This window comes from Nocardioides cavernae, from assembly GCF_013410035.1.
Taxonomy (GTDB): domain Bacteria; phylum Actinomycetota; class Actinomycetes; order Propionibacteriales; family Nocardioidaceae; genus Nocardioides; species Nocardioides cavernae_A.
On the sequence record NZ_JACCBW010000002.1, the window covers coordinates 1,247,897 to 1,303,074 of the forward strand.

The following is a 55,178-nucleotide window of genomic DNA, read 5'->3' on the forward strand; positions in this document are numbered from 1 at the left end:
CAGGTGCGCCGGCTGCGCGAGTTCGCCTCCGTCGTGTTCGTCTCGCACCGCCTCGACGAGGTCCTCGACGTGTGCGACCGCGTGGCCGTGCTGCGTGGCGGGGTGTCGGTGGGCGAGATGCCCACCGCCGACGCCGTGCCGACCGACCTCCACCGCCTGATGATCGGCTCCACCGGGTCCGACGACCACTACCACGAGGGCCTCGCCGAGCGGTCCGCCGACGAGGGCGAGCCCCGTCTCGTCGTCAAGGGCCTGTGCGGCAAGACGTTCCGCGACGTCGACCTCGAGGTGCGGGCCGGGGAGATCGTCGGGATCGTCGGCGTGCACGGCTCGGGTCGCGAGGACGTCTGCCGCGCGCTGTTCGGCGCCGAGCCCACCCTGGCCGGCGAGGTGACCCTCGACGGCCAGCCGCTGGACCTGTCCGGCACCCGGGCCGCCGTCGCGTCCGGCGTCGGCTACGTCCCCGCCGAGCGCAAGATCGAGGGCATGGTCGGCCCCATGTCGGTCGCCGACAACATGACGCTGACCAAGCAGAAGTCCCGCTGTGCGGGGCCGATGGTCGTCCCGCAGAAGCAGGCCTCGCTGGTGGACAAGTGGATCGAGCGGCTCTCGATCCGCACCCCGCACCGGGGCACGCAGATCGGGCGCCTGTCCGGCGGCAACCAGCAGAAGGTCGTCCTCGCCCGGTGGCTCGTCGCCGGCGACATCCGCCTGCTGCTGCTCGACCACCCCACCCGCGGCCTCGACATCGGCGCCCGCTCGGAGGTCTACCGCCTGATGCGCGAGCTTGCCAACAGCGGCGTCGCGACCGTGCTGCTCGCCGACAGCCTCGAGGAGGCGATCGGCATGTCCGACCGGATCATCGTGATGAGCGACGGCCGGGCGACCACCGAGGTCGGCTGCCCCTCCGGCGGCAAGCCGACCCCGCTCGACCTCGTCAAGGAGATGGTCTGAGATGAGCACCCCCGTCATCGCCGAGCCGGCCTCGAACCCCGCGGCCGAGCCCGCGATCGTCAAGGGCGGTCCCACCGCCGCCCAGCGCGTCACGTCGTTCATGCCGGTCATCGCGCTGGTCACGCTGCTCGCGGCGCTGACCATCGCCGACCCGGACTTCCTGAGCCAGCGCAGCCTCACCGCTGCCGTACGCACGTCGGCGCCCCTCGTGGTGCTCGCCGCGGGTGCCACCCTGGTGGTCCTCTGCGGTGGCATCGACCTGTCGATCGCGGCCCTGTGCTCCCTGTCGACCGTCTTCTTCGCCATGTGGCTGCCCGACGTCGGCGGCCTCACGATCCTCGCGGTGGTCGCCGCCGCCGGTGCGATCGGGGCGGTGCAGGGCATCGCCCACGTGCTGCTGCGGATACCGTCGTTCGTGGTGACGCTCGGCGGGATGAGCATCTTCTCCGCCATCGCGCTGGTGATCTCCGACGCCGGTCCGATCCGCGTCGTGGACCGCGACGCCACCTCGTGGCTCAACCTCTACGTCGCCGGCTACGTCCCGATGTCGTTCTTCGTCGCGTTCCTCGTGGTCGCCGTCATCTCGCTCGTCATCAAGCTGACCCCGCTCGAGAGCTTCGTGCGGGCCACGGGCTACTCCGAGTCGGCCGCCCGCCTCGCCGGCACGCCGGTCGACCTGGTCAAGGTCGCCGCGTTCACCGTCTCGGGCGCCTGCGCCGGGCTGGCCGCGGTCATGCTCGCGTCGCGCAACTTCAGCGGCAGCCCGACGATGGCCGACAACCTGCTGCTCCCCGCGGTCGCCGCGATCGTCGTCGGCGGCACCGCCATCACCGGCGGCCACGGCTCGCTCTGGCGCAGCCTCGCCGGGGCCCTGGTCGTCACCCTGCTGCGCGTCGGGCTGCCGATCGTCGGCGTCCCGTCGGCGTGGGAGCAGATCCTCTACGGCGCGATCATCGTCGCCGCCGTCGCGCTGACCCTCGACCGATCGAAGGTGGCGATCATCAAGTAGCGCCCGCCCGTCACCCGTCCTCACCCGCATCTCCAGCACCCAGCACACCCCGCACCGGAAGGCTTCTCATGTCCGCCGCATCCCAGCAGAACTCCCAGCTCCTCCCCGCCGTCTCCTCGTTCCTCTCCTCGCCGCGTCAGCTCCTCATCGACGGCGAGTGGGTCGAGGCGAAGGACGGCCAGACCTTCGACACGGTCAACCCGGCCACCGAGGAGGTGCTCGTCCAGGTCGCCCAGGCCTCCGCCGTCGACGCCGACCGCGCCGTGGTGGCCGCCCGCAACGCCTTCGAGTCGGGCTCGTCCTGGTCGCGGATGAGCCCGCGCGAGCGCTCGCACCTGCTGTGGCGCATCGGCGACCTGGTCGACGAGCGCGCGGAGGAGTTCGCGCAGCTCGAGTCCCTCGACAACGGCAAGAGCCTGGCGTCGGCCCGGGGCGACGTGGGCGTCGCCGCCGAGCTGTTCCGCTACTTCGCCGGGTGGGCCACCAAGATGGAGGGCACCACCATCCCGATGTCGGTGCCGGGTCGCGAGTTCCACGCCTACACCCGTCGTGAGGCCATCGGCGTCGTCGCCGGCATCGTGCCCTGGAACTTCCCGCTCACCATGGCGGCGTTCAAGATCATCCCGTCGATCACCGCGGGCAACACCGTCGTGCTCAAGCCCGCCGAGCAGACGCCGCTCACCGCGCTCTACCTCGGCCAGCTGCTGCTCGAGGCCGGCGTCCCCGCCGGCGTCGTCAACATCCTGCCCGGCTTCGGTGACGCCGGTGCCGCCCTCGTCGACCACCACGACGTGGACAAGGTGGCCTTCACCGGCTCGACCGAGGTCGGCAAGAAGATCGCCGCCGGCGCCTCGAAGAACCTCAAGAAGGTCTCCCTCGAGCTCGGCGGCAAGGCCCCCAACATCATCTTCAACGACGCCGACCTCGAGGCGGCCATCGCGGGCGCCGCGCTCGCCGGCTACTTCAACGAGGGCCAGTGCTGCGTCAACGGCTCGCGCCTGTACGTCCAGCGCGACGTCTTCGACCAGGTGATCGAGGGTGTCGCCGCGGCGGCGAAGGCGATCAAGGTCGGTGACGCGTTCGACCCCGCCACCACCATGGGCCCGCTGGTCTCGCAGGAGCAGCACGAGAAGGTCATGGGCTACGTCCGCGGCGCCGTCGCCGACGGCGCCAACGTGGTCGCCGGCAGCCCCGACCCGGCCGCGGACAAGGGCTACTTCTTCTCCCCGACGCTCATCACCGACGTCACCGAGGACATGGCCGTCCAGACCGACGAGATCTTCGGCCCGGTCATCACCGCCATCCCGTTCGACACCGAGGACGAGGTCGTCGCCGCCGCCAACAACACGGTGTACGGCCTCGCCGCCGGCGTCTGGTCCAAGGACCTCGGCACGGCGCACCGCGTCGGCAGCAAGCTGCGCGCCGGCACCGTCTGGCTCAACACGTGGCACGCCGACGACGTGACGCTGCCCCGCGGTGGCTTCAAGCAGTCCGGCTGGGGCCGCGAGCTCGGCTCGTTCGGCCTCGACGACTACACCGAGCTCAAGACCGTCATCGCCGAGCTCCGGTGATCGAGGGATCGGTCCACCCCGTGAACGCCATCGACGTCCTGGGCGGCCACCGCATCGTGCCGGTGGTCGTCCTGGACGACCCGGCGAAGGCCGACGCCCTGGGCGCGGCCATGGTCGAGGGCGGCCTGCCGGTCGCCGAGGCCACCTTCCGGACGCCGGAGGCGGCGGCGGTCCTGCGCCGCCTCGCCGAGCGGGACGACCTCGTCGTCGGCGCCGGCACGGTCCTCACCGAGCGCCAGGTCGACCAGGCCCTCGAGGCGGGCGCACGCTTCGTCGTGTCCCCGGGCCTCAGCGCGGCCGTGGTGCGTCGCTGCCAGGAGGCGGGCGTACCCGTCGTCCCCGGCGTCGCGACGCCCACCGAGGTCATGCAGGCCCTCGACCTCGGGCTGGACACCGTGAAGTTCTTCCCGGCCGAGGCCAACGGGGGACTGTCGACGATCAAGGCGTTGGCCGCGGCGTTCCCGCAGGTGCGGTTCATGCCCACCGGCGGCATCACCGTCGACTCCGCGCCCGCCTACCTCGCCCACCCGTCCGTCGCCGCCGTCGGCGGCAGCTGGATGGTCGCGGGCGACCTCCTGCGCGACGACCGCTGGGACGAGGTGGCCCGCCGCTGCGCCGCCTCCACCGACCTCTACCTGCAAGGAGCCCCCGCATGATCGAGACCCGACCCGCCGAGGAGTGCGAGCTCGACATCGTCGCGCTCGGCGAGGTGATGCTGCGCCTGGACCCGGGGGAGGGGCGCATCCGCACCGCCCGCCGGTTCGAGGCCTGGGAGGGCGGCGGCGAGTACAACGTCGCCCGGGGCATGCGCAAGGTGTTCGGGCTGCGCGCCGGCGTCGTGACCGCCCTGGCCGACAACGAGATCGGCCACCTGGTCGAGAACCTCGTCATGCAGGGCGGCGTGGACACCTCGATGATCCGCTGGGAGCCCTACGACGGCATCGGGCGCACCGTGCGCAACGGCCTCAACTTCACCGAGCGCGGCTACGGCGTACGTGGTGCCGTCGGCGTCTCCGACCGGGCCCACACGGCCATCGCGCAGATGCGGCCCGGGACGATCGACTGGGACGAGCTGTTCGGCCGTCGGGGGGTCCGCTGGCTCCACACCGGGGGCATCTACGCCGCCCTCTCCGAGAACGCGGCCGCCGTGGCCGAGGAGGCGATGGCGGCGGCGCAGAAGCACGGCACCGTGGTCTCGTTCGACCTCAACTACCGCCCGAGCCTGTGGGCCGGCATCGGCGGGACCGAGCGTGCGCGCGACGTCAACACCCGCCTCGCCGGGCACGTCGACGTGATGATCGGCAACGAGGAGGACTTCACCGCCGCGCTCGGCTTCGAGGTCGCCCACGTCGACGAGCACCTCAGCACGCTGCCCATGGACAGCTTCGAGGCGATGGTCGGCACGGTCGCGGAGAAGATGCCGTGGCTGAAGGTCATCGCGACCACCCTGCGCACGGTGCACACCGCCAGCGACAACGACTGGCAGGCCATCGCATGGTCGCCGGAGACGGGCGTGCTCGCCTCCACCCCGCGCGACCACCTGGGCATCTTCGACCGGGTCGGCGGCGGCGACGGCTTCGCCTCGGGGCTCGTCTACGGCCTGCTCGAGGGCGAGCCCCTCCAGCAGTGCCTCGAGCTCGGCGCCGCCCACGGCGCACTCGCGATGACGACGCCGGGCGACACCTCGATGGCCACGCGCGAGGAAGTGCGTGCGCTGGCCGGAGGCGGGAGCGCGCGCGTACGTCGCTGACACCCTCCCCACCCCAGACCAGGTCCGGGTGGCCGACCCCGTGCGGGGGATCGGTCGCCCGGGCCTGTTTCCATGTACGTGAACTCACTAGACCTTTGGTTCACAATGATGGACAAGGTTCTTGACTGTGTGTGATGGCCGTCATACGTTCAGCCTGTCTCGTGAGCGCTGACCGCACCCGCCGCCCGTCGAGCTCCGCCCCGCCGAGCCCTAGGGAAACGTTGATGAACCTGCTAAGCAGATCCGTACGCCGGCGCCACGCCAGGCGCCTCCGCCGCACGTCGGCGCACCTGGTGGCCGTCACGGCCGCACTGGGTGTCGCGCTGACGCTCACCGGCCCCGTGCAGGCCGCCACGCCTGACGCACCCGCACCGCAGGCGGCCCCGGCCGCCGCACCCGCCGCCGCCGGCTCCGTCGATGACGGCGTGCTGCGCGTGCTGCTGTTCTACAAGCCCAACTTCCACGCCTCCCACGTCCAGGGCCGGGTGGCCATCAAGGAGCTCCTGCAGCAGCTGGGAACGGAGTACGGCCAGACCGTCGACATCCAGGAGACCGACGACCCGGCCGCGTTCACCACCGCGAACCTTGCGACCAAGGACGCCGTCGCCTTCATGCAGACGGGCGGCGTGCTCTTCAACGAGTCGCAGCGCGCCGCGCTCGAGGCCTACATCCGCGGCGGCGGTGGCTACTTCGGCCAGCACTACGCGGGCTGGTCGGTCGGCCAGAGCGAGCACGACGTCAACCCGTTCTACCTCCGGCTCGTGGGCGCCATGTCCGAGGGCCACCCGGAGAACCCCGGCGTGCGCCCCGGCCGGGTCGTCAACGAGGCGACCGACCACCCCCTCAACGCCGGGCTGGCAGCCGAGATCACCCGCAGCGACGAGTGGTACGACTGGGTGGTCAACCCCGCGCCCAACGTCAAGACGCTGCTGTCGATCGACGAGTCCTCGGTGGGCAGCCTCGGCCACAACGGCACGACGCACCCCGTCACCTGGTGCCAGACGATCGACGACGGTCGCTCCTGGTACTCCGGTCTCGGCCACGAGGGGACGGCCTACTCCGAGCCGTTCATCCGCACCATGATGAAGAACGGCCTCGCCTACTCCTCGGGCCTCCTCGAGGCCGACTGCTCGGCGCCGGTCAAGGACGAGCAGGGCTCGTGGAGCGGCGTCACGCCGTGGCCGCTGGTCCCGATCAACGCGGCGCTGACCTCCGACGGCAAGGTCCAGTCGTTCGGCTCGGTGTCCTCGGGCTGCACCGACGCCAACCCCTACGACTGGAGCGGCAACGACTGCGTCACGCAGGGCGGCCAGATGGAGATCGACGTGTGGGACCCCTCCGTGGTCCGCACGGTCGGCAACGTGGTCGCCGGGGTGATCCCCAACGCGACCTACACCGACCTCTTCTGCTCGATGCAGGTGCAGATGCCGCACCGCCGCTCGACCATGACGGTCGGCGGTGACGACGGCCTCGGTGGCAACGCGCCCAACGACTCGGCGATCGGCGTGACGAGCTACTCCACCAACTCCGGCCTCAAGAACGAGGCGCCGATGAACTACCCGCGCTGGTACCCCACCGGCACGACGACGCCCGACGGCTCGATCGTCGTCCAGGGCGGTGCGCTCAAGGGCGGTCCGGGCGGCCCGGGTGTCCTCACGCCGGAGATCTACACCCCGGGTGAGGGGAGCTCGTGGAAGCTCCTCGAAGGCGCCACGAGCCTCCAGGCGTACGGCAGCGGCGGTGGCGCGGCCAACGGCGGCGAGAACCGCTGGTGGTACCCCCGCGCCTTCGTCGCCCCGACCAACGGCAACATCTTCACCATCACGGGCACGCAGATGTTCGAGCTGGACCCGAGCGGTGACGGCGCGATCACGATGCGCGGCACCCTGGGCGCCGGCACCGGCAACCAGGGCAACCTGGGCAACCCGGTCGGCGCCACGTCGACGGCCACGATGTACCGGCCCGGCAAGATCCTGCAGGTCGGCGGCGGCACGTGGTCCAACGGCGGCGGCGGTGCCGGCGCGAGGGCCGGCATCACGGTCGACATCACCGGCGGCACGGCCGACCCGGTGGTCGCCGCGACGCAGCCCATGACGTACGCCCGTCACTGGCCCACCTCGACGGTCATGCCCGACGGCAACGTCATCGTGACCGGCGGCTCCCGCGACAACAACGGCAACGGCGGCTACGTCACCAACGCCGAGATCTGGAACCCCGACAACGGCCAGTGGACCGAGGTCGAGGTGCCCCACGAGCACGCGCGCCTCTACCACTCGATCGCCCTGCTCCTGCCCGACGGCAGGATCATGATCGGCGGTGGCGGCACGCCCGGCCCGCGCAACTACACCGACGTGGAGTTCTACTCCCCGGCCTACCTCTTCGACGCCGACGAGCCGGCCGAGCGACCGGTGGTCACCGACGCGCCCAAGAAGATCGGCTACGACGGCACGTTCACGATGTCGACCGCCAGCACGGTCGACCGGGTCACGCTGGTCCGCAACGGGTCGGTCACCCACGGCTTCAACAACGATCAGAACTTCCAGGACCTGAGCTTCACCCAGTCCGGGAGCACGGTCTCGATCACGTCGCCGACCGACGCCAACTTCGCCCCTCCCGGCGCCTACATGGTGTTCGTGTGGAGCGACGGCACCCCGTCGGTCGCGGACATCGTGCAGATCGACCCCGAGGTGGAGATGGACTCGCCGGCCCCGAAGGTCGTCGACCAGTTCGAGTACCCCCGGCTCCCCGTCGAGTGGCGCAACGCCAACAGCGTCCCGGCCAGCTTCGACGTGGCCCCGGGCAACGGCCGGATGTCGCCGTGGGAGGTGGACTCGCAGGTCGAGCTCATCCGCGCGCTGCAGCCGAGCATGGGCGGTCTGGGGCTCACCGGCTACCACCTCGCGGTGGGCGCCGACGGTGACCTGACCCGTACGGTCCAGGGGCTCGACGTCGGCCAGGAGTACCGCGTCTCGATCCGCTACGCCCGCGACAGCCGGTCCGCCGGCACCGCCCCGGGCACCGCGAGCATCGGGATCGGTGACCTGACCGCGAACCTGTCCGCCCCGACGACCCTGTCCTCGCAGACGGCCTTCGGGACCTGGACGGGCACCTTCACCGCCGACGCGCGGCGGATGCCGCTGACGATCGCCGGGGGAGGCGGGCCGGCCGACGTCGTCCTGGACGACCTCGTGATCGTCGCGACCGCCGAGGGCTCCTCCGACGTCCCGGTCCACTACGAGTTCGAGGAGGGCACCGGCACCTCGGCCGCCAACACCGGCACCGACGCGACCGTGGGTCCGGCGACGCTGACCGGGACCACCGGGTGGAGCACCAGCGGCATCGACGGCGGGGCGCTCGACCTGCCGGGCGGCAGCAACGCCAACACGGTCGACCTGCCGGACGACCTGCTGCAGGGCGAGGAGGCCTTCACGACCTCGTTCTGGGTGCGTCCTGACACCAAGGGGAACTGGATCAACCTGTTCCACATCGGTGACGGCCTCGGTGACGACGGCAGCTTCTTCCAGGTCCAGATGCAGACGCAGGCCAACGGCAACACCGGCCTGGCGGCGACCTTCAAGAAGAAGGGCAGCAACGTCCAGGAGCGCGTCTACGCGGTCCCGACCAAGGACGTGGCGGCCGGCCAGTGGAACCACGTCGCGTTCACGCGCGACGGGGCGGTGGGCAGGCTCTACCTCAACGGCGCGAAGATCGCCGAGCGCACCGACCTGACGATCACCATGGCCGACGTGGGCCCGACGACCAACAACTGGTTGGGCCGCAACGGCTACCCGGACCCCGCCTTCGACGGGCTGATGGACGACGTGCGCCTCTACACCTCGGCCCTGTCGGACTCCGACGTCGCCGGGATGTACGCCGACGGCACCGCGGTCGACACCACCGTCGACGTGTCCGTCACGCCCGCCTCCCCGTCGCCCTTCGACACCCCCATCACGGTGTCGGCGACGATCGGAGCCGCGACCGGTGGCGCCCCGTCCGGCGTCGCCGAGCTGTGGATCGACGGCGCCCGCGAGGGTGGCCAGGTGGAGGTGGCCGACGGCTCGGTGACCTTCCCGCAGGTGACGCTGCCGCCTCGCGAGCACGACATCGAGGTCCGGTTCCTCGCCGAGGCCGGCTGGCGCGACTCCGCGGAGTCGGTCTCCCACACCGTCGCCCGGCCGCCCGTGGGCGAGGGGGTGCCCGTCCACTACAGGTTCGACGAGGGGACGGGGACGACGTCGGTCAACTCCGGCTCGGACCCGGCCATCGGTGACGCCGTGCTGCAGGGCAACGCGGGGTGGACCCCCTCGGCGAAGTACGGCGCGGGCGTGAACCTGCCCGGCGCCGGGCACGTCCGCCTGCCGGACGACATCACGTTCGGCATGGACACCGAGGCCACCATCTCGACGTGGATCCGCCCGACCGCCCTACCCAACTGGACCACCCACGTCCAGCTCGGCAAGGACACGACCGAGTTCCTGCTGCTGCAGTCGGAGACCGAGAACGGCAACCGCGGCTTCGCGGTCACGCTGCGCAAGAACGACGGTGAGCAGTTCCGCACCCAGCTCAACGGGACGGCCGACCTGCCGTTGAACCAGTGGACCCACGTCGTGGTCACCCTCGGCGAGTCGCCGAGCGGCGGCGGTACGACCGTGAAGATCTACTTCAACGGCCAGCTGCAGACCAACGGTGGTGTCCGGGACAACATCCCGGTCAGCATCGGCGACATCGGGGACGGCGGCACCACCGCCAACTTCCTCGCCAACGGCAGCTGGAACGACCCCCGCCCGACCGAGCAGCAGGACGACTTCCGGCTCTACGGCTACGAGCTCACCGCCGAGGACGTCCTGGCCCTCTACAACGGCACCACCAACGTGGCGCCGTCCGCGGTGGCCGACGCCTACTCGACCCCGGCGGGTGAGGCGCTCGTCGTCGACGCCCCCGGCGTCCTGGCCAACGACACCGACCCCGAGGACGACGACCTCACGGCCGTCGCGGCCACCCAGCCGGCGAACGGCACGGTGGAGCTGTCCGAGGACGGGGCGTTCACCTACACGCCCGACACCGGGTTCAGCGGCGAGGACACGTTCACCTACAAGGCCGACGACGGCACCAGCCAGTCGCCTGCCGCCACGGTGACCATCACCGTGGAGGAGGACGCAGAGCCGCCGAACAGGGCGCCCGTCGCCCAGGACGACGCCTTCAGCACCGTGGCCGGCGAGCCGCTGTCGCTGGCCGCGCCGGGAGTCCTGGGCAACGACACGGACGCGGACGGCGACACGCTCACCGCGACCCGGACGGGCCAGCCGGTCAACGGGTCGGTGACGCTCGCCGCCGACGGGTCCTTCACCTACACGCCCGACGCGGGCTTCGCGGGCAAGGACCAGTTCACCTACACGGCGAGCGACGGCACCGCCACCTCGGCGCCGGCGACCGTCACGATCACCGTGAAGTCCGCTGGCGGCAGCACGGGCGGCGACGGTCCGCTCACCTCCGCCGTGGCGGGCGCGGCGGCGCCGTACACCTACGGCAAGGCCGGCTCGCTCGTCGTCAGCGTCGCCCCCGCGGCTGCGACCGGGAAGGTCGAGGTCCGCAACGGCAACGCCCTCCTCGCGACGGCGACCCTCACCGAGGGTCGTGCGACGGTGGAGCTCCCCGCCACGGGACTCGTCCCGGGGACCCACGGGCTCACGCTCCGCTACCTCGGCGACAGCGGCCACAAGCCGTCGTCCTCGCAGGTGTCGGTCGCCGTGGCCAAGGTCGTGCCGCAGATGTCGGTGTCGGCGCCGCTGAAGGTGAAGAAGGGCAAGCGCGCCACGGTCAGGGTCGTCCTCCGGGCGCCTGACGGGGTCCCCGTCACCGGCGACGTGACCGTCGCGATCGCCCGCGGCAAGACCCTGGCCGGCACGCTCAAGGACGGTCGCGTGTTCGTCCAGCTGCCCAAGGCGAAGGGCAAGCGGTTGAGGCTGACCGTGACCTACGCGGGCAGCACGTTGGCGGAGTCCACCACCGAGCAGCTGCGGATCACGGTCCGCCGGCGCTAGGGCAGCAACGACGAGGGCCCCGGGGACGTGTCCCCGGGGCCCTCGTCGTACGTGCTGTGGGTTGAGGCGCCGGCGCAGGAGCCGGCTCGGGTGCCGCTCAGTCGTCGGCGAGCGCGGCGACCACGCCCGCGCGGCTGTCGTCCTCGCTCGCCAGCACCCCGCCGTTGGCGACGATGTCGGCGGTGATCTCGCTGAAGACCATGCGGACGTCCTGGCGACGGGCGCCGAGGATCTCCACGGCGGAGTCGGCGACGGCGCGGGCGAACTCGCGGCGCTGCTCGACCGAGCGGCCCTTGAGGAGCTCGACGGTGATGTTGGGCATGGGGAGGATCCCTTCGTTCATGCGTATGACCCGGATTCGGTGACGCGAATCACGGTAGTGCTAGTTCACATCCTTGACAACAGTTCCGCAGGCTGGTTGTGTGAGGAGGGTCACCGCGCAGTCGTGCGGTTGGTCCGTCGAGGCCCGGTCAGGAGTACGCATGCCCCGCACGAGCGCGTCGCTCCGCGCTGCCCTGCTGGGCGCGGCCGCCGTGGCCCCCCTCGTCCTCGCGATCGCGCCCGCAGCCGCGCACGTGACGATCGACGTCTCCACGACCGAGGCCGGGGAGACGGCGCGCGTGCGGATGGAGGTGCCGCACGGGTGCGCCGGCTCCGCCACGACGGAGCTGGCCGTGCGGATGCCCGCCGGGGTGAGCGAGCTCGCCGCCGAGACCACCGACCGGTGGAGCGCGCAGGCCGCGGCGGACGCCGTCACCTTCCGCACCGACGACCCGTTGCCCGACGCGTTGGCCGACGAGGTGTCGTTCTCCGTACGTCTGCCCGACGAGGTGGGCGCGGTGCTGGTCTTCCCCGTGGTCCAGCGCTGCGAGGTGGGGGAGTCCGCCTGGACGGAGGTCGCCGCCGACGCCGCCAGCCGTGACGAGCTCGAGCAGCCCGCCCCCGTGGTCGTCGTGACCGGCGCAGACGGGTCCGGTGCCGCGCCGGCCGTCGGGCCGCCCGACGACCGGGTGATGGCCTACGGCGCCGTGGGGCTGGTCGCGGCCGGCTGCCTGGCCAGCGGAGCCGTCCTGGTCCTCCGCCGCCGTCGCGCATGAGTGCCGGCACCGACACCGGCGTCCGGCGTACGGCGCGAGTCCTGCTGCTCGCCGTCGCGCTGCTGCAGGCCGTCCTCGTCGTCGTGCTGGGAGCGGCCGCGCCCGCGTCCGCGCACGCGACGCTCATCGCCACCGATCCCGCTGAGGGAGCGGTCCTCGAGACCGCTCCGGAGCAGATCACGTTCACCTTCGACGAGTCGGTCATCGGCGTACCGGCGGGGGTGCAGGTCTTCGACGCCACCGGGACGCAGGTGCCGTCGTCGGCCTCGGTCGAGGAGGCCCGGCTCGTCGTCGACCTCGAGGGCGAGGTCGGCGAGGGCACCCACGTCGTGGTCTGGCGCCTCGTCTCCGCGGACGGCCACCCGATCGGCGGCTCGCTCACCTTCTCGGTGGGCGAGCCGAGCGACGTGGTCGAGGTCCCGACGACGAGCGCCGACGCCGGCACCGACGCCCCGGTCGTGCTGGGCGTGGTGCGCTGGCTCGGCTACGTCGGGCTGCTCGCCGCCGCCGGTCTCGCCCTGTTCGCCGTGCTCCTCCTCCCGGCCGACCGCGCCACCGACGACGCGCGTCGCCGGCTCCGCGCCGTCGCCCGCGCGTCAGCACTCCTCGCCGGGCTCGCCTGGTGGGCCGCCGTCCCGCTCGTCGCGCTCTACCAGCTCGGTCTCCCCGCCTCGGCCCTGGGCGACGGCGCGACCTGGTCGGCGCTCGCGGCCACGGAGTACGGCGTGCCCGCGGCGGTGACTCTCGGCCTGGCGCTGGCGGTGCTGTCCCTCCCGGTGACCGCCGCCGGTCGGACCCGTGCCGGGGTGGTGCTGCTCGGCTGCGCGGTCGCGCTGGTCGCCCCGGCACTGACCGGTCACACGCGGGCGACCTCGCCCCAGGCGCTCGTGATCGGGGTCGACGTGCTGCACCTGCTCGCCGGGGCCGTCTGGCTGGGTGGCCTGCTCGCCGTCGCGCTGGTGCTCGGCGACCTCGCCGCCCGCGAGGACGCGGGCGCGGTGGTCTTGACCCGCTTCTCGACGTGGGCGTCCGGCGTGCTCGTCGCGCTCGTCGCCACCGGCACCGTCATGGCGTGGCGCATCGCGGGCTCCTGGGCGGCGCTGGTCGACACCGGCTACGGCGCGATCCTGCTGGCGAAGGTCCTCGCCGTGCTGGCCGCGGTCGCGCTGGCGGCGTGGAACCGATTCGCCCTGCTGCCGCGGCTGCGGGACGCGGTGAAGCGACGCGGGCGCCGCGACGCGGCCGCGCTGCTGGTGCGTACGACGGTGGCCGAGGCCGCCGTGCTGCTGGTCGTGCTGCTGCTCACGGGGCTGCTCGTCGACCGCAGCCCCGAGCCGGGCGGCAGCACCGCCCCGGCCGCCCGGGCGCAGGAGCCGGCCCGGTCGGTGTGGCTGGGGGGCATCGTCGCGGAGGTGGCCTTCGACCCGCTCGCAGTGGGAACGACCACGGTCACCCTCACGATGACCGACCCGGACGGCGTACCGGCCGAGGGCTTCGCCGCGCCCCGGATCAGCCTCTCGACCGCGGACCTCGACCTGGGCGAGGTGGCGTTGCGCAACATCGGCCCCGGCATATACACCGGTGACGTCGTGCTGCCGACCGGAGGCACGTGGGAGGCGCAGGTCTCGTTGCGGACCACGGAGTTCGACAACCCGGTGAAGACCCTCGAGCTCGAGGTGCCCTGAGGTCGCCCACACGGCAATTCCGGTCAGGCACAAGAGGCCCGCGGTGCCCCAGACTGGGCGCATGGGCGAGCAAGGACGCGACAGGCTGCGTGAGCTGCTCGACGCGGTCCTCGACGAGGACCACGCCACCCTGGCCGACATGGCGGGCGGTGCGTACTCCTCGCCCTTCCACTTCAACCGCCGCGTGCGCCGCGACGCCGGCGAGCCGCCCGTCGCGATGCGACGACGCGTGATGCTGGAGCGGGCCGCGTGGAGGTTGGCCGGCGGCTCGAGCGTGACCGACGCGGCCTTCGAGGCGGGCTACGAGTCCGTCGAGGGCTTCGGGCGGGCGTACGCACGCGCCTTCGGGCACCCGCCGAGCACGCCCGCGGCCGGCCACTGGCTGCCGGCCCCCAACGGCATCCACTTCCACCCGCCCATGTCGCTGTGGGTGCAGTCCACGGAGCAGGCCGTGAACCCGATCACCGAGCACCTCGTGCGTCACGACCTCGACGACACCCGGCACCTGCTCGACCTCGCCGGGGACGTGGGGGACGAGGCGTACGAGGCCCGGTCCGTCCCGGGTCTGCGGGTCCTGGCGTTCGACGGCCCCGACGAGTCCCTCGCGCAGGTGCTGGAGCACCTCGTCGCCGGCAAGGAGGTCTGGCTCGCCGCGATCGACGGGGCCGACGTCCCCGAGGGCGGCGCACGCGACCCCGCGAGCCTGCGGGCCCGGCTCGATGCCGTCGGCCCACGCTGGCTCGCCACGGTGCGAGACCTCGATGCGCGGGGCGCGTGGGAGGACCGGCTGGTCGACGCCCTCTGCGACCCGCCGGAGAGCTTCGTGATGGGCAGCGTGTTCGCGCATGTCATCACCGTCGCGGCGGCGAGGCGTCAGGTCGCCCGGCACCTGCTGCGGGTGCACGGGGTGGACGTCGACGACGGGGACCCGATCACCTGGCTCCGCCGGCAGCGCGGGGAGGCGTGAGGTCGGGGGGTTGGGGGCCAGATCCGCCGCACGTGTGCGCGATGTTGCCCTCGTACGCGCGGGCTGGGGGCCAGATCCGCCGCACGTGTGCGGGAAGTTGCCCTCGTACGCCCGGGCTGGGGGCCAGATCCGCCGCACGTGTCCGCGATGTTGCCCTCGTACGCGCGGGTTGGGGGCGAGATCCGCCGCACGTGTGCGGGAGCTTGCCCTCGTACGCGCGACCCGACGGCCACATCCGCCGCACGTGCGCGGGAGGCGCGCTCAGAACGCGTAGCGCACCCGGCACTCCGGCAGCTTCTCGGCCACGAGGTCGGTGAGCTGGCGGACCCAGCGGCCCTTCCAGCCCGAGCGGTAGCGCACGTTGACCTGGCCGCTGTGGCTCTGCTTGGTCTCCTGCAGGTCCGGGCGCCAGAGCAGGTCCTCGGCGCGGGGGTGCCAGCCGAGGTTGACCTCGTGCAGGCCCTCGTTGTGGGTGAGGAAGATGATCTCCGCGGCCAGCTGCGCACGGGTCCGCGCGCTGGTGCCGTCGGCGACCTGCTCGAGCAGCTCGCCCCACTCGGCGAGCCAGTCCTCGTGGACGATGACCGGGCTGAGGTTCACGTGCACCTCGTAGCCCGCCTCGACGAAGTCGTCCATCGCGGCGATGCGCTCGGCCACCTTCGACGTCCGGACGTCGACGGTGCGCGAGGGACCCTCGGGCATCAGGCTGAACCGCACCCGGGTCCCGCCGCGCGGGTCCCAGGTCAGCAGGTCGCGGTTGACCAGCTTGGTGGCGAAGCTGGCCTTGGCGTGGGGGAGGCGGGCGAACAGGTCGACGAGGTCGCGCACGTTGTCGGACACGAGCGCGTCGGCGGAGCAGTCGCTGTTCTCGCCGAGGTCGTAGACCCAGTCGACCGGGTCGCACTGGTTGGGCTCCGGCTTGACCCCCTGCCGCCCGGCGTGCCGCTCGAGGTAGCCCAGCACCGCCTCGATGTTGGCGAAGACCGTGATCGGGTTGGCGTAGCCCTTGCGCCGTGGGACGTAGCAGTAGACGCACGCCATCGCGCACCCGTTGGCCGTCGAGGGAGCGATCCAGTCGGCCGAACGACCGTTGCGGCGTGCGGTGAGCGACTTCTTCTCGCCCAGCACCAGCACCTCCTGCTTGGTCCGCACCCAGTCCTCCACCGCGCCCGGGTTGCCGTGCAGGCCCGGGATCGCCTGGTGCGACAGCACCTCGATGCGCTCGGCGTCGGGGAACCGTTCGAGCACCTCGCGAGCGCGGGCGAAGCGTTCGATGTCGCGCTCGTGGTAGATCCGCCGGATGTCGAGCAGCCGCTCCGACAGCGGGACCGGGGCAGGGCTCACGCGGCCCCCGCCAGCAGGTGCTCGGCGTACGCCACGTGGTCGCGCACCGCCTCGGCGACGGCGGGCGCGTGGGTGCGCGGCGCCCAGTGCCCGGCCGGGAGGTGCACGCGGCGCAGGTCCTCGCACCACGGGTCGCTCGCCGCCAGCGCACCCTCGCGGATCGCGGGGTCGCGGGTCAGGGCCACCTGCAGCACGGGCACGCGGGTGCGCCGCTCGCGCGGAGGGCGTACGCCGGCGTGCAGGTTGCCCCTGTAGTAGCGCAGGCCGGACGCCGCGTCGGGCCCGGCCGCCCACCGCAGCACCGGCGGCGCCAGCGGCGAGACTAGGAAGGGGACGTAGGACGAGGACATGGCCTGTCCGACGAGGGAGGCGACCGACACGGCCGACGGGCGCCGCACCGTGCGTCGCACCCACGCCGACACGTGGTCGAGGTTGGGACCGCTGAGCGAGGTGAACGACGCGATGCGCTCGTCCGCGCCCGGCTCGCACACCGCCTCCCAGGCCTGCACGGACCCCCAGTCGTGGCCGACCACGTGCGCCGGACGGTCCGGGCTCGCGTCGTCCACGACGGCCATCAGGTCGGCGGCGAGGCGGGGGAGGGCGAACGCGGACGCCGGGGCGTCGCAGGTCGACAGTCCCATGCCGCGGGTGTCGTAGACGACGACGCGCAGGTCCGCGGCCAGCAGCCCGGCCAGGGGGAGCCAGAGCCGGTGCGTGTCCGGCCAGCCGTGCACGAGCACCACGGCCGGCGCGGCCGGGTCGCCGACCTCACGCACGGCGAGGTCGACCCCGTCACCCCGCACGGACCACTGCCGCCAGTCGCTCGGGTGGGGATCCGGGTGGGAGCCGGGGAGGTCTTCCGTCTGCATGACGGCCCGGTACCCAGCGGTGCGCGAGGCATGGCTCAGGAGCGCAGGACCTTCTTCATCGGCCGGCCCTTGGCCAGCTCGTCCACGAGCTTGTCGAGGTAGCGGATCCGCCGCATCAACGGGTCCTCCACCTCCTGCACCTTCACCCCGCAGACCGATCCGGTGATCTGGTCCACGTGCGGGTTGAGGGTCGACTCGGCGAAGAAGTCCTCGAACGTCGTACCGGACTCGAGGTGCTGCGCGAGGTGGGCGTCGTCGAAGCCGGTCAGCCACCGGATGACCTCGTCGACCTCGTCCCGCGTGCGTCCCTTGCGCTCCGCCTTCGCGACGTAGTGGGGGTAGACCGATGCGACGCTCGTGGTGAAGATCCGGTGCATGCGCCGAGGATAGGACTCAGCCCTTGTCCGGGTCAGCCGCCCGCCGCAGGACCTCGAACTCGCTGGCGACCGCCTTGGTCGTCGCCGGGTCCATCAGCGGCTCGGTGCCGGGCTGGTGCAGGTCGACCTCGGTCGTGTCGGGGTTGATGCCGTCGCCGGCGGCCGGGATCCCGGACGGCGTGCGGAGGATGTCCTCCGCCTCGGACTCCGTCAGTCCCAGCGCCGGCGCGACGACGGCCGCCTGCCGCGACGGCACCTTCCTCGCGGGCGCCTTCTTCACCGGCGCCTTCTTCGCGGGCGCCTTCTTGGCGGCTGCCTGCTCGGCGGCTGCCTTCCTCGCGGGTGCCTCCGCTGTGCGGTCCTCCGCCACCGGCGTCTGCGTCGCGGGCGCCTCGGGGACCTGCACCGGCGGGGCCTCGGCCGTCTCCGGTGCCGCGGGGGTGTCGTGGGCCCACGGGGCGGCGGTCCGGGCAGGGACGGTGCCGCCGACCCGCTCGACCGTCCAGCCGAGCAGGCGCGCGGACGTGCGTACGCCGGTCGTCACGACGCCGACTGCGGTGCCGGCCACGGCAGCGGCGGCGTGGGCGGGGAGGTGGAGGAGTCCGGTGGCGGTGCGGAGGGGGTTCACGAGGGTCCTCTCGGTCGTCGTGCGAGTGCGGTCGCCGGTCCCGTACCCGGGTCGGGCCCACTGCAGACGGTGACGTGCGACACGGTGTCGTGCCCACCCCTGCCGGGGTGGGCACGCGCGTGCGCGCGGACCGGATGGGTACGGAGCGTCCTGAGCGCCGCCCCTGTGCGGCGGCGGAGGAGGACGATCATGACCGACAGGACACGCACGCGGAGCGAGCGGACCACCAAGGGCTCGCCGGTGCAGGCCGCGGCCGTGCTGGTGGGCTTCGCCTTCCTGCTCGTCGGCGCGCTCGGCTTCGTGCCGGGGATCACGAGCGACCGCGACACGATGGAGATGGCCGGGCACGAGTCCCATGCCCTGCTGCTCGGGATCTTCCAGGTCTCGGTCCTCCACAACGTGCTCCACCTGCTGCTCGGTGCCGCGGGGATGGTGCTCGCCCGGACCGCTGTCCTCGCGCGGGCGTACCTCCTCGGCGGCGGCGCGCTCTACCTCGTGCTGTGGCTGTACGGGCTCGTGGTGGACGAGTCCTCGCAGGCCAACTTCGTGCCGCTCAACACCGCGGACGACTGGCTCCACCTCGCCCTCGGCCTCGGGATGATCGCGCTGGGCGTGGTCCTCGGCAGGCGCAGCATCCGCCGCACGGCGCACTGACCATGGCCGCCGGGGACAGGCTCCACTTCATCGGCACGGCGACCACCGTGGTGACGCTGGGGTCCTTCACGATCCTGACGGACCCCAACTTCCTGCACCGCGGCCAACGCGCCTACCTGGGGTGGGGGCTGTCCTCGCGCCGGCTGAGCGACCCCGCCGTGCGGCCCGAGGACCTGCCGCCGCTCGACGTGGTGCTGCTGTCCCACCTGCACGGCGACCACTTCGACCGCGTCAGCCGCGAGCGCCTCGACCGTACGCCGCCCGTGCTGTCGACGCGCCACGCGACGCGGCGCCTCGACCGGTGGGGCTTCGACACCGCGGCCCTGGAGCCGTGGGACCAGCACCACCTGGCCAAGGGGTCAGGGGGGCGGGAGGAGCACCTGCGGGTGACCGCGGTGCCTGCCGTGCACGCCCGCGGGCTCCTGGGGCGGATGCTGCCGCCGGTGATGGGCAGCGTCGTCGAGCACGTGGTCGACGGCGCGGTGCGCCGGTCCGTCTACTTCAGTGGCGACACGCTCACCGGCGACCACGTCGACGAGGTGCGACGGCGCTTCCCCGACATCGACGCCGCGGTCGTCCACCTCGGCGGCACGCGCGTGCTGATGCGCACGGTGACGATGGACGCAGCGATGGGCGTCGACTTCGTCGAGCGGTGCCGCCCGTCGGTCGTGGTGCCGGTCCACCACGACGACTACACCGTCTTCCGCTCCCCGCTGTCGGACTTCGTCGACCGGGCGACGGCGCGCGGGCTCGGCACCCGCCTGCGGTGCCCGGCGCGGGGCGAGGTCGTCAGCCTCGACCCGGACGTCCCAGCCTGATCAGTCCGGCACCGACGGCAGGTCGACGGGCCGCCCGAGCAGCGGAGCGACCAGGCTCCGGATGCGGGCGCTGGGGGCCAGTCCGAGCTCCTGGGCCAGCAGCCGCCGGTAGTGGTCGTACTGGCGCAGCGCCTCGGCGTGGTTGTCCTCCGCGAGGTGCACCTCGATCACCCGGCGGTGCGCGCTCTCGCGCAGCGGCTCGGAGCGCACCGCGCCCAGGCCGGCGCTGAGCGCGTCGTGGTAGCGGCCGGCACCGCAGAGCAGGTCCGCGCCCCGCTCGAGGGCGTGCAGCCGCTGCTGCCGGAACGACTCCTGCGCGACCGCCAGCCAGTCGTCGTACCAGCCCGGCAGCAGGTCCTGGGTGAGCAGGGCGAGGTCGGGCAGGTCGTCCACCCGCGGTGCCTCACCGGCACAGAGTGAGCGCGCCTGCGCCTCGGCGTCCCACAGGTCGACGGTGAGGTCGGGGTTCAGCCACACGTCGAGCGCGTCGCCCAGCACGAGCGCGCGCCCTCGCTCGCGGGGCAGGCGCCACAGCACCGAGCGCAGGGTCGAGGTCGCCCGCGTGGGCTCGGAGTCGGGGCGCATCATCTCCGCGAGGGCTCCGCGCGATGCGCGGCGCCCCTCGTAGGCGACGGCGAGGAGGGCCAGCAGGCGGCGAGCGCTCGCCGGGACGGGGTGCGTCTGCCCGTCCAGCTCCAGCCGGAACCCGCCGAGCAGGCACAGGCGTGCCTTCAGTGCCACGTACGCCTCCCCAGGTCGCGTGCGGTCCAGTGCCCCGCGTGGCGGCGTCCGATGCGCCCCGGTGACGCCGCCGTGACGACGGCGGTGACGGAGGTGGGGCGGGTCTGCCCACGCCGGTCCCACGCCGGTCCCACGCCAGTGCTGCTCCGGCCGTCACGCGCAGCCCACGGCCCTCCGGGAGCGTGGTCGGACGGGACGGCGAGAGGCCCTCCCGCAGCGGCAACCACCCGACACGATTGCGAGGCAGCACATGTACCGGCACACCAAGGAGCTCCAGTGGAGCGCCAAGCCCGAACGTCCCGACGCCCTCTACGCGTCCAAGCTGCAGGAGGTCATCGGCGGCCAGTTCGGCGAGATGACCGTGATGATGCAGTACATGTGGCAGGGCTGGGCCTGCCGCACACCGGGCAAGTACAAGGACATGATCCTCGACATCGGCACCGAGGAGATCGGCCACGTCGAGATGCTGACGACGTTGCTGGCCCGGCTGCTCGAGGGCGCACCGGCGGAGACCCAGGCGGAGGCGGCTGCGGCCAACCCCGCCCTCGCCGCGGTGCTCGGCGGCCAGAACCCCCAGCAGGCGATCGTCAGCGGCGGCTTCGCGATGCCGACCAACAGCATGGGCGTGCCGTGGAACGCCGGCTACATCGTGGCGAGCGGCAACCTCCTCGCCGACTTCCGGCACAACGTCGCGGCGGAGGCGCAGGGTCGCCTGCAGGTGGCACGCCTCATCGGGATGACCGACGACCCGGGCGTCAAGGAGACGCTCTCCTTCGCGCTCGCCCGCGACACCTTCCACCAGCAGCAGTGGCTGCTGGGCATCGAGCAGCTGATCGAGGACGGCCACACCGACGGCCTCGAGGACTCCCGCAAGGCCGAGGAGGCCACCGAGCAGGCCAGCGTGTTCTACAGCTTCCACGAGGGCAGCACCGCGCACGAGGGCCGGTGGGCCCAGGGCGCCACGCTGGTGGGCGATCAGGAGATCCGCTTCGAGGAGGGGCGCGCGCTGCAGGACGACGTGCAGGAGCTGCCCGCGCCCGACCCCGAGCTGTTCGCCACGTACGACGGGTCGAAGGGCCCGGGCAAGCCCGGCACGGCCGGTGGTGCGTACGCCCAGGGTGCGGAGAACCTGCTGCACAAGGCCAAGGAGAAGCTCACTCCCGGTGAGTGAGCGGCTGTCATGTCCACGACCCTGGTCGAGCTCCTCCTGCGTCCGCTGGCGGACGCCTTCATGCAGGTCGGCGTCTTCGTCGCCCTCATGGTGGGGCCGTTCGGCTGGGCACGCTGCCGCTGGGGCCACCGCCTCGACGCCGCGCTCGAGCGGCGTCGGGGGGCGGCCCCGGTGGTGGCGGCCGCGCTGACGATGCCGCCGGGCTGCGGGGGAGCGATCCTGGTGATGGCGGCCTACGGCCGCGGCGCGGTGTCGTTCGGTGCCGCGATCGCCGCCCTCGTGGCCACCATGGGTGACGCGTCGTGGGTCCTGCTCGCGCACGACCCGTGGCTGACCGTGCAGCTCAAGGCGCTCCTGCTCGTCGTCGGGGCGACGACCGGCTGGCTGGTGGACGCGGCCGGCATCCGGCCGGCTCGCCGACCGGTCGCCGCGACGCCTGCGGCGGCGCCCGACCCCGCACCGGTCCCGGTGCCCCGCGCACCGGCGCCGGGCCGTCCGCTCCTCCCGGCACCGGCGCCGGTCCTCCACGACGTCGGGATCCTCCCGGTGCTCCTGTGGCTGGCGATCGGCGGCGGGGCGACGGTGAGCGTCCCGGTGACCTTCCAGCTCCTCGCGCCGGAGACCCTCTATCTCGTCCTCGGCGTCCTCGGCGCGTGCCTGGCTCTGGTCGTCTTCGTCCGCTCGGGCTGCCGACTGGCCGACGACGACGAGACGACGGCGGGGGAGAGGTCGTACGCCGCCGTGCTCCGCCACGGCGGGCACGAGGTCGCCTTCGTCACGGTGTGGGTCGCGGTGGCCTACGTCGCGTGGTCGCTGGTCACGCACCTCACCGGCTTCGACGGCTCGACCCTGCCGGTCCTGGGCCTGGCCGGCGTCGTCGTCGGGGCGCTGATCGGGCTCGTGCCCGGGTGCGCGGTGCAGATCGTCTTCGCGGGCATGTTCGCCGCCGGGGGCATGCCGCTCGCGACCCTCGTCGCCAACACCATCAGCCAGGACGGCGACGCGTTGCTGCCGCTCCTCGCCCTCGAGCACCGCTCCGCCCTCGTCGCAACGGTCCTCACCACGATCCCCGCCCTGCTCGTGGGGACCGCCTTCCTGCTCCTCACCTGACCACGACCGACCGGAGGTCCGCCATGTCGTACCCGTCCACCGTCCTCACCGTCCCCCACCGCGCCACCCCCCACCGCACAGGCCCGCTCCACCGGGCACCGCTGCCCGTGTGCCCCGCCGACCGGCTCCAGCTCGTCCTCGCCCTGTGCTGCGGTCTCACCGGCACCCCGTGGGGCACGGCCATGTCGCTGGTCGTGCTGCTCCTGCTCGTCGCCCGCCGCCGGGCCCGTCGCGCGCTGGGTCGCTCAGCCGCGGTGCGTGTCGGAGCTCTCGCCGCGTCGCAGCACGCCGACCCGCTCGACGCGTCCGGCCAGCGCCGCCAGGCCACGGCTGGCGCGTGACGCCGGGCCGTACGCGCGAGGGAACCGGCGCGCCCCCGCGTCGAGGGCGTCGCGGCTGCGGTCCACCACGGTCAGCGGCAGGGCGGCGAGCGCGTTGCCGGGCGGACGCCGCGACACGACCGGGTGCGGCCGCGTGGGGGCGGTGCGTCGTACGGCCTCCCACGCGACGCCGAGCGCCCGCAGACGCCGTACGCCGACCGCGTCCTGGAGGCGGGGGAGGAGGTCGTCCTCCTCGTCGCGCACGTCCTCGCGCAGCACGGTCGTGAGCCGGGCGAGCACCTGCCTGCGCTCGGGGGTGCCGGACGGCAGGTCCTCGAGGGAGGTCCACAGCTCGTTGACCTCCTGGTGCTCGCGCTCCACCTCGAGGGTGAGCCGCTCGCCGTCGGCCAGCACCCGCCGCGCCTCGGGCCACAGCACGGACTCCTCGGCGAAGGCGTGCGGGAACACCAGGCGCGCGATCTCGTGCAGCACGGCCTGCTCCTCGACCCCGGGGGAGCTGCGGTCCAGCCGCTGGAGGAGCCGGTCGAGCCGTTCGTGGTCGCGCTTCTGCCGGGTCAGGATGCTGAGCCGACCACCCAGCTGGGTGACGTCCTGGTCTGCGAGTGAGGTCATGGAGAGCCGTACCCACGGACGGGACGGGCTACGCGCCCGTCGGCCTCGGGAGAGGCACGGCGTCAGGGCCGGCGCAGCGCACGCACGGCCCGCCAGGCGGCGTAGGCGCCGAGCGCCCAGGGTGCGCCGTTGACGAGCGGGTCGACCACCTGGTGCCGTACGTCGCTGCGTCCGCGGCGCGAACGGACCCCGCCGTGGGTGAGCTCGGCGTGGAGGCCGGTCTCGGTGACGGGGTTGTCGGGTCGCGTGCTCGCGAGGGACCGCACGGCGTGCTCGGCGACGTCGATGCGGTCGGCCGCGATCAGCAGCAGCCAGTGCGCCGCCTTGCCCTCGCTGTGTCGCGCGTAGGCGTAGCGCCGGACCGGGCCGGCCATGCCACGCAGGGGCTGGGCGGTGCCGAAGACCGGGGTCAGGCGGGCGTGCTCGATGGAGCGCTCCCGCCCGGATCCGCCGGGCTGGTCCTCAGGGACGTCCCAGTGGGCGCCGGTGGCGGACAGGTCGAGGACCTCGCGCGGGTAGGAGGGCCGGTCGGCCGGGTCGAGGTCCGCGCCCCACCCCGGGATGCGCGCACGCAGCTCGTCGTGTGTCTCGGGCAGCGGGGGCTTGTCGGCGCGGTAGGGCACGGGGTCGTCCTTCCTCGGGGGTCGCGGTCAGTCGTCGTCGACGACGATGACCGGCTTGATGCAGCCGTCGAGCTTGGCGGAGAAGACGTGGTAGGCGTCGGCGATCTCCTCGAGCCCGAAGCGGTGGGTGACGATGTCGTTGGGCTTCAGGAACCCGTTGCCGATGTGCTCCAGGAGCCGCGGCCACTGCCGCTTCACCGGAGCCTGGTTCATCCGCAGGGTGAGCCCCTTGTTGACGGCGTCGCCGAACTTGACGGCGCTGAAGATCGGTCCGTAGGCGCCCATCACCGAGACGGTGCCGCCCTTGCGGACACCGTCGATGGCCCAGTTGAGCGCGGTCGGCGAGCCTCCCTGGAGCTTGAGGCGCGCCGACGTCAGGTGCTGGGTCATGTTGCCGTCGGCCTCGGCGCCGACGGCGTCGATGACCCGGTCGAAGCCCAGGTGGTCGGTCAGGCGCTTCATGGCCATCACGACGTCGTCGACCTCGTCGTAGTCGAGGACCTCGGCGTGGGCGAACGTGCGGGCCATCTCGAGCCGCTCGGCGAGGTGGTCTACCACCACGACGCGACCGGCCCCCATGAACCAGGCGCTCCGGGCGGCGTACAGCCCGACGGGGCCGGCGCCGAGCACGGCGACGGTGTCGCCCTCGTGGATGTCGGCCAGCTGGGCTCCGAAGTAGCCCGTGGACAGCGCGTCGGTCATCAGCAGCGCGTCCTCCTCGTCGAGCCAGTCGGGAACGACCATGGGCCCTACGTCGGCGAAGGGCACCCGGACGTACTCCGCCTGTCCGCCGTCGTAGCCGCCGGTGGTGTGGGAGTAGCCGTAGATGCCGCCCACGGCGGTCGCGTTCGCGTTGACGTTGTGGCAGTTGGACCACAGGCCGCGGGCGCAGAAGAAGCAGGTACCGCAGAAGATGTTGAAGGGCACCATGACGCGGTCACCGACCGCGAGGTGGCGCACGGACGGCCCGACCTCGTCGACGACGCCGACGAACTCGTGCCCGAAGGTGTGGCCGACCCGGGTGTCCGGCATCATGCCGTGGAACAGGTGCAGGTCGGAGCCGCAGATCGCAGCGCGGCGCACCCGCACGATCGCGTCGTTGGGGTGCTCGATGCGGGGCCGGGGCTTGTCCTCGACGCGGACGCGGTAGGGGCCGCGGTAGACCATGGCGCGCACTGCTGCCTCCCAGGGGCGGTGGAGCGGTCGGGGCGGGGAGTCGGTGGTGCCGCTGTCGGTGCCGGCCCGCCCAGTGGCGGGCCGGCGCCGACGTGCGGGGCGATCAGGACTGCGTCTGCGAGCGGACCTCGTCCACTCCCGACTGCGCCTCCGAGCGCACCTTCTCGGCGCTGTCGGTGGCACTGTCCTTGACCTCCTGGGCCGCCTCGGACGCGGTCTGCTTGACGTCCGCGACGACGTCCTGCGCCACCGACTTCGCCTGGTCCACGACCGGCTGGCCGTGCTCCTTGGCGGCGTCGACGACGTGACCGGCCGCGACGGCCTCCTTCTCCGAGGCCGGGATCAGCGCCGAGACGATCATCCCGGCGCCGAAGGCGACCAGGCCGGCCGCGAGCGGGGCGCCCTGGATCCGGTCCTGCGTCCCGCTGACCACGTCGTGGGCGGTGCCCTTCGCGGAGTCGACGGCGCCGGACGCGGAGTCCTTGACCGATCCGGCCCTGCCGGAGGCGGAGGAGCCTGCGCTGCTCGCGGTGCCCATCACCTTGTCACGGACGCCGAGCACGCGGCTGCGGGCCGCCTGCTTGCGCCTCTCGACGATGGCCGACGGGCTCACCCGGTCCTGCAGCGCGTCGACGTCGCTGGTCATCGACCGGCGCGTCTGCTCGATCTCTGCCCTCAGTTCTTCTGTGCTCTGGCCCATGCCGCGTCCTCCTTCAGTGTCTGCTGCGTCTCCGGCAGCTCGGGGTGTGCGTTCTTCAGCTCCGTGCGTCCGCGGGCCGCGAGCACGGCGCCGACGGCTGCCCAGAGGAGCGTGACGATCAGGAACGCCAGCTCCACCGGCATCCAGTTGTCGAGCAGGTAGGCGAGGGCGAAGCTGGCCAGGATGAGCGCCAGCAGTCCGGCGACGCCGGCGCCGCCGAGCATCCCGGCACCCTTGCCCGCCTTGCCCGCCTCCTCCTTCAGCTCGGTACGGGCGAGCTCGAGCTCCTGCTTGACCAGCGTGGTCAGGTCGTTGCTCAGGTCGCCCACGATCTGACCGAGGCTGCGCTCGTCATGGGTGGTGCCTGCGGTCGTCGTGCGCGGCACGTCCACCGGGGCGGCGCCGGGAGCCAGCGGGTCCGTGCCCGCGGGGCCGGTCACGGCGCGTCCTGCGTGCGCTGGCCCGGCAGGCCGGACGAGGTGGATCCGGTCCCCGACGAGGTGGCGATCTCCGGCTCGTCGGCGAGGCTGCCGGTGCCACCCGTCCCGGTGCCGTACCCGGTGCCGCTGGAGGCGTCCAGGGTCGGGGTCGGAGCGGTGTAGGGGGGCTCGTCTGCGAGCGCGGCCGCGCCGCCGGCGGTGCCCGTCGGACCGGTGCCGACGCCGGTGCCGGAGTACGGGGTGCCTGCGACGCTGGCGCCCGGCGTGCCGTCGGTCTCGGCGAGCGAGGCCGCTGCCGCGCCGTCCGCGGTCGCCCGGAACATGCGTCCGGCCACCACGCCCGCAGCGAGCGCGCCCAGCAGGAACGTGCCCGGACGGCGACGTGCGAAGTCGCGGGCGTCGTCGAGGAGCTGGGACGGCTCGCGACCCTCGAGGTGCGTGCCGAGGGCGCGGACCCGGTCCGAGACCTCGCGGGCGAGGTCGGTGGCCATGCCCTGGGCGGGGCCCTGGCCCTCGGCCATCTGCTGGAGGTCGTCGCCGAGGGTCCGCAAGGTCTCGGACAGGCGGTCACGGCCGGTCGTGGCCTGGTCGCTGAGCTGGGTCGTCACCTGCTGGCGAGCGTCGTTGACGACGTTGCGGGCCTGCGCGGCGGCCGTCCCGGCGACGTCCTTGGCCTCGCTGGCGGCCGTGCCGCCGACGTGCTTGCCCTGGTCGGCCGCCGTCGAAGCAGTGGCCTTCGCGGTGTCGGTGGCACCGCCGCCGGAGTCGGCTCCGGTGGTGCTGCCCGGTTCGTTGCTGAACGTGGTCATGCGTCCTCCTCGGGATCGGTGGGAACGGTGGTGCCGGCGCCCGGGTCGGGATCCGGGTCGCCGGCGGGCTCGGAGCCTGGCTCGAGCTGGTCGGTGTCGGGCTCGAGGCCGTCCGGGGTGGGCGGCTCCGAGTCCTGGTCGTGGGTCGTTCCTTGCTCGGTCATGGCCGCTCGGTACCCCGCGTCCGGCGTCCCACTCCCACCCGTTCCGACGGGATCTTCCGGCGCATGAAGCCCTCGGGCACGGGGCACCGAGGACGATGGCGACCTTCCTCCAGCACGTGCCCGAGCGCGCCCGCAGGCGGACGTACGCCGACCTCACCGACGACGAGTTCGAGCAGATCGGGCGCGACCTGGACACCCTCAGGGAGGAGGTCCTGGCCAGTCGAGGAGCCCGCGACGCGGCGTACGTCCGACGTCTCATCGCCGTCCAGCGCTGCCTCGAGGTCGGCGGGCGGGCGGTGCTCCTCGGCAGCCGCCACCGCTCCGCGTGGTGGCTCGGCACCACCGCACTGACCCTCTCCAAGGTGCTGGACAACATGGAGATCGGTCACAACGTCCTGCACGGGCAGTGGGACTGGATGCGCGACCCGCGCATCCACTCCTCGACGTGGGACTGGGACCACGCGTCGGCACCCGAGCAGTGGCGCCGGGCGCACAACGACCGCCACCACGTGAACACCAACGTGATCGGCAAGGACAACGACCTCGGCTACGGGATCCTGCGCGTCGACGAGGCGCAGGAGTGGCGCCCGCGCCACCTCGCGCAGCCGCTGTGGAACCTCGTCAACGCCTGCCTGTTCGAGTACGGCATCGCGATGTACGACCTCGACCTCGGTGACACGATCCGCAACGGCCGCGGCCTCTCGCCCGAGCTGCGCGCGGAGCTGCGGACCACAGGTCGGCGCGCCGGCCGCAACGCCTTGCGCGACTACGTGCTGCACCCGCTCCTCTCGGCGCCCACGAGGTCGGCGCGGACGACGCTGACGGCCAACCTCGTGGCCAACCTGGCCCGCAACCTGTGGAGCCACTCGGTGATCATGTGCGGCCACTTCCCGGAGGGCGTGGAGACCTTCGAGGTGGCAGAGCTCGACGAGCACGAGACCCGCGGGCGGTGGTACGTCCGCCAGATGCTCGGCTCCGCCGACATCTCCGGCCCGTGGCTGCTGCACGTCCTCTGCGGCAACCTCTCCCACCAGGTCGAGCACCACCTGTTCCCCGACCTGCCCTCCAACCGCTACCGGGAGGTCGCGGGACCGGTCCGGGCGCTCTTCGAGCGGCACGGGCTGGCCTACCAGAGCGCGCCGCTGCTGCGGCAGGTGGCGAGCGCCTGGCACAAGGTGGTCCGGCTCTCGGTGCCTCCCCGCCGCTGACCCGTGCGCTGACCCGTGCCGCCCCGGCGCATGCCGCGGCCTGCGCCGGGGCACCTGAGCGCCATGACGAGCCAGGTCCCCGCGCACGTGCCGGGCGGTGACTTCTGCGTCGGCGTCGAGGAGGAGCTCATGCTCGTCGACGACCGCGACGAGCTCATGGGCGCCGCGGCGGCCGCGCTGGTGGAAGGGGCCTCGGGGGCGGTCGAGGACGGCGGCGTCGTGACCGGCGAGATCTACGTCGACCAGGTGGAACTCAACACGCCCGTCTGCGCCGACGCGGAGGAGGTCCGCCGCTCCCTGCGCGCCCTGCGGGGTGTCGTCGCCGGCCACGGCGGGCGGGTGCTGGCCGCCGGCGTGCACCCCACGGCGTCCGTCGGGGTCGCCGGCATCGCCGCGTCGCCGCGCTACGACCGCATCATCGACGAGTACGCCGGCCTGCTGCGCACGCCCACCGCCGCCCTCCAGGTGCACGTCGGGGTGCCGGACGAGCAGACCGCGATGCTGGCCTACCGCGGCCTGCGCAACCGCCTGCCCCTGCTGCGTGCGCTGGCGGCCGGCTCGCCGTACTGGCACGGCCTGGACTCGGGCCAGGCCACGGCGCGGGCGGCCATCATCCGCTCCTACCCCCGCACGACGATGCCGCCTCTGCTGCGGTCCTGGGACGACTACGTCGAGCGCACCGAGGCGCTGATGGTGGCGGCCGAGGCCTCCGACCACACCTACGTCTGGTGGGAGATGCGGCCGCGACCGCTGCTCGGGACGCTGGAGGTCCGGGTGATGGACGCCGTCCCGTCGCTGGCGAGCGTCGCGGCGCTGACGTCGCTGGTGCAGGGGGTCGCGCGCCGGGCGGCGGAGGCACCGGACGAGGCCGACCTCAGCGACGACGTGCTGGCGGTCAACGACCACCGCGCGGCCCGCTACGGGCTGGACACCCGGGTGGTGGACGTCGACGGGTCGCTGCGACCGATGCGCGAGGTGGTGGCCCGGGTGGTCGCCGAGGCGCGGGAGGTGCTGCGCGGCGACGGGACGCCCGCCCCGCTGGAGCCGCTGGACCGCGCGCTCGCGGGCGAGACCGAGCCCAACCGCCAGCGTCGGGTCGTGGCCGCCGGCGGGATGCCGGCGCTCCTCGCCGACCTGGTGGCCCGCACGACCGACCTGGAGGGTTGATCCCGTGTACGCCGACCACCTGTTGCAGCCCTGGTACGACCGGCTCCTGGAGGAGCTGCCGGAGGGGCCGGTCCTCGACGTGCACACCCACCTCGGGGACCGCGACTCGGTCTCGGCCACCGTGGAGGAGCTGCTCGGCGCCGTCGGGTCCGCGCGGGCCCGGGCCCTCGTGTTCCCGCTGTCGGAGCCGGACGACGGCTACCGCGCCGCCAACCGGGCCTGTCTCGACGTGGCGCAACGCAGCGACGGCGTCCTGACGGCGCTCGTCCGGGTCGTGCCGGACGAGGTCGACGCCGTCGAGGGACTGCTGGACGCCGGGGCGCGGGGTCTCAAGGTCCACCTCTCCAGCGACGACCTCCGCATCGACGACCCGAGGCTGGAGCCGGCGCTCGCGCTGGCGCACGAGCGCCGGCACCCCGTCGTTGTGCACGCCGGCCCCGAGGTGCCCTCGACCGGGCGCGCGGTGCTGGAGGTGTGCGAGCGGTGGCCCGGCCTGCGCCTGGTCCTGGCGCACTGCGGGCTGTCCGACCTGGGTCGGCTGCACCGCCACGTCACGGACGTCGACAACCTGTTCCTCGACACGTCCTGGTGGACCCCGGCCCACCTCATGGCGCTGTTCCGGCTCGTCCCGCCGGGACGGGTGCTCGCGGCGAGCGACCTGCCGTACAGCACGCCCGTCTCGGCCCTGATGGCCACCGCGCGCTGCGCCTGGCAGGCCGGGCTCGAGCCGGCGCAGGTCGCCTCGGTCCTCGGCGGACAGGCGTCGCGGATCGTCGCGGGGGAGGAACCACTCGAGCTGGGCCCGCCGCCCGCCGAGGAGGCCCGCGAGGTGTGGCCGTTCCTCGAGGCCGCCTCGACGAACCTCCTCGCCGCGCTCGAGGCGATGCAGCGCGGGCTGGACCCGGAGGTGCCGCTCGTCGTCGCCCGCCACGCGTGCGACGTCCCGGGGGACGACCCCGACGCGCCGGTGCTGGCGTCGGTGCTCCGGCTGCTCGACCTCTACGAGGAGCACCACGAGCACCTGCCCCGGCGCAACACCTTCACCCCGGGCTGGGACCTGGTCGCGGCTGCCGCAGTCGTCGCGCGTACGCCCGCTGCGCCCCTGCCGTGAGCCGCATGCGCGATGCCCCCGCGGGGTACTCCACCAGCACGTCGAGCAGCGACGCACCACCTGCAGCCGGAGGCGCCTCCATGACCACGATGCCACCCCAGACCCCCGGTCGGTCCGCGGGCACCGAGGACCACTGCCTGGTCCACCAGTTCATCCGCACCCACGGGCGGCGGCCGACGGACGCCGAGCTCGAGGACATGGGTGCGTCGACGGCCGGATCGACCCCCGGTCGTCACCTCGCCGCGCCGTCCGGACTGGCGTGGCTGCTGCGCCGCGAGGTCGCCCGGCTGGTCCACCGTCTCTGACGCCGACGCCTACGCGCTCCCTGACTCCCTGAGCAGCCACCACGCAGAGAGCCAGGCGGCGGCACCGGCGACCAGCTCGACGTGCAGCTCGACGATCGCCAGCGTGATCATGGTGGTCACCGCGACGCCGCTGAAGCCGTCGAGGGCGATCACCGGCTGACCGCCTCGCTGCCGGCGACCGCGGCCCGGCGCCGGGCGTCGAGCGCGGAGGAGCGCCGCGAGAGCCGCGCATCGAGCAGGTCGGCGGCCTCCGCGTTGCGTCCGGCCATGGTGAGGGCGTGCACGAGCGTGTCCTCGACGACCTCGCGCTGGGCCTTGCTGCCACCGAGCGGCGCCATGGTGCGCACGACGCCGGTGAGGGTCGCGGACGCCGCGTTCCAGCGCTCCTCGACGACCTGCACGAGCCCCGTGCACAGCGGGGCGACCACGTCACGGAAGACCCTGTCCTCGTGGTGCGCGGCACGGGTCGCGAGGTCGCCCAGCGCCGCAGCGTCACCGTCGGCGGCGAGCAGGACGGCGCCGTGCATCGCCGCGAACGGCGTGGGCGGGGTCGCGAGCCACTCGCCCGGCGCCTGCGCACGGACGGCTGCGACCGGCAGGTCCTCGGTCCAGGCGCCGGTCACCCGGCCACGCCACAGCAGGGCCCCGCTGTCCACGACGACACGGCTGCCACTGACGACGGTGGGGTCCAGCTCGCGGGCGTAGCGACGGCGCACGGCCTCGACGTCGTCCTGCATCAGCTCGTGCAGCGCGGCGTGCCACGAGAAGTGCGAGCGGTGGTTGGCCTCGGGCCCGCGGGTGCGGATCCACTCGTCGAGCCACGCCAGGCCGGCGGCGTGGTCGCCGGTCTCGTAGAAGACGTGGGCGCGGGCGTGGACCGCGTGCCCCGACGCGGGCTCGACGGAGAGCGCGTAGGAGGACAGCTCCTCGGCCTCGGCCCAGCGCTCCTGGTCCTGACGGACGAAGGCGAGCTGGCCGGCGTACCACCAGTCGTCGCCGTAGGAGCGACCGAGCGACTCGACCAGCTCCGCGGTCTGCGACCCGCTGGTGAGGCCGCCGAAGGCGACGGTCGGCACCGCGACGCTCACGGCGAGCGCGTCGCGCGGGAAGAGGCGTACGTGCCGCAGCAGCGCCGCAGCACCGGTGGCCTCGTCGGTGCGCAGCCGCGTCGTGACCGCGTCCAGGAAGGAGGACTCCCGGTCGTCGAGGTGGCGGTCGGCCGCGGCGCGGTGCGCGGCACGCAGCGAGGCCTGCCAGTGGGAGTTGGTGCCCCACTCGTGGCCGAGCAGGGCGAGCGCGGCGTGGGCCTGGACGAAGCCCTCGTCGGCGGCGACGGCCTCGAGGAGCCCCTCCTCGACGCCGTCCTGGAGGCGCAGCAGCCGGCCCAGCGCCGCGTTGTAGCGCTCGGCGGCGTCCTGGCCGGCCGACAGCGTGAGGCCGTAGGGGTCGACCGGGCGGCGTCGGGACTCGCCGTGCATCGACCGGCTCACGACGCGCGCCACGTCGTAGGCCTGCTCGCGGATCTCCGGCATCGCGGTGGACTCCCAGAGGTTCCCGCGCCGCAGGGAGCCGACGGCGAGGAAGGGGAGCGCCTCCGGGAGCGTCCCGACGATGCGGCCGTCGTCGGTGGTGTCGATGCCCAGCCCGGCCGGGCCGGGGCGGACGAGACCGGTCTGGGCCAGTCGGGTGAGGAGCGGGTCGGCCGCGATCGAGCCGACCGGCCCTGTGCAGTTGACGACCGCGGCGACGCGGAGGGTGGTGCCGTCGTCGAGGGTGACGCGCAGGGCGCTGGCGTCGGTCTGCACCCCGGCGATCGTGCCGCGGTGCCGCTCGAGGCGGCCCTCGCTCGCGATGGCGTGGAAGCGTCGCGCGGTGGCCGGGGCCATGCGGTGGCGGTGCACGTCCCACCTGCGGGCGTCCTCGGCGATGAAGCGGCGCTTGTCGGCCTCGGACAGCCCGCGCCACAGCTGCGCGGTCACCGGTCGCAGGCCGTCGACGGCGGCACGCCAGTCGCCGGTGGCCTCGACGGTCTCGTCGACGTGCGCGGCCAGGGTGGAGCGGAGCAGGTCGAGGTCCTGCACCCGGGTGATCCCCGGCGGCGGCGGGACCGGGGGAGTCGTGGGCAGGACGTGCGGGTGCGGCACGGCGTCGGTGCGCGAGACGACGTGGACCGTGCGGTCCGGGCGGTCGGCGCTGATCGCGAGGTCGACCATCGTCAGCCCCGACCCGAGCATGAGGACGTCGCCGACCTCGGGGATCCCCTGCGTCCACGGGTCGGCGACGAGGCGGGGGTCGGCGGCGAGCTCGGCCGGCGCCCAGCCGGTGCCGGGGCGGCTGCCGGTCGCGAGCACGACGGCGCGCGCCTCGAGGTGGTCGCCGTCGGAGAGCTCCACGACGAACCCGTCGGAGGAGCCGCTGATGTCCACGACCTCCGCGCGGCGGCGCACGAGCCGGGCGTTGCCGGGGAACTCGGTCGCGGTGGTCAGCAGGCTCTCGATGTAGCGGCCGAAGGCCGCGCGCGGCGCGAAGTCGTGGGGCTGGAACGTCGGGTCGTGGTGGGTGCGCAGCCACCGCAGGAAGTGCTCGGGGTCGCGCGGGAAGGCGCTCATGCCGGAGGCGGGGACGTTGAGGAGGTGGCGGTCGTCGGTGGTGGAGTACGCCTGCCCGCGGCCGGTGGCGGGGGAGGGGTCGACGAGCTCGACGCGGAAGCGCGACGACAGCGCGGTCACTAGGTGGGTGGCGACGAGCGTTCCGCCGGCACCGGCCCCGACCACCACGACCCGACAGTCACCCTCGTTCGTCCGCATGCCGCACACTCCATCCAATAACTGCACTGAATTACTTGACTAAACGTAGCAACAGCAACGCTGATCGCACGACTCGGCGGTCGGCGTGGCGCCGCCCGTCGCGGTCGGTCGTCAGGGGCTCCGGCGCATGATCACGCGCGGGAACCCGGCCGACGTCGCGTCGGTCGGGCTCGCGAGGGTGAAGCCCGCATCCTCGAAGAGCTTGCGCGTGCCGACGTAGGCCATCGTGAGGTCGACCTTCGCGCCTCGGTTGTCGACCGGGTAGCCCTCGACCACCGGCGCGCCGCGCTCGCGGGCGTACGCCACCGCGCCCTCGAGGAGGACGTGCGAGATGCCGCGGCCCCGGTGGCCCGGTCGCACCCGGAGGCACCAGACGGACCAGGCGGCCTGGTCGTCGACGTGCGGGATCTTCGTCGACCGGGCGAACGGCAGGTCGGCCCGCGGCGCGACGGCCGCCCAGCCGACGACCTCGTCGCCGTCGTAGGCCAGCACGCCCGGCTTGGTGCGCTTGCGCGTCAGCGCCTCGACGTAGGCAGCGCGCTCGGGTCCGGCGAGCTCGCGGTTGAGCTTCGCGGGGATGCGGTGGCTCAGGCACCAGCACACGCTGGAGGTCGGGTTCTTGGGACCGACCATCGTCCGCACGTCGTCGAAGCGGGCGTGCGTCGCCGGCAGGACGGTGAACCCGTCGGAGGTGACGAGGGGCGTGGGGGCCATGCGGTCACGCTAGCGCTGTTGAATGGGCCCATGGCTCCTGCGATGCGCAAGATCGGCCTCCTGGGCGGGATGAGCTGGGAGAGCTCGGCGCTCTACTACGAGGTCCTCAACGAGGAGGTCCGCGAGCGGCTCGGCGGCTACCACTCGGCGCGGGTCGTGCTCGCGTCGGTCGACTTCGCCGAGGTCGAGGCGTTGCAGGCGGCGGGCGACTGGGACGCCGCCGGTGCGCTGCTGGCGGGCGAGGCCGCGGCCCTCGAGGCGGCGGGGGCGGAGTGCGTCGTCCTCTGCACCAACACCATGCACAAGGTGGCCGACGCGATCGAGGCGGCGACCGACGTCCCGCTGCTGCACATCGTCGAGGTGACCGCCGAGGCGATCCGTGGGGCCGGCCTGGCCCGCGTGGCCCTGCTCGGCACCCGGTTCACCATGGAGCAGGCGTTCGTGCGCGACCGGCTCGCCGGCCGGGGCGTCGAGGCACTGGTGCCCTCCGGCGCGGACCTCGAGCTGGTGCACCGGGTGATCTACGACGAGCTCGTGCACGGGGTCGTGCGGGAGGAGTCGCGCGCCGCCTACGTCGAGGTGATCAAGCGGCTGGTCGCCGACGGCGCCGAGGGCGTCGTCCTGGGCTGCACGGAGATCGAGCTGCTCGTCGGGCCGCAGGACGTCGAGGTCCCGGTCTTCGCGACCACGCGGCTGCACGCGCGGGCAGCGGTCGACTTCGCCCTCAGCTGAGCCGGCGCACCACCAGGTCGAGCCAGTCGTCGAGGCGGCGCAGCTGGTCCTCGCGGCGGAACAGCGGCGGCCTCCCGGGCGGCGGGAGGTGGCCGACCGCGTCCATGACGAGCCAGTACGGGTCGGCGGGGCTCGTCGCGACGGTCGCGTACTGCTCGAGGAACGCCTCGGCCGGTGCCGCGTCGACGAGGACGGCGAGGGTGGATGCGGCGTGGGCGGCGTCCAGCCAGGCGGGTCCGGTCGAGGTCTCGACCCAGTCGACCACTCCACTGATCCTGCCGCCCGTCCACAGCAGGTTGCGGTGGCCGAAGTCGCGGTGCAGGAAGGTCGGGTCGTACGCCGGGGCGGGGCGGGCGAGGACCTCGAACGCCCGCTCCCAGGCTCCGGTGTGGCGTGTCCAGCCCGGCACGACCCACTTCTCCGGCCAGGCCCACGACTGGTAGGTGCGGAACGGCTCGGCCGGCCGCTGGGCGTGGATGGTCGCGAGGAGGCCGGCCATCGCCCGTACCCCGTCGGCGTCCGGTGCCTCCCGGGGCCGGCCGGGGAGCCGCGACATCAGGTGGGCCGCCACGCCCGCCACCGTGCCGCCCGCGTCGAGCGCGAGGCTCGTCGGAACCGGCACCGGGGTGCCGGCCAACGCCTGCTGGGCGTCGCGCTCGCGGGTCGTGAGCTCGGCCCCGTGGGTGCGCCACGGCTCGTTCGTCATCAGCCGCAGCACCGTCTGCGAGCCGTCGTCGTGCGCGAGGGCGAGCATCTGCGACGTCAGGCCGCCGGCCAGCCTCTCGTGGGACACGACCGCCGAGCCGACCGCGGAGCCGGCCCACGTGAGCGCAGCATCGACGTCCAGCACGCCGCTCACGCTAACGCCTCGCCGACGGGGTACAGGGCGTGGCGTGACCGCTCCCTACCGCCGTGCCTTCGCGCTGCTCTCCGGCCTCCGCTCCGCTCCCGCGTTCCACCCCACGGGCGTGATGTACGAGGGCCGGGCCGAGGTGCGCGGGCCCGGACCGCTGCCGCTCGGCGAGGTCGGCTGCCTGGTCCGGTTGTCGAAGGGCGTCGGGACCCCGCGCGGCGTGGCCGACCTGCTCGGCATCGCCGTCCGGCTCGAGCACGACCCGCCCGTCGACGTCCTCGCCACCTCATCGCCGGGCAGCTCCCTGTGGCGGCGCTCGGTCCTGCGCCCCGCACGCCGCTGGGGCGGCACGACCTTCACCTCGCTCATGCCCTGGGTGCGCGCGGGCCGGCGGTTCGTGGCCGTGCTGGAGGCGCCCGAGGTGGGGCCGGACTCGCCCGAGCCGGACGCTCTGCTGGACGCGCTGCCGGTGACCTTCCGCCTGCGGGTGGTCGGTCGGCAGGGCGACGTGCAGGTCGGCACGATCGAGGTGCTCGCGCCGTCGGACCGCGAGCGCCCCGCCTTCGACCCGGTGCTGCACCCGCCGCCGTCGTGGCGCCTCGCCCCGCGCTGGCTGTCGTCGCTGCGGGAGCGGGCGTACGCCGGCAGCCGCGAGGGGCAGGCGGCCGACCCGGCGGATGGGGCACGCTGAGCGCATGCTCACCGTGCTCGTCGCGCTCACCGCCAATGCGGTCCTCGCCGTCCTCAAGTCCGTCGTGGCGGCCCTCACCGGGTCGGCGTCGATGGTCGCGGAGGCCGCGCACTCCTGGGCCGACGCCGGCAACGAGGTGTTCCTCGTCGTCGCGGAGCGTCGCTCGGAGAAGCCGGCGGACGCCTCCCACCCGCTCGGCCACGGGCGCGAGGCGTACGTCTGGTCGATGATCGCCGCCTTCGGGCTCTTCGCCGTCGGCGCCGCCGTGTCGGTGATCCACGGCATCCAGTCGCTGGGGGCGGAGGAGGAGCCGGTGGAGTACCTCTGGGCCTACCTCGTCCTCGGCGCCGCGTTCCTCCTCGAGGGCACGTCCTTCCTCCAGGCGCGCCGCGAGGTGCGCAAGGGTGCCCGGGAGGCGGAGGTCAGCCGGGCCGCGTTCCTCGACGCGACGTCCGACCCCACGCTGCGCGCCGTCTTCTTCGAGGACCTCGCCGCCCTGCTCGGCATCGTCATCGCTGTCTCCGGTCTCGCCCTCCACGAGGCCACCGGCGACCCGGTCTGGGACGCCGTCGGCTCCATCCTCGTCGGCCTGCTCCTCGGCGTCGTCGCGGTCTACCTCCTGCGGCGCAACATGGCGTTCCTGGTGGGGCAGGTGGTCGACCCGCGCATCCACGACCGGGTGCGCGGGTGGCTGCTCGCGCGGGAGGAGGTGCAGTCGGTCGCGACGCTCCACCTGGAGTACGTCGGTCCGGGGAAGATGTTCCTCGTCGGCTCGGTCGACCTCGTCGGCGACGACCCCGAGAGCGAGGCGGCCCGGGAGCTGCAGCGGCTCGAGGACCTGCTGGAGGACAACGACGCGATCGCGCGCGCCGTGCTGTCCCTGGCCCCACCGGGAACAACGCGGGAAGTTGAGCGTTGAACCAGTCATGAAGAAGATCGGGTTCCTGAACTTCGGCCACTGGACCGACTCGCCGCACTCGCAGGTGCGCTCGGCCTCCGACACGCTGCTGCAGTCGATCGACCTCGCGGTCGCGGCCGAGGAGCTCGGCGCGGACGGCGCGTACTTCCGGGTCCACCACTTCGCCCGCCAGCTGGCCTCGCCGTTCCCGCTGCTCGCCGCGGTCGGCGCCCGCACCAGCCGGATCGAGATCGGCACGGGCGTGATCGACATGCGCTACGAGAACCCGCTGTACATGGCCGAGGACGCCGGTGCCGCGGACCTGATCTCCGGGGGCAGGCTGCAGCTCGGCATCAGCCGCGGATCACCGGAGCAGGTCATCGACGGCTGGCGCTACTTCGGGTACGCCCCCGCGGACGGCGAGGACCAGGCCGACATGGCCCGCCGGCACACCGAGGTCCTCCTCCAGGTGCTGGAGGGCAAGGGCTTCGCGGAGCCCAACCCGCGCCCGATGTTCCCCAACCCGCCCGGCCTGCTGCGCATCGAGCCTCACTCCGAGGGCCTGCGCCGGCGCATCTGGTGGGGCGCCGCGTCCGACGCGACCGCGCGGTGGACCGCCGAGCAGGGCATGCACCTGATGAGCTCCACCCTCAAGGCCGACGAGTCGGGTGAGCCGTTCCACGTCCAGCAGCGCAAGCAGATCGAGGTGTTCCGCGGGGCGTGGAAGGAGGCCGGCCACGAGGGCGAGCCGCGCGTCTCGGTGAGCCGCTCGATCATGCCCATCACGACGGACATGGACCGCGCCTACTTCGGCCACGAGGGCTCGAGCTCGGACCAGTTCGGGCAGATCGAGGCCAACCTGCGCGCCGTCTTCGGCAAGACGTACGCCAACGAGCCCGACATCCTGGTCAAGGAGCTCGCCGACGACGAGGCGGTCGCCGCGGCGGACACCCTGCTCCTGACGGTGCCCAACCAGCTCGGGGTCGACTACAACGCCCACATCCTCGAGTCGGTGCTCACGGACGTGGCGCCCGACCTCGGCTGGCGCTGACGCGGCGCCCCTCCCGTACCTCCACACCCCACCTCTCACGCAAGGAGCACCACTGATGGCACGCATCACTGTCCTGGGCGGCAGCGGCTACGCCGGCGCCGCACTCGTCGCCGAAGCCCGCAAGCGAGGTCACGACGTGACCGCGGTGAGCCGCTCCGGCGCGTCGTCGCCGGTCGACGGCGTGACCTACGTCGAGGGATCGGTCCTCGACCCGGACGTGCTTGGCACCGCGGTCGAGGGAGCCGACGTCGTGGTCAGCGCGCTCTCGCCGCGCGGCGACATGGCCGGCCAGCTCGAGGGGGTCGTGGAGGACCTCGTCGGGCGGCTGGCCGGCACCTCGACGCGGCTCGGCTACATCGGTGGGGCCTCGTCCCTCCTCGTCGAGGAGGGCGGACCGCGCCTGTGGGACGTCTCGGAGGAGCACATCCCCGCCGACGTGAAGCCCGAGATCGTGACCGGTCTCGAGGCGCTGCAGATCCTGCAGGACAGCCCCGAGGGTCTCGACTGGTTCTACGTCAGCCCGCCCCAGGACTTCGGCTCCTGGCTGGGCACGCCCAGCAAGGGCGACTACACGCTGGGCGGCGACGTGCTGCTCAAGGACGCCGACGGGACGTCGACCATCTCGGCCGACGACCTCGCGCTCGCGGTGCTCGACGAGATCGAGACGCCCGCGCACCGGCGCGCGCGGTTCACCGCGATCGCCTGACGCCTCGCGACTACGGGGCGGCGGCCCGCAGCTTCTCCAGCAGCGGGCCGGCCGCCTCGGCGAGGAACCGGTCCTGGCCCTCGTCGCCGACCTGCACCAGTGCGACGTCGGTGAACCCGGCCTCCCAGTACTCCGAGACGGCCTCCACGATCGCGTCGAGGTCGGGTCCGCAGGGCATGGCGTCGGCGACGTCCTCGGGCCGGACGAACTGCGTCGCGCCGGAGAACCCGGCCGGGGTGGGCAGGTCCGCATTCACCTTCCAGCCGCCCGCGAACCAGCGGAACTGCTCGTGCGCGCGCTGGACGGCCGTGTCCTCGTCGGGGTCCCAGCAGATCGGGATCTGACCGATCGCCCTCGCGTCGCCGCCGATCCGCGGGGCGTCGGCGACGGCGTTCCAGCTCTCGATCAGCTCGGCCTTGGGCTCCACGCCGACGAGGTGGTCCCCGAGCGGGGCGAACGTCTCGATGCCGCGATCGCCGGCGACGGCGAGCCCGATCTCGACGCGATCGTCGGGGAGGTCCCAGATGCGGGCGGAGTCGACCTGGAAGAAGTCGCCGCGGTAGTCCACGAGGTCGCCGGTGAAGAGCTCGCGGATGATCTCGACCGCCTCGAAGAGCATGTCCTGCCGCTCCGCGATCGCCGGCCAGCCCTCACCGACGACGTGCTCGTTGAGGTTCTCGCCGCTGCCCAGGCCGAGGGTGAAGCGTCCCTCCGCGAGGATCTGCAGCGTGGCGGCCTTCTGCGCCACCACGGCGGGGTGGTAGCGCAGCGTCGGGCACGTCACGTAGGTCATGAGGCCGACGCGCTCGGTCGCGTGGGCCACCGCACCGAGGGTCGTCCAGGCGTACGGCGCGTGCCCCTGCTCGGTGAGCCACGGCGAGAAGTGGTCGCTCATCACCTCGAAGTCGAAGCCCACCCGCTCGGCGGCGACGGCGTAGTCCACCAGCTGCCGCGGGCCGCTCTGCTCGGTCATCAGGGTGTATCCGAAGCGCGTCATGTCCTCGACCGTAGCCAGCGCCGATCACCCGGCCACCACCCGACGAGGTGAGGACCGCTGGGGTTCGTGAGGTGCTGCTGGTTGTGTGGAGGAATGGCACACGACAAGGACGAGGACGGCCAGGTCTCCGAGCTGGCGCAGGACGCACCCGAGCCCATCAGCTCGGGCGACTCGGTCGCCGGGCAGCCGGAGCAGGAGTCGGGCGAGGTCGAGGAGGGCACCCAGGGCCCGAACAACATCCCCGACGACCCGACGGGGGAGCACCCCCACACGACCTGACCCGAGGGCGGGACGTGCGGTAGGACTGGTCCATGAGACCAGTGATCGTCGTCGTGGGCGCGGGGCCGGGAGTGAGCGGGTCGGTGGCCGGGCGTTTCGCCGCCGAGGGCTACGACGTCGGGCTGCTGGGCCAGGACCAGGCGGTGATCGACGACCTCGTTCCCGACCTGGAGGCCAGGGGCGCGGCCGTGGGACACACGGTCTGCGACGTCACCGACGAGCAGGCCGCACGCGAGGCCGTACGCCGCTTCGGCGAGCACACCGGCCGCATCGACGTGCTGCACTTCAACCCCAGCGCCTACCGCGAGAAGGACCCGCTGTCCCTGTCGGTGCCCGAGCTGCTCGAGGACGTCGCCCTCGGCGTCGGCGCGCTGCTCACCGTCGTCCAGGCGGCGCGCCCCCACATGTCGGCGGGCGGGCGGATCAGCGTCACGGGCAGCATGGCCGCCGACCAGCCGTGGGAGGGCGCGGCCTCCCTCGGCGTGCAGAAGGCGGGCGTCCGCAACCTCGTGCACAGCCTCGACAAGACGCTCGCGCCCGACGGCATCCGCGCGGTCTCGGTGACGGTGCGCGGGACGCTCGCCCGCGAGGGCGCCTTCACCCCCGACCGGGTCGCCGACGCGGTGTGGGCCGCGGTCGCCCGCGACGACGACGCGTGGACCAGCGAGGTCCCCTACGCGGGCTGACCGGACACCGGCGCCGGCGGCTCAGGCGCCGTCGAACCCGCTGAGCAGCAGCCAGAAGACGACCACGCCGACGAAGGCCGCCAGGAGTCCGTACCAGGCGCCCGTCATCGCCCGCCGGCCCGTCGGTGCGCCCTCGCGGACGAGCCCCGGCAGCGCGACCGCGACCGCTGCGCCCACCGCCGCCATCGCCACCAGCTGGACCGGGACGATCCAGTTCTCGGTGCCCTCGCCGTCCAGCAGCGACGCCGCCACCGGCAGGCTGAGCATGCCGAGCACGAGCAGGACGAGGATCGCGACGACGCGCTGCGCTGACCTGGCCATGGCTGGTGACCGTAGCGGGTCCCGGGCCGGTGTGTCAGGCCTCCTTGGCCACCAGCGTCAGCACGTCGTAGGTCGCGACCGGCTCGTCGTCCCCGTTCGTCACGAGCGCGTCCCAGCGCACCTCGCCGTAGTCGGCCGACGAGCGCGGGGTGATCTGCTTGACGGTGAGCGTCACGCGGATCGCGTCGCCGGCCTTGACGGGGGTGAGGAAGCGCAGGTCGTCGACGCCGAAGTTGGCCAGCACCGGCCCCGGGGCCGGGTCGACGAAGAGGCCCGCCGCCATCGAGACGATGAGGTAGCCGTGGGCGACGATCCCGCCGAAGAGCGGGTTCTGCGCGGCCGCCTCCGGGTCGGTGTGGGCGTAGAACGTGTCGCCGGTGAAGTCGGCGAAGTGGTCGATGTCCTCGAGCGAGATGACCCGCGGCTCGGAGGCGATCGTGTCGCCGACCCGCAGCGTCGCGAGCGAGTGGCGGAACGGGTGCTCGGGCGTCACCGTCCGCTGGGAGCCCCGCGTCCAGCGGCCCGTGATGGCGGTGAGCATGTCGGGCGAGGCCTGGATCGCCGAGCGCTGCATGTGGTGCAGCACGCCGCGGACGCCGCCGAGCTCCTCGCCGCCGCCGGCGCGCCCGGGGCCGCCGTGGACCAGCATCGGCAGGGGGGAGCCGTGACCGGTCGACTCGGGTGCGTCGTCACGGTCGAGCACGAGGATGCGGCCGTGCCAGGGCGCGAGCCCGAGGACCAGGGTGCGCGCCACCTGGGGGTCGTGGGTGACGACCGATCCCACCAGCGAGCCCTTGCCGCGGGCCGCCAGCGTGACGGCCTCCTCCAGCGAGCCGTACGCCATCACCGTCGACACCGGGCCGAACGGCTCGACGTCGTGCGGCTCCACCGCGCCGGGACGGGCACGCAGCAGGACGGGGGACATGTACGCCCCGCGCTCCGCGTCGCCGTCGACCGCGCGCTCGTCCACCACGACCTCGCAGGACGAGCGGAGCGCCTCGACGGCCTTGCGGACCTCCTGCCGCTGGCCGAGGGAGGCCAGCGGTCCCATCCGCGTCGACTCCTCGGCGGGGTGGCCCACGGAGATCGAGGCGAGGCGGGCGGCGATCGCGTCGGTCATCTCCCCGGCCACGGCGTCCGGGACGATGACGCGGCGGATGGCGGTGCACTTCTGGCCCGCCTTGGCGGTCATCTCGGTGACGACACCCTTGACGAAGAGGTCCCACTCCGGGTCCCCGACGGCGACGTCGGGGCCGAGCACGGAGCAGTTGAGCGAGTCCGCCTCGACCTGGAGCTGCACGCCGCCGTGCAGGACCGACGGGTGCTGGCGCAGGATGCCGGCGGTGTGCGCGGAGCCGGTGAAGGCCACCGAGTCCTGGACGCCGAGGTGGTCGAGCAGGTCGCCTGCGGAGCCGGACAGCAGCTGCAGCGAGCCCTCGGGCAGGATGCCGGACTCGATGATGCGGCGCACGACGAGCTCGGTGAGGTAGGCGGTCTGGCTGGCCGGCTTGACGATCGACGGGAGCCCGGCGATGAAGGCGGGGGCGAGCTTCTCGAGCATGCCCCAGATGGGGAAGTTGAAGGCGTTGATCTGCACGGCGACGCCGGGGCGCGAGGTGTAGACGTGCTGGCCGAGGAAGACGCCGGTGCGGCCGAGCTGCTCGAGGTCGCCGTCGCACACGACGGTGTCGTTGGGCAGCTCGCGGCGACCCTTCGACGAGTAGCTGAACATCGTGCCGAAGCCGCCGTCGATGTCGATCATCGAGTCGCGTCGCGTGGCGCCGGTGGACAGCGACACCTCGTAGAGCTCGTCCTTGAGACCGGTGAGGTGGGCGGCCAGCTCCTTGAGCAGCAGCGCGCGCTCGTGGAAGGTCAGGTCCCTGATCGCCGGGCCGCCGACGGTGCGGGCGTGGTGCGCCATCGTGCCCAGGTCGAGGCCGGCGCTCGAGATCCGCGCGACCTCCTCGCCCGTCGCGGCGTCGAGGAGGGGGTCGCCCTCCGCGGAGGCGGCGTACCAGCGGCCTGCGGCGTAGCTCTCGAGAAGTCGGCTCACGGGGTTCCTCCCACTGGTTGCCTGTCGCGATTGCGTGTCAGGGTGACGGGTGACACACTAATACCAGACCGATCGGTCAGTAAATGTGCAGCGACGGTGCGGAGGTTCCCAGATGACGCTCACCGAGACACCCACGGACGACGACCTCGCGGCGGGTCTCGAGGCCGGCTTCGAGGCGACGATCGCGCGCAACGACAGGATCGAGCCGCGGGACTGGATGCCCGACGGCTACCGCCGGACCCTGGTGCGCCAGATCGCTCAGCACGCCCACAGCGAGATCATCGGCATGCAGCCGGAGGGCAACTGGATCACGCGCGCCCCGAGCCTGCGCCGCAAGGCGATCCTCTTGGCCAAGGTGCAGGACGAGGCCGGCCACGGGCTCTACCTCTACTCCGCTGCCGAGACCCTCGGCGTGTCCCGGCTCGAGCTCACCGAGCTCCTCATCGCCGGCAAGCAGAAGTACTCCTCGATCTTCAACTACCCGACGCTGTCCTACGCCGACGTCGGCACGATCGGCTGGCTCGTCGACGGCGCCGCGATCTGCAACCAGGTGCCGCTGTGCCGCACGTCCTACGGCCCCTACGGCCGCGCGATGATCCGCGTGTGCAAGGAGGAGTCCTTCCACCAGCGGCAGGGCTACGAGCTGCTCACCACGATGATGCGCGGCACCGACGAGCAGCGCGCGATGGTGCAGGAGTCCGTCGACAGGTTCTGGTGGCCGGCGCTGATGATGTTCGGCCCGCCGGACGCTGACTCGCCCAACACCGCGCAGTCGATGGCGTGGGGCATCAAGCGCAACACCAACGACGAGCTGCGCCAGAAGTTCGTCGACATGTCGGTCCCGCAGGCCGAGGCGCTCGGCGTGACCCTGCCCGACCCGGAGCTGAGGTGGAACGAGGAACGCGGGCACCACGACTTCGGCCAGCCGGACTGGGAGGAGTTCATGCAGGGCGTGAAGGGCAACGGGCCGTGCAACGCCCAGCGGATGGCGCACCGCCGCCGCGCCCACGAGGACGGCGCCTGGGTGCGCGAGGCCGCGACCGCGTACGCCGCGAAGGGTCTCGACACGCCCCGCTCGTCCCTCGGGGGGAACTCGACCACCGAGAGGACGGGACGATGAGCGAGCTCCCCGCCGAGGGCGGCCACGGGGCCGTGCCGCTCGCCGACGTGCCCACGGGCGTCGGGGTCCCCGCGCCGGAGAAGGAGTGGCCCCTCTACGAGGTGTTCGTCCGCGGCAAGCGGGGCCTCAACCACGTGCACGTCGGCTCGCTGCACGCCGCCGACGACCGGATGGCGCTGCTGCACGCCCGCGACGTCTACACCCGTCGCAACGAGGGCGTCAGCATCTGGGTCGTGCGCGCCGACGCGATCACCGCGTCGAGCCCGGACGAGAAGGACCCGATGTTCGCGCCGAGCGGCGACAAGGTCTACCGGCACCCGACCTTCTACGACATCCCCGACGACGTCCCCCACATGTGATCCCACCCCACGACGTTCTCCTTCCCCCGCTGCGCTCCTCCAGGACAACGCCGCGGGGACCCCGAGAGGCTCCCATGGACTCCCACATCGAGACACCGCCCGACGACGAGCACGAGTCCGCCTACTCCGGACTCCTCGTCAACGACGCCCACTGGGCGTTCGGGACCGACTTCGAGGACCCGCTCGCCGGTGTCGACACGACGATCCCCGACGGCGTCGACGCGGCCACCCTCGGGACGTATGCCCTCATGCTCGGCGACGACTCGCTCGTGATGTCGCACCGGGTCTCGGAGTGGACGAGCAACGCCCCGGACCTCGAGGACGACATCGCGCTGTCCAACATCGCGCTCGACCTGCTCGGCCAGGCGCGCCTGCTGCTGGCCCGCGCGGCCAAGGCCGACGAGTCGCTGGTGCCCGTGCTGCCGGAGGGGTCGCCGGCGCCCCCGGAGGACGCGCTGGCGTTCTTCCGCGAGGCGCACCAGCTCCGCAACGTCCGCCTCGCCGAGCTCGTCAACGGCGACTTCGCCGAGGCCACCGTGCGGGTGCTGCTCTTCTCGGTCTGGCGGCTCGCGGTCTGGGAGCGGCTGCACTCCAGCCGCGACCACGTCCTCGCCGCCGTCGCCGCGAAGGGCGTCAAGGAGCTGGCCTATCACCGCGACTACGCCGCGCGCTGGTTCGTCACGCTCGCGCAGGGCACGGACGAGTCGCGGCGCCGGCTCCTGGCGGCGCTCGAGGAGCTCTGGCCGCTGTGGCCCGAGCTGTTCGACACGCACCCCGTCGAGGCGGCGGCCGCCGAGGCCGGCGTCGGTGTCGACCCCGCGACCGTGCGGGAGGCCGCCGAGGGCGTGCTCGACCAGGTCCTGGCCGCGGCGGACGTCGCCAGTCCCGCGAGCCCGCGCCGGTCCGGGGTGCTGGGCCGCACCGGACGCGACGGCATGCACGGCGAGCCGCTGAGCCGGATGCTGGCGGAGATGCAGTCCGTCGCCCGGGCGCACCCGAGGGGGCTGTGGTGATCCTCAAGAGCCGTACGACCGAGCGCGCCCGCCGCGTCGCGGAGCGCGTCACCGACCCCGAGCTCCCGATGCTCACGCTCGCCGACCTCGGGGTGCTCCGCGACGTCGACGTGGTCGCGGACGACCACGTGGTCGTCGACATCACGCCGACCTACTCGGGCTGTCCCGCGATGGCGGCGATGCGCGACGACCTCGTCCGTGAGCTCCGGGCGGCCGGCTTCGGCACGGTCGACGTACGCGTCAGCCTCCACCCGGCGTGGACGACCGACTGGATCACCCCGCGGGGGCGCGCCGCGCTGGCGGCGGCCGGCATCTCGCCCCCGGGGCCCGCCCCGTCGCACGACGGCCCCATCCCGCTGACGCTCCTGCCCACGGCACGGCAGGTGCGCTGCCCGCGCTGCGACTCCCCGGCCACCGACCTGGTCTCGGAGTTCGGGTCCACCGCGTGCAAGGCGCAGTACCGCTGTGCCTCCTGCCTCGAGCCCTTCGACCACGTGAAGGAGATCTGAGCCATGGCCGCGACGTTCCACGCGCTCACGGTCCGCGACGTCGAGCCGCTCACCGACGACTCGGCGGCCGTCACCTTCGACGTCCCCGACGACCTGCGCGAGCTGTTCGCCTTCGAGCCGGGGGAGTCGCTCACCCTGCGCCGCGTCGTCGACGGGGTCGAGCACCGGCGCAGCTACTCGATCTGCGCGCCGGCCGGCGCGGCCCCCCGCATCGGCGTGCGCGAGATCCCCGGCGGGATGTTCTCGTCCTGGCTGATCCGCGAGGTGGTGCCGGGGGAGACCATCGAGGTCGCCGCGCCCACCGGCAGCTTCCGCGCCGACCCGACCAGCCCGGGCCGCCACCTCTGCATCGCGGCGGGTTCGGGCATCACCCCGATGCTGTCGATCGCGGCGTCCGTCCTGACCAACCCGGACAGCACCGTCACGATGCTCTACGGCAACCGCGAGACGACCTCGGTGATGTTCGCCGAGGAGCTCAGCGACCTCAAGAACCTCCACGGTCCCCGCTTCGACCTCGTCCACGTGCTCTCGCGCGAGCCCCGCGACGTCGAGCTGTTCTCCGGACGCCTCGACGCCGACCGGCTTCGCCGGCTGCTGCCGGTCAAGGTGCCCCTGGCTGCGATCGACCACGTGTGGCTCTGCGGCCCGCTCGGCCTGATCGAGGACGCCCGGACCGTGCTCAAGGAGCTCGGCGTGCCGAGGGAGAAGGTGCACTTCGAGCTGTTCTTCGTCGACGAGCCGCCGCCCACCCTGCGCCACGCCGACCGGGCCGTGGACGGCGTGACCAGCGACGTGACCGTCGTGCTCGACGGGCGTACGACCACCACGCCGATGCCGCGCGACACCACCCTGCTCGACTCCGCCCAGACCGTACGCAGCGACCTGCCGTTCGCGTGCAAGGGCGGGGTGTGCGGGACCTGCCGCGCCCGGGTCGTCGACGGCGAGGTCGAGATGGTCCGCAACTACGCGCTCGAGGCCGACGAGGTCGCCCAGCAGTTCGTGCTCACCTGCCAGACCTTCCCGGTCAGCGACGCGGTCACGGTCGACTTCGATGCCTGAGGACGACGACGGGCTGGCGCCGGCGCGCGCGATGTGGGCCGCCGACGCCGCCAGCGCCGCCCTCGGCATGCGGCTCGACGACCTCGGCGCCGGGCGTGCCCGGGTGTCGATGGTGGTCCGGCCCGACATGGTCAACGGGCACGACCTGTGCCACGGCGGACTGATCGCGACGCTCGCGGACTCGGCCTTCGCCCTCGCCTGCAACTCCCACGGGCCCGTCACCGTGGCCGCCGGCCTCACCGTCGACTTCCTCGTGCCCGCCCGGCTCGGGCAGGTGCTCCACGCCGAGGCGCGCGAGGTCTCGCGTCGCGGCCGGTCGGGGATCTACGACGTGACCGTGCGCGCCGACGACCCGGGCGCCGGCGAGGTCGTCGCAGAGCTCCGCGGGCGGAGCCGGACGCTCGCGACGCGCTAGTGGGCCCGCACCAGTCCGTCGAACGCCAGCGCCGTGACGGTGTCGGCGAGCGCGTCGACGTCACCGTCGTCGCGCAGCCACTCGGTGAGCGAGTTCACCATGCCGAAGATCAGGCGGCTGATGACGAGCGGGTCGATGTCGTCGCGGATCGCCCCCGAGGCGGCGGCCTCGCGCACCATCTCGGCCAGCCGGTGGTCGATGTCGCGGCGCCGGTCCAGCGCGGCCACCTCGGCGGGCGTGTTGCCGCGCACGCGGAGGAGGAGGGTGACGGCCGGCAGGTGCTCGGCGAGCACCACGACGCTGGAGCGGACGGCGGCCCTCAGCCGCTGCTCCGGGGTCGACGAGGTGTCCGCGCGGACGGCGTCGAGCGCGGACGACAGCTCGCCCAGGGCCTCGTCGAGCGCGCGCTCGAGCAGGTGTCCCTTGCTCGGGACGTGGTGGTAGATCGCCGACTTGGTGAGGCCGAGCTCGCGAGCCAGGTCGCCCATGCTCGTCGCGTCGTAGCCTTGCCGGTTGAAGAGCTCGATCGCCACCCGCAGCACCGTCGCCTGGTCGTGACCGGGCCGGCCACGGCGCGCGCCACCCTCGGGCTTTGCCTCCATGAGTGACACCCTTCCAGAGAACCACCCCTCGCGAGGAGGACGACACGTGCAGGACCTGACCCCGCAGCCCGGTGACCTGGACCCGATCGAGACGGCGCCCGTCGCGGACCTCCGCGCCCTGCAGCTCGAGCGACTCCAGTGGTCCGTGCGCCACGCGTACGACAACGTCGCGCACTACCGCCGGGCCTTCGACGAGGCGGGCGTGCACCCCGACGGCGTCGAGTCGTTGCAGGACCTCGCGCGCCTGCCGTTCACGACCAAGGCGACGCTGCGCGACAACTACCCCTTCGGGATGTTCGCCGTGCCGCGTGAGGAGGTCGTGCGCCTGCACGCGTCCAGCGGCACGACCGGCAAGCCGACCGTCGTCGGCTACACCCGCGACGACCTCGACACGTGGGCCGACGTCGTGGCCCGGTCGATCCGCGCCGCCGGCGGGCGCAGGGGGATGGTCCTGCACAACGCGTACGGCTACGGCCTCTTCACCGGCGGGCTCGGCGCGCACGCCGGGGCCGAGCGCCTCGGCTGCACGGTCGTGCCCGTCTCCGGCGGGATGACCCAGCGGCAGGTGCAGCTGATCCTCGACTTCGAGCCCGACGTCATCATGGTGACCCCGTCCTACATGCTGTCCATCCTCGACGAGCTCGAGGCGCAGGGCGTCGACCCGAGGTCCACCTCGCTCAAGGTCGGCATCTTCGGCGCCGAGCCGTGGACCAACGACATGCGCCGCGAGATGGAGCAGCGCACCGACATGCACGCGGTCGACATCTACGGCCTGTCGGAGGTGATCGGCCCCGGCGTCGCGAGCGAGTGCGTGGAGACCAAGGACGGGCTGCACGTCTGGGAGGACCACTTCTACCCCGAGGTGATCGACCCGGTCACCGGTGAGGTCCTGCCGGACGGCGAGGAGGGCGAGCTGGTCCTCACCACGCTCACCAAGCAGGCGATGCCGGTGATCCGCTACCGCACCCGCGACCTCACCCGCCTGCTGCCCGGAACCGCGCGCAGCATGCGCCGGATGGAGAAGATCACCGGTCGCACCGACGACATGATGATCCTGCGCGGGGTCAACCTCTTCCCGACCCAGATCGAGGAGATCGTGCTCGGCCTCCCGGCGCTGTCGCCGCACTTCCAGTGCCACCTCGACCGCAGCGGCAACCTCGACACCCTGACGGTGCGCGTCGAGCGCCGCGACGGTACGTCCGACGCGGAGGCCGCCGCGGCCCAGGGCGAGCTGGCCGGCAGGATCAAGACCTCCATCGGCGTCTCGGTGGGGGTGGAGGTCGTCGACGTGGCCTCCATCGAGCGCTCCGTCGGCAAGATGAGGCGGATCGTGGACCACCGCCCGGCGCGCTGACCGGGGGACATTTACCGGCAACGCCTCCCCGGGGGCTACAGTGGAGGTAGCGCCCAGACGCCGTGCCGCACTGACCGCCCCCGGGTCCACCGGCCACCGCGCACCTGACGCCCGCTCCACACCTCCACGCCGTGCGTGCAGGCAGAGCCGAGGAGGCTCGCCCGTCCACGACGCGTATCCACTCAGGCCCAGTCCGGGAGGACCCCTTGGCCCAGCGCCAGCGTCAACGCGGCGGTCGCCGCACCCCTGCGCACGCCCGCCACAAGGACAACGAGGGCATCGTCCCCGTCCTGGCACGCGCCGTGCGCGAGCTCGAGTCCGCCGTCCAGCGCGGCCCGCTCGCCCCCGGCCAGCGGGTCCGCTTCCAGGTCGTCGCCCTGCTGGTGCGCGAGCACCGCGGCGACGTGAAGGCCTCGACCGAGCTGACCGACGCGCAGAAGGCCGACGAGCTCAAGCGGCTCGACGGCATCGCGACGATCCTCGCCAAGACCGCGACCCGCGACCCCTCCCTCTTCGGGCTGCTCTCCGAGGACGCGGTCGTCACCGACAGCGCGCGCGACCTGCGCCTGGAGATGCTGCGCAAGGCCGGCATCGAGGCCGTCGCCGAGGAGCCCAAGCCCGACGACGAGGCCGGACCGGGCCTCGGCGAGCGCCGCGTCATCCCGCAGTCGGTCGTCCAGCACCAGCTCGCCAACCCCTTCCTCGTGCCTGACTTCGAGATCGGTCGCGAGCGCCGCAGCACCCACGGCGGGCTGGCCACCTGGGAGCTGCTCGGCCCGCTCTTCCGCTCCTTCGAGCTCGGCGGCTCCTCGTCCTGCATGGACCTGCCCGAGCCCACCACCCTCGACGCCCCCGGCAAGCTCGAGCTGATGCCGCACCAGGCCGCGATGATCGCCTCCGCCGCCGAGGGCCACCGCACCTTCCTGCTCGCCGACGAGCCCGGCCTGGGCAAGACCGCCCAGGCGCTGCTCGCCGCGCAGGCCGCCAACGCCTTCCCGCTGCTCGTCGTGTGCCCCAACGTCGTCAAGACCAACTGGGCGCGCGAGACCGAGCGCTGGACCCCGCGCCGCCGCGCCACCGTCATCCACGGCGACGGCGACCAGGTCGACGCCTTCGCCGACGTCATCATCGTCAACTACGAGATCCTCGACCGCCACGTGGGCTGGCTCGGCACCTTCGGCTTCCGCGGGATGGTCGTCGACGAGGCCCACTTCATCAAGAACAAGACCTCGCAGCGCTCCCGCCATGTGCTTGAGCTCTCCGAGAAGCTCCGCTCGCGCACCGCGCGGCCGCTCCTGATGGCGCTGACCGGCACGCCGCTGATCAACGACATCGAGGACTTCCGCGCGATCTGGCAGTTCCTCGGCTGGATCGACGACCGCAAGCCCATGGCGCGCCTGATGGAGTCGCTCGAGGAGACCGAGCTGACGCCGGCCGACCCGCCGTTCTACCCCGCCGCCCGCAAGGCGGTCATCGACATGGGCATCGTCCGTCGGCGCAAGGTCGACGTCGCCGAGGACATCCCGGCACGCCGGATCGCCGACATCCCGGTCGAGCTCGACGACGAGGACACCCGCTCGATCCGGGCAGCGGAGGCGGAGCTCGCCCGGCGGCTCGTCCAGCGCTACAAGGCGGCCCTCGAGACCCGGCGCACCGGGTCCGTCGTCGACGGCATCGACCACGAGCTCGTACGCCGCGTCGCCACGTGGGAGCGCGAGGAGATGGACCAGGGCACCGGTGGGGAGAACGTCTTCTCGATGTTCCGCCGCATCGGTCGCGCGAAGGCCGGCCTGGCCGCCGACTACGCCGCGCAGCTGGCTCGCAACGTCGGCAAGGTCGTGTTCTTCGCCCGCCACGTCGACGTCATGGACATCGCCGAGGAGACGTTCACCCGTCGTGGGCTCAAGCACACCTCGATCCGCGGCGACCAGACGCCGAAGGCGCGGGAGAGGGCGATCCAGGCCTTCGTCAACGACCCCGACGTGCAGGTGATCGTCTGCTCGCTCGCGGCCGCCGGTGTCGGCGTCAACCTGCAGGTGGCGTCCAACGTGGTGCTCTCGGAGCTGTCGTGGACCGATGCCGAGCAGACCCAGGCGATCGACCGCGTGCACCGCATCGGCCAGTCCGACCCGGTGACCGCCTGGCGCATCATCGCCGCGCAGACCATCGACACCCGGATCGCCGAGCTGATCGACTCCAAGGCCGGGCTGGCGGCCCGGGCGCTCGACGGCTCGGACGAGGAGGTCCACTCCTCGGCCAACATCCAGACCGAGGCGCTGGTCGCGCTGCTCACCGACGCGCTGGAGCGCGAGCTCGGCCTCGCCTGACCCCCAGCCTTGTCCCGGCCTGCGCCGTCCGGTACCTCTGTAGTCATGAGCGAGGACCGCGAGACCTACCTGGACATGTCGATCGACGACGAGGACCAGCTGCAGCCCGGGGACACCCTCGACGACAGCGACCTCGAGGACGTCCTCGATCGGGGCTACTCGCCGCCCGACCGCGCGCCCAAGGGCTACGACGACTACCCCACGGAGGCCGAGCGCCGCCAGGGGGAGTCCCTCGACGAGAAGCTCGCCGAGGAGGAGCCCGACGTCGACCCCTACGCCGAGGACGACGTCGACGATGACCACGAGGACGAGAACGCCCTCGACGACCAGCTCGGTCTCGACGAGGCCGACGAGCGCACCGGGCGGCTCGTGCAGCCCGACGAGGGGCTCGGTGAGGACCGGGACAAGCAGGAGGTCGCCTACGACGTCGGCATCGACGGCGCGGGCGCGTCCGCCGAGGAGGCGGCCATGCACGTCACCCGCGAGCCCGAGCCGCCGGAGGCCGACGACTACTGAGGTCGCGACCGCGAGGTTGCGACGCTCCCGCGCGGATCGCGCTGAGCAGCGGCAGGAGCGGGCGCACGGTCCCAGTTCACTCGTACGTGGCGCGAGCGAACCTCGAGCTCGTCCGTGTCTCCTCCCAGAGGGCTGAGTGCGGTCGCTGTGACGTACCCGGTACGTCACAGGGACCGCACTAACGTGTCGCGATGACGAGTGACGCGTCTTCGCATTCTTGGGCCATCTGTTGCTGCCGGCCCCAAACGCCGGCGCGGGTGCCCACCGGGACTCCGCGACGGACGATCGGTAGAGCCGGGAAGTGCGTTCGCTGCAAGCTCGAGGCATGGATGCCATCGAGGTCGTCGGCGACGTCAAGCAGTACCTGTGTCACCACGAGCCGGACGTCGGGGCGACTCACTTCGGGTTCGCGGCCCACGTGCTGATCGGTGCCTCGGACCGTGACCTCGCGGACTCCTTCGACTGCATCGAGTGCTCGCCTAGCATGTTTTCCGAGCACTTCGGTGTTTCCGCGTGGGGTACGGGTTTCGCCGAAGACGTGCTGCCGGGCGGCGAGGTTCTCCAGTGCAAGGCGTGGGGCTCATGAAGGCGTGGTCCCCTGCGGCGTTCGAGGCCTCCGTGGAACGACTGACTGCCGCCATGAGCCCAGGTCCCGACTGGCAGACCATTGCGGCCCGCATCGGCCGCCACCTGCCCTGGGAGTACGACTACAAGCATGACGACCAATCGACGCGACCAGGACAGGCCGTCAGAGCCGCCGCGCCCGCAGCATCCGCAGGACCTCCTCGGACCGCTCGGTGAGGGCGCCGACCACGACCGGTGCCGCGCCCGCGGCCGCGGCCTCGCGGGCGCGGCGTACCCACGCCTCGTCGACGGCGAACACCGGGAAGAGGCTGTCGGTGAGGGCGAGGCCGGGGATCATCCCGCCGTCGTGCAGCCGGGGCAGCACCTCGAGGAAGCGCTCGGCGTAGGGCGCCAGCACCTCGTCCTGGCCGGGTCGCCAGAAGGCCGGCCCGACCACGCGGGCCGACTGCGCCGGCACCGTGCGCTCGACCATCGCGGTCCACGCCTCCTCCTTCGCCTCGGCGGACGGCGAGCCGGCCCGCACGGTGAGGGCACGGATCCACGCGTCGGGGTCGGGGTCGCGCTCCTCGAGGGCGCGTACGGCCTCCGCGTCGAGGTCGCCGAGCTCGGCGCGGCGCTGCAGGACGTACCACTGCAGGTCGAGGTCGTCGCCCGCCTCCTCGCGCACCGCGGCCAGGTCGTCGTCACCCAGCGCGGTGCGGGCGAGCGCGCGCAGGGCCGCCTGGCGGGAGGTGCCGGCGTCCGCCAGCCGTCGCGCGGCGGTGGCGACCTGCGCCTCGAGGTCCCCCCGCACGGACTCGGGAGCCCACAGCTGCGCAGCGACGAGGGCGAGGCCCAGGCACGGTTCGACGACCGACTCCACCTGCTCCACCTGCAGCACGTCGGTCAGGGCGCCGACCGCCTCGGCGGCAGTCGCCTCGCCGGACGAGAGCATGTCCCACACGGTGGCCATCGCGACGGCGCGTGTGAGGGTCGTCGGCAGCGCGGACGGCCGTCCGACCAGCACCTCGCGGCCCGCGACGTCCGGGCGGGTCGTGGCGAAGGTGGTGTCGTCGTGGTTGACGAGGTAGAGGTCTGCGTCGGGCAGCC

Annotated in this window: 56 protein-coding genes (2 of these 56 running past the window's edge); 34 read left to right on the forward strand and 22 right to left on the reverse strand. The window is 73.1% G+C overall.

Annotated elements, in window-relative coordinates:
• From F4692_RS13515 to F4692_RS13540, 6 genes are all read left to right on the forward strand, one after another.
• A protein-coding gene (locus F4692_RS13515; RefSeq protein WP_179620127.1) for a sugar ABC transporter ATP-binding protein crosses the window boundary here: on the forward strand, positions 1–954 show its 3' portion. The gene continues 609 nt to the left of window position 1, outside the view; the window shows 954 of its 1,563 coding nt (coding positions 610–1,563); its start codon lies off the left edge, out of view; the stop codon is at positions 952–954.
• 1 nt (position 955) lies between these two features.
• Positions 956–1,963, forward strand: a complete 1,008-nt coding sequence (locus F4692_RS13520) for an ABC transporter permease (RefSeq protein ID WP_179620128.1) — start codon at positions 956–958, stop codon at positions 1,961–1,963.
• Between the two features lie 68 nt (positions 1,964–2,031).
• Complete coding sequence (locus F4692_RS13525; RefSeq protein ID WP_179620129.1) at positions 2,032–3,534, forward strand: aldehyde dehydrogenase family protein; 1,503 nt, start codon at positions 2,032–2,034, stop codon at positions 3,532–3,534.
• Between the two features lie 20 nt (positions 3,535–3,554).
• A complete protein-coding gene (eda, locus tag F4692_RS13530; RefSeq protein ID WP_218858417.1) occupies positions 3,555–4,190 on the forward strand; it encodes a bifunctional 4-hydroxy-2-oxoglutarate aldolase/2-dehydro-3-deoxy-phosphogluconate aldolase in 636 nt (211 codons plus the stop codon).
• A complete protein-coding gene (locus tag F4692_RS13535) occupies positions 4,187–5,284 on the forward strand; it encodes a sugar kinase (RefSeq protein WP_179620130.1) in 1,098 nt (365 codons plus the stop codon). The genes eda and F4692_RS13535 overlap by 4 nt, the downstream gene beginning before the upstream one ends.
• A 224-nt stretch (positions 5,285–5,508) precedes the next feature.
• Complete coding sequence (locus F4692_RS13540; RefSeq protein WP_179620131.1) at positions 5,509–11,325, forward strand: LamG-like jellyroll fold domain-containing protein; 5,817 nt, start codon at positions 5,509–5,511, stop codon at positions 11,323–11,325.
• Between the two features lie 97 nt (positions 11,326–11,422).
• On the opposite strand, the gene F4692_RS13545 is transcribed toward F4692_RS13540, so the two are convergent.
• A complete protein-coding gene (locus F4692_RS13545; RefSeq protein WP_179620132.1) occupies positions 11,423–11,647 on the reverse strand; it encodes a tautomerase family protein in 225 nt (74 codons plus the stop codon).
• Positions 11,648–11,807: 160 nt separating this feature from the next.
• On the opposite strand from F4692_RS13545, the gene F4692_RS13550 reads away from it, so the two are divergent.
• From F4692_RS13550 to F4692_RS13560, 3 genes are all read left to right on the forward strand, one after another.
• Positions 11,808–12,422 carry a DUF1775 domain-containing protein gene (locus F4692_RS13550; protein WP_179620133.1) on the forward strand — a complete coding sequence of 205 codons (615 nt, stop codon included), beginning with the start codon at positions 11,808–11,810 and terminating at the stop codon, positions 12,420–12,422.
• Positions 12,419–14,107 carry a copper resistance CopC/CopD family protein gene (locus tag F4692_RS13555; RefSeq protein WP_179620134.1) on the forward strand — a complete coding sequence of 563 codons (1,689 nt, stop codon included), beginning with the start codon at positions 12,419–12,421 and terminating at the stop codon, positions 14,105–14,107. The genes F4692_RS13550 and F4692_RS13555 overlap by 4 nt, the downstream gene beginning before the upstream one ends.
• Positions 14,108–14,168: 61 nt before the next feature.
• Positions 14,169–15,074: a helix-turn-helix domain-containing protein gene (locus F4692_RS13560; protein ID WP_179620135.1), complete on the forward strand. Its 906-nt coding sequence runs from the start codon at positions 14,169–14,171 to the stop codon at positions 15,072–15,074.
• 261 nt (positions 15,075–15,335) lie between these two features.
• Here the strand turns inward: F4692_RS13560 and F4692_RS13565 are convergent, their stop codons facing one another.
• The 4 genes from F4692_RS13565 to F4692_RS13580 are packed head-to-tail and all read right to left on the reverse strand — an operon-like array spanning position 15,336 to position 18,292.
• Positions 15,336–16,418 (reverse strand): spore photoproduct lyase family protein, encoded by a 1,083-nt coding sequence (locus F4692_RS13565; protein WP_308645302.1) that lies wholly within the window; start codon positions 16,416–16,418, stop codon positions 15,336–15,338.
• Entirely contained in the window at positions 16,415–17,287 is an 873-nt protein-coding gene (locus F4692_RS13570; protein WP_179620136.1) for an alpha/beta fold hydrolase, read from the reverse strand. Before F4692_RS13570 ends, F4692_RS13565 begins: the two co-directional genes overlap by 4 nt.
• A 35-nt stretch (positions 17,288–17,322) precedes the next feature.
• Complete coding sequence (locus F4692_RS13575; RefSeq protein WP_179620137.1) at positions 17,323–17,664, reverse strand: DUF2200 domain-containing protein; 342 nt, start codon at positions 17,662–17,664, stop codon at positions 17,323–17,325.
• 16 nt (positions 17,665–17,680) lie between these two features.
• Positions 17,681–18,292 (reverse strand): hypothetical protein, encoded by a 612-nt coding sequence (locus F4692_RS13580; RefSeq protein ID WP_179620138.1) that lies wholly within the window; start codon positions 18,290–18,292, stop codon positions 17,681–17,683.
• Between the two features lie 189 nt (positions 18,293–18,481).
• On the opposite strand from F4692_RS13580, the gene F4692_RS13585 reads away from it, so the two are divergent.
• Both F4692_RS13585 and F4692_RS13590 read left to right on the forward strand, forming a co-directional pair.
• The gene (locus F4692_RS13585) at positions 18,482–18,946 is read left to right on the forward strand and encodes a DUF4383 domain-containing protein (RefSeq protein ID WP_179620139.1); all 465 of its coding nucleotides are present in this window, start codon (positions 18,482–18,484) and stop codon (positions 18,944–18,946) included.
• A gap of 2 nt (positions 18,947–18,948) precedes the next feature.
• Positions 18,949–19,764: an MBL fold metallo-hydrolase gene (locus F4692_RS13590; protein ID WP_179620140.1), complete on the forward strand. Its 816-nt coding sequence runs from the start codon at positions 18,949–18,951 to the stop codon at positions 19,762–19,764.
• On the opposite strand, the gene F4692_RS13595 is transcribed toward F4692_RS13590, so the two are convergent.
• The gene (locus F4692_RS13595; protein WP_179620141.1) at positions 19,765–20,505 is read right to left on the reverse strand and encodes an AfsR/SARP family transcriptional regulator; all 741 of its coding nucleotides are present in this window, start codon (positions 20,503–20,505) and stop codon (positions 19,765–19,767) included.
• 250 nt (positions 20,506–20,755) lie between these two features.
• Between F4692_RS13595 and F4692_RS13600 the strand changes: the two genes are divergently transcribed.
• Complete coding sequence (locus F4692_RS13600) at positions 20,756–21,676, forward strand: manganese catalase (RefSeq protein WP_179620142.1); 921 nt, start codon at positions 20,756–20,758, stop codon at positions 21,674–21,676.
• 9 nt (positions 21,677–21,685) lie between these two features.
• Positions 21,686–22,786, forward strand: a complete 1,101-nt coding sequence (locus F4692_RS13605) for a putative manganese transporter (protein WP_179620143.1) — start codon at positions 21,686–21,688, stop codon at positions 22,784–22,786.
• 245 nt (positions 22,787–23,031) lie between these two features.
• On the opposite strand, the gene F4692_RS13610 is transcribed toward F4692_RS13605, so the two are convergent.
• The 7 genes from F4692_RS13610 to F4692_RS13640 all read right to left on the reverse strand — a co-directional run bounded on the left by F4692_RS13610 (position 23,032) and on the right by F4692_RS13640 (position 27,651).
• Entirely contained in the window at positions 23,032–23,739 is a 708-nt protein-coding gene (locus tag F4692_RS13610) for a hemerythrin domain-containing protein (protein WP_179620144.1), read from the reverse strand.
• Between the two features lie 62 nt (positions 23,740–23,801).
• Positions 23,802–24,362: a hypothetical protein gene (locus F4692_RS13615; RefSeq protein ID WP_179620145.1), complete on the reverse strand. Its 561-nt coding sequence runs from the start codon at positions 24,360–24,362 to the stop codon at positions 23,802–23,804.
• Positions 24,363–24,389: 27 nt separating this feature from the next.
• Positions 24,390–25,529, reverse strand: coding sequence for a zinc-dependent alcohol dehydrogenase (locus tag F4692_RS13620; RefSeq protein ID WP_218858599.1), 1,140 nt, complete (start codon positions 25,527–25,529; stop codon positions 24,390–24,392).
• A gap of 112 nt (positions 25,530–25,641) precedes the next feature.
• Positions 25,642–26,238 (reverse strand): DUF3618 domain-containing protein, encoded by a 597-nt coding sequence (locus F4692_RS13625; protein WP_179620147.1) that lies wholly within the window; start codon positions 26,236–26,238, stop codon positions 25,642–25,644.
• Positions 26,214–26,678: a phage holin family protein gene (locus F4692_RS13630; protein WP_218858418.1), complete on the reverse strand. Its 465-nt coding sequence runs from the start codon at positions 26,676–26,678 to the stop codon at positions 26,214–26,216. The genes F4692_RS13625 and F4692_RS13630 overlap by 25 nt, the downstream gene beginning before the upstream one ends.
• Positions 26,675–27,487 (reverse strand): hypothetical protein, encoded by an 813-nt coding sequence (locus F4692_RS13635; protein ID WP_179620148.1) that lies wholly within the window; start codon positions 27,485–27,487, stop codon positions 26,675–26,677. The genes F4692_RS13630 and F4692_RS13635 overlap by 4 nt, the downstream gene beginning before the upstream one ends.
• A complete protein-coding gene (locus F4692_RS13640; RefSeq protein ID WP_179620149.1) occupies positions 27,484–27,651 on the reverse strand; it encodes a hypothetical protein in 168 nt (55 codons plus the stop codon). Before F4692_RS13640 ends, F4692_RS13635 begins: the two co-directional genes overlap by 4 nt.
• Positions 27,652–27,746: 95 nt before the next feature.
• On the opposite strand from F4692_RS13640, the gene F4692_RS13645 reads away from it, so the two are divergent.
• From F4692_RS13645 to F4692_RS13660, 4 genes are all read left to right on the forward strand, one after another.
• Positions 27,747–28,859 (forward strand): fatty acid desaturase family protein, encoded by a 1,113-nt coding sequence (locus F4692_RS13645; RefSeq protein WP_179620150.1) that lies wholly within the window; start codon positions 27,747–27,749, stop codon positions 28,857–28,859.
• Between the two features lie 63 nt (positions 28,860–28,922).
• A complete protein-coding gene (locus tag F4692_RS13650; protein ID WP_179620151.1) occupies positions 28,923–30,026 on the forward strand; it encodes a carboxylate-amine ligase in 1,104 nt (367 codons plus the stop codon).
• A 4-nt stretch (positions 30,027–30,030) separates the two neighbouring features.
• The gene (locus F4692_RS13655; protein WP_179620152.1) at positions 30,031–31,137 is read left to right on the forward strand and encodes an amidohydrolase family protein; all 1,107 of its coding nucleotides are present in this window, start codon (positions 30,031–30,033) and stop codon (positions 31,135–31,137) included.
• Between the two features lie 80 nt (positions 31,138–31,217).
• The gene (locus tag F4692_RS13660) at positions 31,218–31,442 is read left to right on the forward strand and encodes a hypothetical protein (RefSeq protein WP_179620153.1); all 225 of its coding nucleotides are present in this window, start codon (positions 31,218–31,220) and stop codon (positions 31,440–31,442) included.
• 9 nt (positions 31,443–31,451) lie between these two features.
• On the opposite strand, the gene F4692_RS13665 is transcribed toward F4692_RS13660, so the two are convergent.
• The 3 genes from F4692_RS13665 to F4692_RS13675 all read right to left on the reverse strand — a co-directional run bounded on the left by F4692_RS13665 (position 31,452) and on the right by F4692_RS13675 (position 34,963).
• Positions 31,452–31,595, reverse strand: a complete 144-nt coding sequence (locus tag F4692_RS13665) for a hypothetical protein (protein ID WP_179620154.1) — start codon at positions 31,593–31,595, stop codon at positions 31,452–31,454.
• Positions 31,592–34,249, reverse strand: a complete 2,658-nt coding sequence (locus F4692_RS13670) for an FAD/NAD(P)-binding protein (protein WP_179620155.1) — start codon at positions 34,247–34,249, stop codon at positions 31,592–31,594. The genes F4692_RS13665 and F4692_RS13670 overlap by 4 nt, the downstream gene beginning before the upstream one ends.
• 111 nt (positions 34,250–34,360) lie before the next feature.
• Positions 34,361–34,963 (reverse strand): GNAT family N-acetyltransferase, encoded by a 603-nt coding sequence (locus F4692_RS13675; protein ID WP_179620156.1) that lies wholly within the window; start codon positions 34,961–34,963, stop codon positions 34,361–34,363.
• A gap of 30 nt (positions 34,964–34,993) precedes the next feature.
• Between F4692_RS13675 and F4692_RS13680 the strand changes: the two genes are divergently transcribed.
• Entirely contained in the window at positions 34,994–35,695 is a 702-nt protein-coding gene (locus F4692_RS13680; RefSeq protein ID WP_306457376.1) for an aspartate/glutamate racemase family protein, read from the forward strand.
• Here the strand turns inward: F4692_RS13680 and F4692_RS13685 are convergent.
• Positions 35,688–36,554 (reverse strand): phosphotransferase family protein, encoded by an 867-nt coding sequence (locus tag F4692_RS13685; RefSeq protein ID WP_179620157.1) that lies wholly within the window; start codon positions 36,552–36,554, stop codon positions 35,688–35,690. The genes F4692_RS13680 and F4692_RS13685 overlap by 8 nt on opposite strands.
• A gap of 34 nt (positions 36,555–36,588) precedes the next feature.
• Between F4692_RS13685 and F4692_RS13690 the strand changes: the two genes are divergently transcribed.
• Genes F4692_RS13690 through F4692_RS13705 form a run of 4 tightly spaced genes read left to right on the forward strand, consistent with a single transcriptional unit; the run spans position 36,589 to position 39,894 of the window.
• The gene (locus F4692_RS13690; protein WP_179620158.1) at positions 36,589–37,239 is read left to right on the forward strand and encodes a hypothetical protein; all 651 of its coding nucleotides are present in this window, start codon (positions 36,589–36,591) and stop codon (positions 37,237–37,239) included.
• Positions 37,240–37,243: 4 nt separating this feature from the next.
• The gene (locus F4692_RS13695) at positions 37,244–38,158 is read left to right on the forward strand and encodes a cation diffusion facilitator family transporter (RefSeq protein WP_179620159.1); all 915 of its coding nucleotides are present in this window, start codon (positions 37,244–37,246) and stop codon (positions 38,156–38,158) included.
• 7 nt (positions 38,159–38,165) lie between these two features.
• Entirely contained in the window at positions 38,166–39,188 is a 1,023-nt protein-coding gene (locus tag F4692_RS13700; protein WP_179620160.1) for an LLM class flavin-dependent oxidoreductase, read from the forward strand.
• Between the two features lie 55 nt (positions 39,189–39,243).
• Positions 39,244–39,894: an NAD(P)-dependent oxidoreductase gene (locus tag F4692_RS13705; RefSeq protein WP_179620161.1), complete on the forward strand. Its 651-nt coding sequence runs from the start codon at positions 39,244–39,246 to the stop codon at positions 39,892–39,894.
• A gap of 10 nt (positions 39,895–39,904) precedes the next feature.
• Here the strand turns inward: F4692_RS13705 and F4692_RS13710 are convergent, their stop codons facing one another.
• Entirely contained in the window at positions 39,905–40,891 is a 987-nt protein-coding gene (locus F4692_RS13710; RefSeq protein WP_179620162.1) for an LLM class F420-dependent oxidoreductase, read from the reverse strand.
• A gap of 93 nt (positions 40,892–40,984) precedes the next feature.
• Here F4692_RS13710 and F4692_RS13715 point away from each other — a divergent pair, with 93 nt between their 5' ends.
• Entirely contained in the window at positions 40,985–41,170 is a 186-nt protein-coding gene (locus tag F4692_RS13715) for a hypothetical protein (protein ID WP_179620163.1), read from the forward strand.
• 32 nt (positions 41,171–41,202) lie between these two features.
• Entirely contained in the window at positions 41,203–41,856 is a 654-nt protein-coding gene (locus tag F4692_RS13720; RefSeq protein ID WP_179620164.1) for an SDR family oxidoreductase, read from the forward strand.
• 21 nt (positions 41,857–41,877) lie between these two features.
• On the opposite strand, the gene F4692_RS13725 is transcribed toward F4692_RS13720, so the two are convergent.
• Both F4692_RS13725 and paaZ read right to left on the reverse strand, forming a co-directional pair.
• Positions 41,878–42,177, reverse strand: coding sequence for a hypothetical protein (locus tag F4692_RS13725; protein WP_179620165.1), 300 nt, complete (start codon positions 42,175–42,177; stop codon positions 41,878–41,880).
• A gap of 34 nt (positions 42,178–42,211) precedes the next feature.
• Entirely contained in the window at positions 42,212–44,230 is a 2,019-nt protein-coding gene (gene paaZ, locus F4692_RS13730) for a phenylacetic acid degradation bifunctional protein PaaZ (RefSeq protein WP_179620166.1), read from the reverse strand.
• Between the two features lie 112 nt (positions 44,231–44,342).
• Between paaZ and paaA the strand changes: the two genes are divergently transcribed.
• The 6 genes from paaA (at position 44,343) to paaI (ending at position 48,705) form a co-directional block, all read left to right on the forward strand.
• The gene (gene paaA, locus F4692_RS13735) at positions 44,343–45,350 is read left to right on the forward strand and encodes a 1,2-phenylacetyl-CoA epoxidase subunit PaaA (protein ID WP_179620167.1); all 1,008 of its coding nucleotides are present in this window, start codon (positions 44,343–44,345) and stop codon (positions 45,348–45,350) included.
• Positions 45,347–45,709, forward strand: a complete 363-nt coding sequence (gene paaB, locus F4692_RS13740; RefSeq protein ID WP_179620168.1) for a 1,2-phenylacetyl-CoA epoxidase subunit PaaB — start codon at positions 45,347–45,349, stop codon at positions 45,707–45,709. Before paaA ends, paaB begins: the two co-directional genes overlap by 4 nt.
• A gap of 74 nt (positions 45,710–45,783) precedes the next feature.
• Positions 45,784–46,722: a 1,2-phenylacetyl-CoA epoxidase subunit PaaC gene (paaC, locus tag F4692_RS13745; RefSeq protein WP_179620169.1), complete on the forward strand. Its 939-nt coding sequence runs from the start codon at positions 45,784–45,786 to the stop codon at positions 46,720–46,722.
• Positions 46,719–47,231: a 1,2-phenylacetyl-CoA epoxidase subunit PaaD gene (gene paaD, locus F4692_RS13750; protein ID WP_308645303.1), complete on the forward strand. Its 513-nt coding sequence runs from the start codon at positions 46,719–46,721 to the stop codon at positions 47,229–47,231. Before paaC ends, paaD begins: the two co-directional genes overlap by 4 nt.
• Before the next feature lie 3 nt (positions 47,232–47,234).
• Entirely contained in the window at positions 47,235–48,290 is a 1,056-nt protein-coding gene (gene paaE / locus F4692_RS13755) for a 1,2-phenylacetyl-CoA epoxidase subunit PaaE (protein ID WP_179620170.1), read from the forward strand.
• A complete protein-coding gene (paaI, locus tag F4692_RS13760; protein WP_179620171.1) occupies positions 48,283–48,705 on the forward strand; it encodes a hydroxyphenylacetyl-CoA thioesterase PaaI in 423 nt (140 codons plus the stop codon). Before paaE ends, paaI begins: the two co-directional genes overlap by 8 nt.
• Here the strand turns inward: paaI and F4692_RS13765 are convergent.
• Positions 48,702–49,307, reverse strand: a complete 606-nt coding sequence (locus F4692_RS13765; protein ID WP_179620172.1) for a TetR/AcrR family transcriptional regulator — start codon at positions 49,305–49,307, stop codon at positions 48,702–48,704. The genes paaI and F4692_RS13765 overlap by 4 nt on opposite strands.
• Positions 49,308–49,353: 46 nt before the next feature.
• On the opposite strand from F4692_RS13765, the gene paaK reads away from it, so the two are divergent.
• From paaK to F4692_RS13785, 4 genes are all read left to right on the forward strand, one after another.
• Entirely contained in the window at positions 49,354–50,661 is a 1,308-nt protein-coding gene (paaK, locus tag F4692_RS13770) for a phenylacetate--CoA ligase PaaK (protein ID WP_179620173.1), read from the forward strand.
• 206 nt (positions 50,662–50,867) lie between these two features.
• A complete protein-coding gene (locus tag F4692_RS13775) occupies positions 50,868–52,988 on the forward strand; it encodes a DEAD/DEAH box helicase (RefSeq protein ID WP_179620174.1) in 2,121 nt (706 codons plus the stop codon).
• Positions 52,989–53,033: 45 nt separating this feature from the next.
• Positions 53,034–53,504: a DUF5709 domain-containing protein gene (locus tag F4692_RS13780; protein ID WP_179620175.1), complete on the forward strand. Its 471-nt coding sequence runs from the start codon at positions 53,034–53,036 to the stop codon at positions 53,502–53,504.
• Positions 53,505–53,829: 325 nt separating this feature from the next.
• Positions 53,830–54,090, forward strand: a complete 261-nt coding sequence (locus F4692_RS13785; RefSeq protein ID WP_179620176.1) for a hypothetical protein — start codon at positions 53,830–53,832, stop codon at positions 54,088–54,090.
• Between the two features lie 162 nt (positions 54,091–54,252).
• On the opposite strand, the gene pepN is transcribed toward F4692_RS13785, so the two are convergent.
• Positions 54,253–55,178, reverse strand: the 3' portion of a protein-coding gene (pepN, locus tag F4692_RS13790; protein ID WP_179620177.1) for an aminopeptidase N. Its footprint extends 1,507 nt past the window's final position; 926 of the gene's 2,433 nt are visible here — the last part of the coding sequence; its start codon lies off the right edge, out of view — the gene reads right to left on this strand; the stop codon is at positions 54,253–54,255.

What these genes read in the sequence shown, in the direction of transcription:
- F4692_RS13640 (WP_179620149.1), bottom strand. Translation starts at nt 27,651, where the DNA reads ATGACCGAGCAAGGAACGACCCACGACCAGGACTCGGAGCCGCCCACC.
- F4692_RS13720 (WP_179620164.1), top strand. Translation starts at nt 41,203, where the DNA reads ATGAGACCAGTGATCGTCGTCGTGGGCGCGGGGCCGGGAGTGAGCGGG.
- F4692_RS13535 (WP_179620130.1), top strand. Translation starts at nt 4,187, where the DNA reads ATGATCGAGACCCGACCCGCCGAGGAGTGCGAGCTCGACATCGTCGCG.
- paaE (WP_179620170.1), top strand. Translation starts at nt 47,235, where the DNA reads ATGGCCGCGACGTTCCACGCGCTCACGGTCCGCGACGTCGAGCCGCTC.
- F4692_RS13540 (WP_179620131.1), top strand. Translation starts at nt 5,509, where the DNA reads ATGAACCTGCTAAGCAGATCCGTACGCCGGCGCCACGCCAGGCGCCTC.
- paaB (WP_179620168.1), top strand. Translation starts at nt 45,347, where the DNA reads ATGAGCGAGCTCCCCGCCGAGGGCGGCCACGGGGCCGTGCCGCTCGCC.
- F4692_RS13620 (WP_218858599.1), bottom strand. Translation starts at nt 25,529, where the DNA reads ATGGTCTACCGCGGCCCCTACCGCGTCCGCGTCGAGGACAAGCCCCGG.
- F4692_RS13600 (WP_179620142.1), top strand. Translation starts at nt 20,756, where the DNA reads ATGTACCGGCACACCAAGGAGCTCCAGTGGAGCGCCAAGCCCGAACGT.
- F4692_RS13560 (WP_179620135.1), top strand. Translation starts at nt 14,169, where the DNA reads ATGGGCGAGCAAGGACGCGACAGGCTGCGTGAGCTGCTCGACGCGGTC.
- F4692_RS13670 (WP_179620155.1), bottom strand. Translation starts at nt 34,249, where the DNA reads ATGCGGACGAACGAGGGTGACTGTCGGGTCGTGGTGGTCGGGGCCGGT.
- F4692_RS13650 (WP_179620151.1), top strand. Translation starts at nt 28,923, where the DNA reads ATGACGAGCCAGGTCCCCGCGCACGTGCCGGGCGGTGACTTCTGCGTC.
- F4692_RS13710 (WP_179620162.1), bottom strand. Translation starts at nt 40,891, where the DNA reads ATGACGCGCTTCGGATACACCCTGATGACCGAGCAGAGCGGCCCGCGG.
- F4692_RS13715 (WP_179620163.1), top strand. Translation starts at nt 40,985, where the DNA reads ATGGCACACGACAAGGACGAGGACGGCCAGGTCTCCGAGCTGGCGCAG.
- F4692_RS13550 (WP_179620133.1), top strand. Translation starts at nt 11,808, where the DNA reads ATGCCCCGCACGAGCGCGTCGCTCCGCGCTGCCCTGCTGGGCGCGGCC.
- F4692_RS13545 (WP_179620132.1), bottom strand. Translation starts at nt 11,647, where the DNA reads ATGCCCAACATCACCGTCGAGCTCCTCAAGGGCCGCTCGGTCGAGCAG.
- F4692_RS13765 (WP_179620172.1), bottom strand. Translation starts at nt 49,307, where the DNA reads ATGGAGGCAAAGCCCGAGGGTGGCGCGCGCCGTGGCCGGCCCGGTCAC.
- F4692_RS13635 (WP_179620148.1), bottom strand. Translation starts at nt 27,487, where the DNA reads ATGACCACGTTCAGCAACGAACCGGGCAGCACCACCGGAGCCGACTCC.
- paaA (WP_179620167.1), top strand. Translation starts at nt 44,343, where the DNA reads ATGACGCTCACCGAGACACCCACGGACGACGACCTCGCGGCGGGTCTC.
- F4692_RS13695 (WP_179620159.1), top strand. Translation starts at nt 37,244, where the DNA reads ATGCTCACCGTGCTCGTCGCGCTCACCGCCAATGCGGTCCTCGCCGTC.
- F4692_RS13555 (WP_179620134.1), top strand. Translation starts at nt 12,419, where the DNA reads ATGAGTGCCGGCACCGACACCGGCGTCCGGCGTACGGCGCGAGTCCTG.
- F4692_RS13590 (WP_179620140.1), top strand. Translation starts at nt 18,949, where the DNA reads ATGGCCGCCGGGGACAGGCTCCACTTCATCGGCACGGCGACCACCGTG.
- F4692_RS13575 (WP_179620137.1), bottom strand. Translation starts at nt 17,664, where the DNA reads ATGCACCGGATCTTCACCACGAGCGTCGCATCGGTCTACCCCCACTAC.
- F4692_RS13520 (WP_179620128.1), top strand. Translation starts at nt 956, where the DNA reads ATGAGCACCCCCGTCATCGCCGAGCCGGCCTCGAACCCCGCGGCCGAG.
- F4692_RS13525 (WP_179620129.1), top strand. Translation starts at nt 2,032, where the DNA reads ATGTCCGCCGCATCCCAGCAGAACTCCCAGCTCCTCCCCGCCGTCTCC.
- paaI (WP_179620171.1), top strand. Translation starts at nt 48,283, where the DNA reads ATGCCTGAGGACGACGACGGGCTGGCGCCGGCGCGCGCGATGTGGGCC.
- F4692_RS13645 (WP_179620150.1), top strand. Translation starts at nt 27,747, where the DNA reads ATGGCGACCTTCCTCCAGCACGTGCCCGAGCGCGCCCGCAGGCGGACG.
- F4692_RS13705 (WP_179620161.1), top strand. Translation starts at nt 39,244, where the DNA reads ATGGCACGCATCACTGTCCTGGGCGGCAGCGGCTACGCCGGCGCCGCA.
- F4692_RS13660 (WP_179620153.1), top strand. Translation starts at nt 31,218, where the DNA reads ATGACCACGATGCCACCCCAGACCCCCGGTCGGTCCGCGGGCACCGAG.
- paaC (WP_179620169.1), top strand. Translation starts at nt 45,784, where the DNA reads ATGGACTCCCACATCGAGACACCGCCCGACGACGAGCACGAGTCCGCC.
- F4692_RS13725 (WP_179620165.1), bottom strand. Translation starts at nt 42,177, where the DNA reads ATGGCCAGGTCAGCGCAGCGCGTCGTCGCGATCCTCGTCCTGCTCGTG.
- F4692_RS13610 (WP_179620144.1), bottom strand. Translation starts at nt 23,739, where the DNA reads ATGACCTCACTCGCAGACCAGGACGTCACCCAGCTGGGTGGTCGGCTC.
- F4692_RS13675 (WP_179620156.1), bottom strand. Translation starts at nt 34,963, where the DNA reads ATGGCCCCCACGCCCCTCGTCACCTCCGACGGGTTCACCGTCCTGCCG.
- F4692_RS13570 (WP_179620136.1), bottom strand. Translation starts at nt 17,287, where the DNA reads ATGCAGACGGAAGACCTCCCCGGCTCCCACCCGGATCCCCACCCGAGC.
- F4692_RS13585 (WP_179620139.1), top strand. Translation starts at nt 18,482, where the DNA reads ATGACCGACAGGACACGCACGCGGAGCGAGCGGACCACCAAGGGCTCG.
- F4692_RS13680 (WP_306457376.1), top strand. Translation starts at nt 34,994, where the DNA reads ATGGCTCCTGCGATGCGCAAGATCGGCCTCCTGGGCGGGATGAGCTGG.
- F4692_RS13780 (WP_179620175.1), top strand. Translation starts at nt 53,034, where the DNA reads ATGAGCGAGGACCGCGAGACCTACCTGGACATGTCGATCGACGACGAG.
- F4692_RS13605 (WP_179620143.1), top strand. Translation starts at nt 21,686, where the DNA reads ATGTCCACGACCCTGGTCGAGCTCCTCCTGCGTCCGCTGGCGGACGCC.
- F4692_RS13700 (WP_179620160.1), top strand. Translation starts at nt 38,166, where the DNA reads ATGAAGAAGATCGGGTTCCTGAACTTCGGCCACTGGACCGACTCGCCG.
- F4692_RS13785 (WP_179620176.1), top strand. Translation starts at nt 53,830, where the DNA reads ATGGATGCCATCGAGGTCGTCGGCGACGTCAAGCAGTACCTGTGTCAC.
- F4692_RS13625 (WP_179620147.1), bottom strand. Translation starts at nt 26,238, where the DNA reads ATGGGCCAGAGCACAGAAGAACTGAGGGCAGAGATCGAGCAGACGCGC.